Below are 57,671 nucleotides of genomic sequence, written 5' to 3' on the forward strand. Positions count from 1 at the left end.
CCCCCCCCCCCCCCCCAAAGATCGGCCTGAACGGCCTCGTCCTCAAACGCCGGACGGGCTCTGGGGGTCAGTCCTCGCCCCGTTCCTTCTCCGCCAGGTGGATCACGCATACCGCCACCGCGATCAGCAGGGCCGGGTCCGCGTCGTCGCGTACGACGTCGACTCCGTAGGTCTCCCGGATGTGCAGCCAGCGGCGGGAGATCTGGGCCAGGAGTTCGCCGTCGTAGTCGACCGCGAACTCGCGGTCCAGGATCTTGCCGCTGACGTCCAGTTCGGTGCCGTCCACCAGTGATACCCGGTAGTGATTGCGGAGCAGGGACAGGCGTTTGCGTTTGATCGTCGCCAAACGGTCGCCGTCCCGTTCGATCACCATCGTGTCCCGCAGGGCCAGCATCTTCTTGTGGATGTCGATCAGGACCCTGCCCCGCGTGTCCTTCAGCTCGAAGGTGTCCCGCAGGCGCATCGCCTTGCCGTCGACCAGGTAGACCTTGTTGCCGTGCTGGTCCTCGATCCAGTAGTCGTCGCCGAAGCCCAGCAGCCGGTCGCGTACGAGGAATCTCATGTACTCACCGGTTCCCCGCCACCGCGTCCGAAACGCCGTCGGTACGCCGATGGGCTGAGTCCCGTCTCGTGGCGGAGCCGGGCGCGCAGGTTCGCCGCCGTGCCCAGGCCGCTGCGGGCCGCCACGACGTCCAGGCGTTCCTCGCCCCGTTCGATCAGGCGGCGGGCCAGGGTCACTCGTTCTCCCGTCAGCCAGGTCAGGGGTGTGGTGCCCAGCTGGGCGCGGAAGCGGCGGTGCAGGGTCGCCGGTGAGACCGCCGCCCTGGCCGCCAGGCCCGTCACCGTCAGGGGGTCGGCCAGGCGTTCCTGGGCCCAGGCCAGCAGCGGGCCGAGGGACTCGTCCGGGGTCGCGGGCACCGGGCGTTCCACGAACTGGCGTTGCCCGCCGTCCCGGTGGGCGGCGAACACCAGGCGCCGGGAGACCGCGTTGGCGACCTCGGCACCATGGTCCGTACGCCAGATGTGCAGCCCGAGGTCCAATGCGGCTGCGCTGCCGGCGGCCGTGAGGATGTCGCCGTCGTCCGTGAACAGGACGTCCGGTTCGAGGCGGACCCGCGGGTGCAGTTGCCTGAAGGTGTTCGCCCACAGCCAGTGTGTTGTCGCCCGGCGGCCGTCCAGCAGGCCCGCCTCCGCGAGCGCGAAACTGCCTGTGCACAGGCTCATGACGCGGGCCCCGCGCGCGTGGGTGCGGCGTACCGCGTCGAGTACGGCTCTGCCGCGCGGGACGACGTTGTCCGGGCGGCCCGGTACGACGAGGGTGTCCGCCTCGTCCGCCGCCTCCAGGCCCGGTACTCCGGTGAGGGTGAGGAAGCCGTGGTTCAGGCGGACCTCGGGGGTCGGCGCGCACACCGTCACCTCGTACAGCGGGCCCGGCAGGCCCAGTTCGGGGCGCGGGAGTCCGAACAGCTCGGTCGCGACGCCCACCTCGAAGGGGTTCGTGCCCTCGTCGACGATCACGGCGACGCGGTGCGGGTGCCGTCCGGCAGTGGACTGAGAGGATCCTTGCGGCATGTGCGATTTCTAGCACTCGTTCGGGGCACCGTCACGGCTCACGATGGGGGCATGACCTCCACCGAGCCCGTCTCGCTCCCCGTCTCCGTCCCAGTCGCCCTCGGCTCCTTCTCCGAGCTGTGGAGCCCCCGCATCCTCACCACCGTCAACGACTACGACGTACGCGTCGCGAAGGTCGAGGGCGAGCATGTCTGGCATGTGCACGAGGGCACGGACGAGTTCTTTCTCGTCCTGGACGGTGAACTGCACATCGCCCTGCGGGAGTCGGCCGGTGAGCGCACTGTCGTGCTGCCGAAGGGCTCGGCGTTCACGGTTCCCCGGGGCGTCGAGCACAGGCCGTACGCCCCGGTCCGTACCGAGATCCTGCTCCTCGAACCGTCCGGCACCCTGACCGTCGGCGATCGCCACGACGACGTGCCCGGTCATGTGGACGTAACGACGGGGCACGCCCTGGCCTGAGGACTCAGCCGTGGTGGCGGTCCTCGTCGATCACTGTCGTCGAGTTCGGCAGCAGGACCCGCCTGCGGCGGGCGACGCTGCGGAACGCCAGGGCGCCGATCACCCCGACGATCATCAGGATGACGCCGACCAGGTCGAGGTTGACCCCCTCCATCTCCCAGTCGGTCGCGAAGGTGAGGATGGCTCCTACGGCGATGAGGATGATGCAGCCGCCGAGGCTCATGAGTGTCGCCTCCCTGTCCGGTCCGGTCCTTCCGGAGATGCCGGTCGGGTTCGGGTGCCCCGGCCTCGGACAGGTATGCGCGACCGCGGGGACGCCCCTGCGTCAACTCCCCTTCGCTGCCTACCCCTCCAGGAACGCCACCAGCGCGTTCGCCAGCAGATGCGGGTCGTCCGCGCCGCACAGTTCGCGTGCGCTGTGCATCGACAGGATCGCCACCCCGATGTCGACCGTCTTGATGCCGTGCCTCGCCGCCGTGATCGGGCCGATCGTCGTGCCGCAGGGCATGGAGTTGTTGGAGACGAAGTTCTGGAAGGGGACGCCGGCCTTGTCGCAGGCCGCGACCCAGACCGCGCGGCCCGAACCGTCCGTGGCGTAGCGGTTGTTGACGTTCACCTTGAGGATCGGGCCGCCGTTGACGCGCGGGTGGTGCGTCGGGTCGTGGCGCTCCGCGTAGTTGGGGTGGACGGCGTGGCCGGTGTCGGAGGACAGGCAGACGGTGCCGGCGAACGCCCGCGCCTTGTCCTCGTACGAGCCGCCCCGCGCGAACACCGAACGCTCCAGCACGCTGCCGAGCAGCGGCCCGTCCGCGCCCGTGTCGCTCTGCGAGCCGTTCTCCTCGTGGTCGAAGGCCGCGAGGACCGGGATGTACGGGACCTCCCGGCCGCTCGTCGCGACGGCGGCCAGGGCCGCCGTCGCCGCGTGCACGGACAGGAGGTTGTCCATGCGCGGGCCGGCCACCAGCTCGCGGTCGCGGCCCAGGTAGGCGGGTGCCTCGACGGAGTGGGTCATCAGGTCCCAGCCGGTGACCTCGCCCGGCGCGAGTCCGGACTCCTCTTCGAGGAAGGCGATCAGGTCGCCCTCGCGGACGTCGTCCGACATACCCCAAATAGGCTGCAGATGGCGCTGCTTGTCGAGCTTCAGGCCGTCCGTGTTCACGGCCCGGTCGAGGTGGATGGCGAGCTGGGGGACTCGCAGGAGGGGGCGGTCGATGTTCACCAGGCGGTTGGTGCCGTCCCGGAGGGTGAGACGGCCGGCCAGACCGAGGTCGCGGTCGAGCCAGGAGTTGAGCAGCGGTCCGCCGTAGATCTCCACGGCGACCTGGCGCCAGCCGTGGCCGCCGAGGTCGGGCACCGGCTTGACCCGCAGGTTCGGGGAGTCGGTGTGGGCACCGACGATCCGGAACGGCGTGTGGGGCGCGGCTCCTTCGGGGACGTACCAGGCCACGATCGCGCCGCCGCGCAGCACGTACTTGCCGCCGCTCCCGGACGCGGAGCCCGCCGAGCCTTCCGCGTCCCAGGCGTCCGTCTCGACGACCTGGCGGAAGCCGGCCTTCTCCAGCCGCTCGGCGGTGTTCGCCACGGCGTGGTACGGCGACGGACTCGCCGCCAGGAAGGACATCAGGTCGTCGGTGTGGCCGCGGTCGAAGCGGTGGGGTGCGCTCATGGGGTTCACCTTAACGACGTAATAGCGCCCGCTCCCTGGGATGGTGAGCGGGCTCTCGTAACGGGGCTGTGAAGGCCGGACAACTGGTCGGTCAGTCAGTTTTCGGACACCTGGTGGACCGTGGGGGTGTGTCCCGTTTCAGCAGTACGGCGGCCCGCCCCGGAGTGCGAATCCGGGTGCGGGCCGCCGTACTTGGCCTGCCGCGGGCGTACGCGCATACGTACGTGCGTACGGAGAAGGATGTGGCTAGAAGGCGGCCTCGTCCAGCTCCATCACGTCGAGGTCGACGCCCGCCGCGAGCTTGCGGGCGCCGGTGACGCCCGGCAGGACGGTGGCCGCGAAGAACTTCGCCGCCGCGATCTTGCCCTGGTAGAAGGGGACGTCCTTCGCGGACGCCGTCGGGAGCTTCTCGGCGGCCACGGCGGCGCCCTTGAGGAGGAGGTAGCCGACGACGACGTCGCCCGAGGCCATCAGCAGGCGGGTGGTGTTGAGGCCCACCTTGTAGATGTTCCTGACGTCCTGCTCGGTCGCCGCGAGGTCCGTCAGCATCAGGCCGACGATCGCCTCCAGCTCGACGGCCGCCTTGGCGAGCTGCTCGCGGGCCGCCGCCAGCTCCTCGCCGCCGGTGCCCGGGGCGAGGAACTTCTTGATGTCCTCGGCGAGGGAGTTGAGGGCAGCGCCCTGGTTGCGGACGATCTTCCGGAAGAAGAAGTCCTGGCCCTGGATCGCGGTCGTGCCCTCGTACAGGGTGTCGATCTTGGCGTCGCGGATGTACTGCTCGATCGGGTACTCCTGGAGGAACCCGGAGCCGCCGAAGGTCTGCAGCGACTGGGCGAGCTGCTCGTAGCCCTTCTCGGAGCCGTAGCCCTTCACGATCGGGAGGAGCAGGTCGTTCAGGGCCTCCAGGGCGGCGGTGTCCTCGCCGGCCGCCTCCTTGACCTGGATGTCGTCCTGCACGGAGGCCGTGTAGAGGACGAGGGCGCGCATGCCCTCGGCGTACGCCTTCTGCGTGAGCAGCGAGCGGCGGACGTCCGGGTGGTGCGTGATGGTGACCTTGGGCGCCGACTTGTCCAGGAAGTTGGCGAGGTCCGGACCCTGGACGCGCTCCTTGGCGTACTCCAGGGCGTTGAGGTAGCCGGTCGAGAGGGTGGAGATCGCCTTCGTGCCGACCATCATGCGGGCGAACTCGATGATCCGGAACATCTGCCGGATGCCGTCGTGCTTGTCACCGATCAGCCAGCCCTTGGCCGGGTGCCGGTCGCCGAAGGTCATCTCGCAGGTGTTGGACGCCTTGAGGCCCATCTTGTGCTCGACGTTCGTCGCGTACACGCCGTTGCGCTCGCCCAGCTCGCCGGTCTCGAAGTCGAAGAGGAACTTCGGTACGAGGAAGAGGGACAGGCCCTTGGTGCCGGGGCCGTGGCCCTCGGGGCGGGCCAGCACGTAGTGAAGGATGTTCTCCTCCATGTCGTGCTCACCGGAGGTGATGAACCGCTTCACGCCCTCGATGTGCCAGGAGCCGTCCTCCTGCTGGACCGCCTTGGTGCGCCCGGCGCCCACGTCCGAGCCGGCGTCCGGCTCGGTGAGGACCATCGTGGAGCCCCAGGTCTTGTCGACCGCGATCTGGGCGATCTTCTTCTGTACGTCGTTGCCCTCTTCGTAGAGGATGCCGGCGAACGCCGGGCCCGAGGAGTACATCCACACGGCCGGGTTCGCGCCGAGCAGCAGTTCCGCGTACGACCAGATCAGGGAGCGGGGAGCGGTCGTACCGCCGATCTCCTCGGGCAGGCCCAGGCGCCAGTACTCCGAGTCCATGAAGGCCTTGTAGCTCTTCTTGAAGGACGCCGGTACGGGCGCCGTGTTCGTCTCTGGGTCGAAGACCGGCGGGGTGCGGTCGGCGTCCGTGAAGGACTCGGCCAGCTCGTTCTCCGCGAGGCGCGTCAGCTCCTCCAGGATGCTCTTGGCGGTGTCCGTGTCCATCTCCGTGAACGGACCCGTCCCGTACAGCTTGTCGCGCCCGAGGACCTCGAAGAGGTTGAACTCGATGTCGCGGAGATTCGACTTGTAGTGCCCCATGGCGACTGCTCCGTAGAGAGATCGGCGAGGCACTGACTCCTCGCGCCTAATTCGCGTACCAACTAGTAGCTTCTTCCCTCCGATGATGCTACCCGCCGGTAATAAGGCGCAACCCCAGTCGGCCGTTTGTGACGCGATACGCGCGAATCGATCTACGTATGGTCTAGACCGGGACGGTGAGGGTGGCCGTGTAGCCCTTGTCCACGCTGCCTTCCGTGGTCGCCAGCTGCTGGTCGTAGCCGTCGCTGAAGATGTTGTCGGTCTCCAGCGAGAGCTGGCTGAGGTTCTCCACGCTCCTGCTGTAGCCGTCCGTCGCGTACACCGTGTCGCAGACGTCCTTCGGGAACGCCAGCTGCGAGGTGTTCGTTATCGACGTGGCCGCGGTCGCGTCCTCGATGCTGCCGTAGACCTCGAAGTGGATGTGCGGCCAGCGGCCGGTGTAGCAGGCCGGGAAGATGCTGGTGAAGGTGACCTGGCCCTTGTCGTCCGTCTCCTGGACGCCCCGGAGGTAGTTCTCGTCGGTGACGCCCTCGGAGTAGAGGGAGTAGTTGCCCTCGCGGTCGCAGTGCCACAGGTAGACGGCCGCTCCCACCTTGGGGGTCGAGCAGCCGGAGGCCGCGTCGACGACGGTGAGCGTGATGGTGAGCGGCACGCCCTCGGCCTTGCCGCCCGCCGAGTTCCCGAAGCTGGACGTGATGTCGCTGCGGACGACGCCGCTCTCCTTGAGGACGTTCACGCCGTTCGAACCGTCGCCCGGGTAGGGGCCGGCGGTCTCGTTCGGGATGGTCGCGCACTCGGCGGAGGAGGCGGACGAGGAACCCGTCCCGCTGCTGGAGGAGGCGGTGTCGGTGGCTGCCGAGGAGGTGGAGTCGTCGGCGCTGCAGCCCACCAGCGGCACGAGGCTCGCGCCCGCCAGCAGGCGGATCATCTTGCGGCGGGCGAGGACGGGGAGGTCGTAGGAGAGGCCTCTGTCGTGCTCGTGGTCGTCGTGGTGCCCGTGTCCGCTCATGGCCGTTCTCCCTTGTGTCCGGCGCCCGCGGGTGATTGCCGGGACTTTGCCGCTGCCTGATGGTTTCTTTGTCGAAACCGACGGTATGAGCGCCCACTGTGCGAAACCAGGGTCGCACCTGTGGACTCCCCATGGGGCTGCCCGGCCCCGCCGTGCTCTCGGTACTCTTGCGGTCATGTACGGCTACGAGAACGCTGGCGCGCAGCAGCAGTACGCCCAGCCGCAGCAGCAGATGCCGGGCGGGTACGGCCAGCAGCCGCCGCTGTACCCCGAGCCGTCCCCGCCGTCCCTCGCGGACGCGGTGCGCGCCTTCACGACGGGCTCGATGTCGGCCGAGGACTTCCAGCAGGTCTTCGCCACGTCGAAGGTGTACTGCCCGCGCGGCGACAACCCCGGGTTCCTGGCGCTGCACAACACCCAGCAGCCGGTGATCCCGATGTTCACCTCGCTGAAGGAGCTGCGCCGCTACGCCGGCAAGGAGTCCAAGTACTTCGTGATCACCGGCGCCGAGGTCATCGACCTGCTGCCCACCGGCTACGGCTTCGTCGTGGACATGGAGGGCGAGCACCGGATGGTGTTCGACGCGAAGGCGGTCGAGCAGATGGTCGAGTTCGCGATGCGCAGGATGTACGGCTGACGGTCCTCCCGTGAGCTGACGGACTTCCCGCGTGAGGGAAGTGTGGGGGAAATCCACTCCACGTTTGTCACAGGCATGCCATAGGGTTTCTTCTGGCAGCCGCGCCCCGTCCGCCACCGCGCTTTCGCGGTCGCGTCCGGGTGTCGCGCGGCGCTCTCGACTCCCGGGCGATCCCGGGTTCCTTGTGGGGGGTTCTTTCCTGTGCGCATGCGCAGCACGTCTACCGCGACGGCACTCGCCGTCCTCTTCAGCTCGGTGGCGCTGACCGCCGTCACCACCGCTCCCGCCTCGGCCGCCGTCGCCACCGTGCAGTCGCCCGGCGGGATCGTCGCGGACGCGGTCCTCAAGCGGGTCTTCGTCGGCGACAGCACCAACGGCCGGATCCTCGCGACGAACTACGCGGGCACCCTCGTCGACTCGGTCGGCGGTCTCGGCTCGGTCGCCGACCTGGCGCTCTCCGAGGACGGCCGCACCCTGTACGCGTCCCTGCCGACGCGGCACCAGATCGCGGCCCTCGACCCGGTCACCCTGGACGTCAGGACCCGGTACGCGATCCCCACCGACACCGGCCCGCGCTATCTCGCCTTCACCGGCGGCAAGCTCTGGTTCAGCTACGGCGACCAGTGGGACGGCGACCTGGGCTCGGTGGACCCGAACTGGACCGCTCCGGAGCCCGACCCGGACCCGACCCCGACGTCCGTCCCGACGTCCGAGCCCCCGACCGTGGAGCCGACGGCCCCGCCGTCCGAGCCGCCGACCTCGCCGGCCCCGGACCCGTCCGACGACCCGTCGACCGACCCGTCCACCGATCCGTCCGACGACCCCTCCGCTGAGCCGAGCCCCGACCCCGAGCCGTCGCCCGAGACCTCCGCGGACTCCCCCGCCGACTCGCCTGCAGACTCCGACTCCTCCGCCGGGACCTCCACCGCCGCGCTGGCGGCCGAGGCGAAGGCCGGTGACAGCCCGGTCGCGATGGAGCAGTTCCCGAAGGTGAGCATCGGGATGTGGGGCCAGGCGCTGCTCGACACGAGCCCGTCGGCGCCCGGTCTGCTGGCCGTCGGCGAGACGGGCCTGTCCACCTCCGCGATGGCCGTCGTCGACGTCTCCGGAGAGACGCCCGAGCTGACCGCCTGGCACAACGGCGACTACACGCTCAACAACGGCCTCGGCGACATCGACCTCGTCCCCGGAGCCGCACAGGTACTGGCCAACGGCACGGACCGGGACGCCTACGCGAACGGCGCCTTCACCAAGGCGGGTGCCTACCCGGTCGGCCAGCACGCCGACATCGCCCCGAACGGCCTGGTCGCCCAGGTCAACGGCACCAAGGTGGCCGTATACCGGCCGAACGCCACGAGGCCGCTGCGTACGTTCACGAACGGCGCGTACGGCATCGGCGACCTGGCCTGGGCCCCGGACTCCTCCCGGATCTTCGCCGTGGTCGGCACCGGCACCGGTTACGCCCTCAAGGTGCTGACCGACCCGACGAAGAACGTCCCGACCCTGACGGTGAACGCCCCGGCGAACGCCACCCGCGCCAAGAAGCTCACCGTCTCCGGCAAGCTGTCGGCGACGGTCGCGCTGCCGGCGGGGGTCAGGCTCAGCGTCACCCGGACCGACCTGGAGACCCCGAACGGCCGGGCGCTGCCCTCGGTCACCGTGAAGCCGGACGGCACGTACTCCTTCACGAACACCCCGCCGGTCGGCGGCACGGTCACCTACAAGGTGTCGTACGCGGGCGACGCCACGCACACCCCGGTGTCCGCCTCCGACAAGGTCGCGGTGTCCCGGACGGCGACCGCGCTGACCCTGAACAACAACAAGAAGCTGTACAACTACGGCACCGACGTCAAGTTCACCGCGCACCTGGGCGGGACGTACAAGAACCGCACGGTCGAGATCTGGGTCGACCCGCACGGCAACGACAAGCCGAAGCGGCTGGTCAAGACCGGCAAGGTCAACGCGGCCGGGAACCTCTCCGCGGTCGTGGACATGACCCGCGACACGAACATCACCGCGGTGTTCAAGGGCGACGCCCGCTTCGCGCCGAAGACGGTCAAGGTCACGGCGTACGCGAAGGTGCGGATCTCCATGGCCGTGTCGCACCACTACAAGACGGCCAAGATCGGCTCGACCACGTACTACTGGTTCCACAAGAACACCGACCCGGTGCTGACGACCTCGATGCCCTACTACCCGGGCCGCCAGCAGCGCTTCGACCTCCAGGTGTTCTTCGAGGGCACGTGGTACTCCACCGACTCCGAGTACTTCGGGATCGCCACGAACGGCAAGTCCGCGGTGCAGCTCATCGCGCCGGGTGAGTCGGGCATCCGGGCGCGGGTGCGGTCGGCGTACATCGACGGCGCGTCCGGCGACAACGTCAACTCGACGACGTACGGATCGTGGAAGTACCTGTACTTCAGCAACTGACGGACGCGCGGTCGGTTGAGGAGGCCCGGAGGGAATGTCCTCCGGGCTTTCGCCGTTAGAGGTAGCAGAAAGTTCAACGATCAACTAAACTGGCCGCACAAGGAGGTCCCGACATGCCTGCAGTGACCGTCGAGAACCCGCTGACCCTGCCCCGTGTGGCCGCTCCGGCCGACGCCGTCCCGCGTCCCGTGATCGGTGTGACGACCGCGCCGAGCGGTTTCGAGGGCGAGGGCTTCCCGGTGCGCCGGGCGTTCGCCGGGATCAACTACCGGCACCTCGACCCGTTCATCATGATGGACCAGATGGGCGAGGTGGAGTACGCGCCGGGTGAGCCCAAGGGCACGCCCTGGCACCCCCACCGCGGCTTCGAGACCGTCACCTACATCATCGACGGCGTCTTCGACCACCAGGACAGCCAGGGTGGCGGCGGCACCATCACCAACGGCGACACCCAGTGGATGACGGCCGGCTCGGGCCTCCTGCACATCGAGGCGCCGCCGGAGTCGCTGGTCATGTCCGGCGGCCTCTTCCACGGCATCCAGCTGTGGGTGAACCTCCCGGCCAAGGACAAGATGATGGCCCCCCGCTACCAGGACATCCGCGGCGGCCAGGTCCAGCTCCTCACGTCCCACGACGGCGGCGCGCTGCTGCGCGTCATCGCCGGCGAGCTGGACGGCCACGAGGGTCCGGGCATCACCCACACCCCGATCAGCCTGGTCCACGCGACGCTGGCGCCGGGCGCGGAGGTCACGCTCCCCTGGCGCGAGGACTTCAACGGCCTGGCGTACGTCCTCGCAGGGCAGGGCAGTGTCGGCCCGGACCGGCGCCCGATCCACAAGGGCCAGACGGCGGTCTTCGGCGCGGGTTCGTCCCTGACGGTCCGCGCGGACGAGCAGCAGGACGGCAACAGCCCGGCCCTGGAGGTCGTCCTCCTCGGCGGCGAGCCGATTCGCGAGCCGATGGCTCACTACGGCCCGTTCGTGATGAACACACGGGCGGAGCTTGAGCAGGCGTTCGAGGACTTCCAGAAGGGCCGGCTGGGAACTGTGCCGGCGGTGCATGGAATGTCCGAGGGTGGCCTGTAGGCCGTAGGAAAGTTCAGTACTGTACGAACGGGCCCGAAGCCGCAACTTTGGTTTGCGACTTCGGGCCCGTCTGTCTTCGGCGCTACTGGACTACGGCAGCACGTAGAACGGAGCGTCGTCCGGAGTGCGGCCGGCCTCGCGTACGCATCCCTGCTCGGACAGCAGCTCCAGGCTGTGGCGGACGCGCTCCGTGGAGATCCCGGTGTGCACGGAGATCTCCTCCACGCTGTAGTTGACGCCGCCGTGCAGCAGGGCCGGGGCGAGGTGGGCGGCGACCGTGTGGACGTCCTCGGTGACGACGAGGTTCCTGGACTTCCAGTTGGACAGGAGCTGCTGGGGTGTCAGCTCCGGTGCCTGGACGGGGCGGACGAGGTCGCCGGTGCGGCGGAGGGTCTGGGTGAGGTCCCTCAGCAGGTCGACGATCACGTTCTGCTTGGTGTCGATCTGACGCAGGGTTTCGTCCTGGCGGTCGACGCGCTCTTCGAGACGGACGAGGGCGTCGGCGAGTTGCTCGGGGACCGCGTAGGCGGTGACGGTGGTCGGGGTGGGTTGCAGGGTGGCGGGTTCGAGGGAGTAGGAGCCGTCGCGCTGGATGGTGGCGATGACTTCGGTGACCCAGGACTTGAAGGGCTGGGACGCGGGCTTGGTGCAGCCGTTGACCAAGCGGATCAGACCCTGGAGATCGATGAGGTTCATGTCTCGGCGCCACTCCCGACCTGCGGGAATGCTGAGACTGTGACTTCCAGTCACAGTCTCAAGAAACTCTCGATGCTCTTCGGGGACATGGTCGAGCAATGCCTTTCGGGTGGTTGTGTACCCCAGCTCCTTGCAGACGTCCGCCGCCGGGAACCAGTGCGTCCCGTCCGGCAGGGTCAGCCTCCGTACCCGCGCCCCCGTGGCCGCGTACACGAAGTCGTTGATGTCGATCGCGTCTTTGCGCGTGTTGTTCTGCTCGTTGATCGAGCATCACCTCCGCGTCGGAAGCTAGCTACGCGGAGGTTCAACTCGCCCACAGAGCAGGGATGTTCATCCTTTAGTGGGGCTTCTTTTCATACAACTCGAACCAGATGCTCTTCCCCTCCCCCCGAGGGTCCACCCCCCACGCGTCCGCCAGCATTTCGATCAGCATCAACCCCCGCCCCGACGACGCCAGTTCGCCCGGGCGGCGTTTGTGCGGGAGGTCGTCGCTGACGTCGGTCACCTCTACGTGGATGCGGCGTTCGCCGGGGGTGCCGGTCACCTCGGCGACTATCAGGGCGTCGGCGTCCGTGTGGACCAGGACGTTGGTGGCCGTTTCGGAGAGGAGGAGGACCGCCGAGTCGATCTGGTCGGGGCTCGGCCAGTCGTGGAGTTGTTCGCGGAGTTGCTGGCGGGCCGCGGCGACGCGTTCCGGCTCCGCCTGGGCGATCGTCAGCATCGTGCGGCGGACCGTGGGGCGGGGGGACAAGGGTGTTGTGCCGTCCGAGACGCATTCCTGCGGGCGGCTCAGGAGCAGGAGGGCTATGTCGTCCTCGCGGCGGTCCGCCAGTGGGCCCGTCGTGTGGTGGGAGGACGGGCCGTGTACCGCCTGGACCAGGGCGTCGGCCAGGGACTCCAGGTTGGTGCCCTTGTCGCCCGGTTCCTCCTTGTGGTCCTCCAGTGTGCGGCGGATGCGCTGCCAGCCCGTCTCCAGGTCGTGGCCGCCCGTCTCGATCAGGCCGTCCGTGCACAGGAGCATCGTCTCGCCGGGTTCCAGGGCGAGCAGGGTGGTGGGGTAGTCGGCGTCCGGGTCGATGCCCAGGGGCAGGCCGCCCGCCGTCGGGCGGGCCAGTACCGTGCCGTCCGCCATCCTGATCGCCGGGTCCGGGTGGCCCGCGCGGGCGATCTCCAGGACGCCGGTCGTGGGGTCGACCTCGACGTACAGGCAGGTCGCGAAGCGCAGGTCGCCGCCGCCCGCGCTGGTCGCGGAGTGGGTGATGCCGTGCAGGAAGCGGGCCGCGCGGGAGAGGACCGCGTCGGGGCGGTGGCCCTCGGAGGCGTAGGCGCGCAGCGCTATCCGGAGCTGGCCCATCAGGCCGGCGGCGCGTACGTCGTGGCCCTGGACGTCGCCGATGACCAGGGCGAACCGTCCGCCGCCGGGCAGCGGGATCATGTCGTACCAGTCGCCGCCGACCTGGAGGCCGCCGCCGGTCGGTATGTAGCGGGCGGCGACGTCCATGCCGGGTATCTCGGGGCCGAGGGTCGGCAGCATGGAGCGTTGCAGGCCGTCTGTGAGTTCCCGTTCCGATTCCGCCACTCCCGCCCTCGACAGGGCTTGGGCCAGCATGCGGGCTACCGTCGTCAGGACCGAGCGTTCATCGGGGGTGAAGCTCACCGGGTACGCGAAGCCCGCCATCCAGGCGCCCATCGTGCGGCCCGCGACCGTCAGCGGCAGGAACGCCCACGACTGGCGGTCGAACACCTGGGCAAGCGGCCAGGCGGTGGGATAGCGGGACTTGTACGCCTCGGGTGAGGAGAGGTACACGGCCCGGCCGGTGCGGACCACCTCGGCGGCCGGGTAGTCCGTCTCCAGGGGCATGTAGGAGAAGGGGCGCTCGTCGCCCGGGCGCTGGCCGTGGTGGCCGATCACGGTCAGGCGGTCCGCCTGCACGCCGAAGACCGCCAGGCCGTCCGGGGAGAAGCCCGGCATCGACAGGCCGGCCGCGACCCGCAGCACCTCCTCCGTGGAGCGCGCCTCGGCCAGCGCCCGGCCCGCGTCCAGCAGGAACGCCTCGCGGGAGCGCCGCCAGTCACCGGTGACGGGGGTGCGCGCGGCGGCACCCGGCGGGGGTTCGGTGACCTCCTGGAGGGTGCCGATCACGTCGTACGCCTTGCGGTCGGCCGCGAAGTCCGGCTTCGACCTGCTGCGGACCGTACGGATCACCCGGCCCTGTTCGTCCATCACCCGGGCCCGGGTCTCGGCGATCGTGCCCTCGGTGACGGCGAGCTGCATGACCCCGACGATCTCGTTCCAGTCGACCGGGTGGAGCCGGGCCCTGGCCGCGGCCTCCGTGAGGGTGGTCGGTTCGGCGGGCAGCCCGAGCAGACGGGCCGCCTCGGCGTCGAGCGTGACCAGGTTCGTTGCCGTGTCCCAATGCCACATGCCGGTTGCGAGGGCGACCAGGACGTCCCCCACGGCGGGCAGGGGCTCACCAGTGCGCATTGACCTACTTTATGGAGAGGTGATCGCAGCGTGCCACCCAAGCTGTACGGGCCAAGCGGTGCGGGGCCCGCGCCGAGGCCGCGCAGGGGGCGCCCGGGAACAATTGCGGGGAAGCGGGATCGGGGTGGCCGGTACCCTGGGGGCTGTGCTTTCGAGGTGCCCTGGCTTCGAGGTTCCGTTGTTTCACGTGAAACACCGGCCCCGAACCCTGACCCTCGATCCCTGATCCCCATCCCCGATCCGCGAAGGCTGGATGAACGACGATGCATCGGTACAGGTCCCACACCTGCGGCGAGCTACGCGCCTCTGACGTCGGCAGTGACGTCCGGCTGAGCGGCTGGCTGCACAATCGGCGCGACCTGGGCGGCATCCTCTTCATCGATCTCCGCGATCACTACGGCATCACCCAGCTCGTCGCCCGCCCCGGCACGCCCGCCTACGAGGCCCTCGACAAGGTCTCCAAGGAGTCGACGGTACGGATCGACGGCAAGGTCGTCTCGCGCGGCGCGGAGAACATCAACTCCGAGCTGCCCACCGGTGAGGTCGAGGTCGAGGTCGGCGAGGTCGAGCTGCTCGGCGCCGCCCAGCCGCTGCCGTTCACGATCAACACCGAGGACGGGGTCAACGAGGAGCGGCGCCTGGAGTACCGCTTCCTGGACCTGCGCCGCGAGCGCATGCACCGCAACATCATGCTGCGTACGGCCGTCATCTCCGCGATCCGTCACAAGATGACCGCGCTCGGCTTCAACGAGATGGCCACGCCGATCCTCACGGCGACCTCCCCCGAAGGCGCCCGCGACTTCGTCGTGCCGTCGCGCCTCAACCCGGGCCGGTTCTACGCGCTGCCCCAGGCCCCGCAGCAGTTCAAGCAGCTGCTGATGATCTCCGGGTTCGACCGCTACTTCCAGATCGCGCCCTGTTTCCGGGACGAGGACGCCCGCGCGGACCGTTCGCCGGGCGAGTTCTACCAGCTCGACGTCGAGATGAGCTTCGTCGAGCAGGAGGACGTCTTCCAGCCGATCGAGCGGCTGATGACCGAGCTGTTCACAGAGTTCGGCAACGGCCGTGAGGTCACCTCCCCCTTCCCGCGCATCCCGTTCCGCGAGTCGATGCTGAAGTACGGCTCCGACAAGCCGGACCTGCGTGCCCGGCTTGAGCTGGTCGACATCACCGATGTCTTCGAGGGCTCGGAGTTCAAGGCCTTCGCCGGCAAGCACGTACGCGCCCTGCCGGTGCCGGACGTGTCCGCGCAGCCCCGGAAGTTCTTCGACCAGCTCGGCGACTTCGCCGTCACGCTGGGCGCGAAGGGTCTGGCCTGGGTGCGGGTCACCGAGGACGGTTCGCTGTCCGGCCCGATCGCGAAGTTCCTCACCGAGGAGAACGTCGCCGAGCTGACCAAGCGCCTGTCGCTGTCGGCCGGTCATGCCGTGTTCTTCGGCGCGGGCGAGTTCGACGAGGTCTCGAAGATCATGGGCGCGGTGCGCGTCGAGGCCGCCAAGCGTGCCGGGCACTTCGAGGAGAACGTCTTCCGCTTCTGCTGGATCGTCGACTTCCCGATGTTCGAGAAGGACGAGGAGACCGGGAAGATCGACTTCTCGCACAACCCCTTCTCGATGCCGCAGGGTGGCATGGAGGCCCTGGAGACCCAGGACCCGTTGGACATCCTGGCCTGGCAGTACGACATCGTCTGCAACGGCATCGAGCTGTCCTCCGGCGCGATCCGCAACCACGAGCCCGACATCATGCTGAAGGCGTTCGGCCTCGCGGGCTACGACGAGGAGACCGTCGAGCGCGAGTTCGCCGGCATGCTCCGCGCGTTCCGCTTCGGCGCCCCTCCGCACGGCGGGATCGCCCCCGGCGTCGACCGTATCGTCATGCTGCTGGCGGACGAGCCGAACATCCGGGAGACGATCGCGTTCCCGCTCAACGGCAACGCCCAGGACCTGATGATGGGCGCTCCGACGGAGCTGGAGGAAGCGCGGCTGAGGGAGCTGCACATTTCGGTGCGGAAGCCGCAGCCGAAGTAAAGCGGCGGTTTTCTTTGCGGGATGGCTCGGAATCGGCGGCGATTCCGAGCCATTCTCATATGGCGCTCAGGAAACACGGGAAATCACAGCTCTTTGACAGGTCTCGTTCATAATCTCCGGGGCCATGACTGACACCCCCCAGCAAGAATTGCGGGAATTGACGCGCCGAAGAGTCGTCGTCGCCGGTGGCGCGACGGCCGTGACGGCCACGGCGGTGGCGGCCCTCGGTACCGGGCTCGCCTCCGCGCAGGGAACGCCCGCGGCGAAGGGCGCGCACGGCTCCGGCGTCCCGTCCGGTACCCCCTCCGGCACGCCCGAGCCCTGCTACGTACTCACCACGGAGACCACCGAGGGTCCGTACTACATCGACGCCGACAAGCTCCGGCAGGACGTCACCGAGGACGAGGAGGGCATCCCGCTCACCCTCCGCCTCAAGGTCATCGACGCCGAGACCTGCCGCCCGGTGCGGAACGCGGCCGTCGACATCTGGCACTGCTCGGCCCTCGGTATCTACTCCGGCTACGAGGCCATGGGCAACGGCGGCGGTGGCGGCGGCACCCCGCCCACCGACGCGCCCACCGACCTGCCCACGGGCCCGCCTCCGACGGACGGCCCCGGCGGTGGCGGCCCCGGCCATCAGGAGCCGACCGACGACGAGCGCTATCTGCGCGGCACCTGGAAGACGGACCGGCACGGGTTCGTCACCTTCCGGACGGTGTTCCCGGGCTGGTACCGGGGCCGCTGCGTCCACATCCACGTCAAGGTGCACGTGGACGGCACCTGGACCGACGCCGGCTACGAGGGCGGGCACACCTGCCACACCGGCCAGCTGTTCTTCGACGAGGAGTCGGTGCTGCTCTCGGCGGCGGTGGAGCCGTACTCGACGAACACGGCGACCCGGACGACCCTCGACGAGGACACGATCTACCCGGACAACGGCGCCGAGGGCGGGCTGCTGCGGCTGCGCTACAAGAAGCGGGACATCGGGCGCGGAGTGCGTGCCGAACTGACGATGGGTGTGGCGCCGGAAGAGACGAACGACAGCGCGGAGTGAATTAATTAGGCAAGCCTTGCCTAATTAATTCAAGCGGAGATCGAGGCCGAGGCCGAGGTCGGGGGCGGGAAATAGACCGCTATTTCTCGCCCCTTTCCGGGATTCCTGGCCGATTCATGGAACGGCAAAGGAAAGCACAGTGCATTCCCATGGTCCTGACAGGCGTCTTACCTAGGTTCCGAGCCATGACAGAGAACCAAGGGCCGAAGCACAAACGGGATCTGACGCGTCGCAAGGTCGTCGTCACCGGCGCCGGCGCGGTCGCCGCGGTGGGCGTCGCGGGCGGGCTCGCGGCGGGCGCGTTCGCGGGCGAGACGGGCAAGGCGGGCGGCAAGAACCCCACCCCCAAGGCCTCCGGCAGCAGCTCGGAGGTCTGCTACACGCTCACCTCCGAGACCACGGAGGGGCCGTACTACATCGACGCGGACAAGCTCCGCCAGGACATCACCGAGGACAAGGAAGGCATCCCGCTGACCCTGAGCCTGCGGGTGATCGACAACGAGACCTGCAAGCCGATCGTCAACGCGGCCGTCGACATCTGGCACTGCGACGCGCTGGGCCTGTACTCCGGCTACGAGAGCCTCTCCAGCGGCGGCGGCAGCGCCCCGACCGACGCCCCCTCGGGCACCCCGACCGGCGAGCCGCCGACCGACGCGCCGTCCGGCGCCCCCTCCGGCGGCACGGGCGGTGGCGGCGTCCACGAGGAGCCCACCGACGACAAGCGCTATCTGCGCGGCACCTGGAAGACGGACCGGCAGGGCCGGGTCACCTTCAAGACGATCTTCCCGGGCTGGTACCGGGGCCGCTGCGTCCACATCCACACCAAGGTGCACGTGGACGGCACCTGGACCGACGCCGGCTACGAGGGCGGCACCACCTGCCACACCGGCCAGTTCTTCTTCGACGAGGAGTCGGTGCTCGCCTCCGCCGAGGTCGAGCCGTACTCGACGTCGACGACCGAGCGCACGACGCTCACCGAGGACACGATCTACGACCAGAGCGGCACCGCGGGTGGTCTGCTGAAGCTGAAGTACAACAAGGCGAACATCGCCAAGGGCGTCATCGGCTCGATCACGATGGGCGTCGACCCCGAGGCGACCAACACGGGCACGGGCGACGCGGTGGAGCCGTCCGCGTCCGCCTCCGAGTCGGCGACGGACACGGCTTCGCCCTCCGCCTCCGCGAGCTGACGGACGTACGGCCGACGTAGGGCCGACGTAGGGCCGACATGCGGCCCGCGAACGGCGAAGGCCCGGAACCCTCCCCCCGGTTCCGGGCCTTCGCCGTTTGCTCACACATGTCGTTCACATATATGTGCACTGCTCAGCCCATTGACCCGGAAGGGTCGCCTCCGTAGTCTCCTCCGATGCCCGTGTACGTGATTGCTGTTCACGTATATGCACAGAAGGAGACAACGATGTCAGACACTGTGGTACCCGACGCCGAGAGTCGGGCCGTCGGCAAGTTCCTGCGTCGGATGCTGCCGATCCTGGTCCTGATGCTGCTGGTCAACCAGATGGACCGGACGAACGTCGGCTTCGTCCAGGACGAGCTGCGGGCCGACGTCGGGGTGAGCGCCACCGCGTACGGGCTCGGCGCCGGGCTCTTCTTCATCGGGTACGCGCTGTTCGAGGTGCCGAGCAACATGCTCCTGGAGCGGTTCGGCGCCCGGGTCTGGCTCACCCGCATCATGATCACCTGGGGCCTGGTGATCGTGTCGATGTGCTTCATCCACGACGTCACGACCTTCTACGTGCTGCGCTTCCTCCTCGGGGTCGCCGAGGCGGGCTTCTTCCCCGGGGTGCTCCTCTACTTCACCCAGTGGCTGCCCGACTCCAGCCGGGGCCGGGCGAGCGCGATCTTCCTGGGCGGTTCGGCGACGGCGTACATCGTGACCGGCCCGATCACCGGGGCGCTCCTCGAACTGCACGGCACCGGCGGCTTCGCGGGCTGGCGCTGGATGTTCGCGCTGGAGGGCGTCTTCTCGATCCTCGTCGGCTTCGTCGCGGGCTTCTTCCTGGTCTCACGGATCGAGGACGCGCGCTGGCTGAGCGCCGAGGAGAAGACGGCGCTGAGCACGGCGGTCGCCCGGGACGAGGAGGCCCGCGCCCGCGCGCCGAAGGTGTCCCGCCTCAAGCTCATCCTGCACCCTCAAGTCGCCCTGCTGACCGGCGTGTTCTTCGCGATGGCGCTCACCGGGTACGCGATCACCTTCTGGCTGCCGAGCCTGGTCGACGACATCGGCGGGCTGTCGTCCTTCCAGGTCGGGCTGCTGACCGCCGTACCGTGGATCTGCGCGGTGATCGCGATGTACACGGTCAGCCACTTCACCGACAAGGCCCCTGACCGCCGCCCCTACCTGGCCGTCGCCCTGGTCCTGTCGGCGGTCGGCACCTTCCTCGCCACCCTGGGCTCCCCCTGGTTCGGCCTCGCCGCGCTCACCCTCGCGGCGGTCGGCGGCAAGTGCGCGGCCACCCTGTACTGGCCGATGGCCCAGTCGGGCCTCGACCTGAAGGTCGCCGCGCCGGGCCTCGCGGTGGTCAACTCCATAGGAAACCTGGGCGGTTTCGTCTCCCCCTTCCTCTTCGGCTACCTCCAGGACACCACCGGCAGCACGAACGGCGGCCTGTACACGCTCTCGGCGGCCTCGCTGGTCGCGGTGTTCGGGGTGTTCGCCATCAGGAACACCCGCGGGGGTACGAAGACGGCGGTGGCCGCGCCGAGCACGACCACCGCCGCTTCCTGAGAGAGGGACGTGAGCCTCAGGAGCGAGACCCGACCGTCAGGAGAGGGCCTTGTACGCCCCCCAGCCGCTCCCGATCTTCGCCCGCGCCCCGAACGACCCCTTGCCGTCGCCGCTCTGGCGGTACAGGTTGCCGGCCGTGTCGCGGGCGACGAGGTCGGCCCGGCCGTCGCTGTTGAGGTCACCGACACCGACGACCGCGTTGTACGAGGCTCCCCAGGCCCCGAACAGCTTCGTACGGGCGGTGAAGGTGCCCCGGCCCGTGCCGTCGAACCGGTACAGGTTGTTCGCCTTGTCCTGGGCGAGGAGGTCGCCGATGCCGTCGCCGTTGAGATCGCCCGCGCCGACGATCTTCTTGTACGCCCGCCAGTCCGCGTACAGCCTGACCGGCGCGGCGAGCTTGCCCGCGCTGGTGCCCTTGTAGAGGTAGACGGTCCCGTTGGACGCCTTGCGGGCGATCAGGTCGGGGCGGCCGTCGCCGGAGATGTCGCCGGGGGAGGTGAGGATGTCGTGCTGGGTCCAGCCGGAGGTGGCGAGGGTGGTGTACGCCGTCGTCGGTGTGACCGGGTAGCCGCAGCGTGGCTTGTACAGGCGCAGGGCCCCGTTGGCCATGCGCACTAGTACGTCGTTGCAGCGGTCGCCGCTCAGGTCGCCGAAGGGGACCGCCCTGACGGAGGTGGACCAGCCGGTGCCGGTGTTCTCGCCGTTGTCGCGGCTGATCCCGCCCTTGCCGTTGCCGTCGTGGAAGGCCAGGGCGCCGGAGCCGCTGAGGGTGAGCAGGTCGCCGAGGCCGTCCGGGCCTTCCAGGTCCGTGAAGTCGTGGCGCACGGCCGAACCGCGCTCGGTGTAGCCCGTGCCGGTGGCCACCGTGACCGGGGCGGAGGTGCCGAGGCCGGTCGCCCTCAGCGTCCAGGTGTGGTCGCCGTTGGGGAAGTAACTCCCGTTCGCCGTACGCCCGTTCCAGCTCGCCGCGAGCCAGGCACGGGTCGCGCCGCCGGTGAACGTGCGGGTGACCCGGCCGGTCGCGGTGCTCTGCTCCGAGGTGAAGGTGAGGGACCAGGAGGTGACCGGGCGGGAGAGCAGCCAGGAGCCCCGCCAGGGGTAGGCCGTCGAGGTGGGCACATCCACGAGGGAACTGTCGATCTCGCTGACGAACGCGGTCGGGCTGGACGGGGCGACGCCGGTGGTGGCGACGTGCGTCTGCTCGTACGCGTCGAACCAGGCGACCAGGCCCGTGTACTCGTCCACCGTCCAGCGGTAGCGCCGGTCCACGGCCAGGCCGGTGTCCGGGATGTGGGCGGCGAGGACGCGGGTGGTGCCGGTGGGCGTCTCGGTGAGGACCAGTTCGTCGGTGGTGTGGTCGTGGCGGACGGTGAATCCGTCGCCGAGCAGCACATCGCCGGGCCTGACGGCGGTCGACTTGCGGGACTGCGTGTCGTACACGCCCGCCGAGGCGGTACCGCAGGCCCAGTACACCCAGCGGCCCGCCGCCTGCAGTTCGCTCGGCACGCAGCCGAGGCCCGGGACGGTGACCGTGGCGAGGGTCTTGTTGGTGGTGAGGCTGTACGAGGTGAGCTGACCGGAGGTGCCGGTGGCGCTCCACAGGGTGGAGCCGTTGAGGGCGGCTGCGCGGATCGTGCGCTTCAGCTTCTGGCCCTGGACGAACTCGCCGACGTACTGCGCGGGTGCGGTGCCGCCGGAGTTGTAGACGACGTAGTTGTCGGAGACGTCGACGACGGCGCCGCCCCCGGTGCCGAACGCCAGCACACTGTTGCCCCATTCCTCGTTGATGGACGTCAGGCGTTCCTTGCCGCCGCTGGTCCGCTGGAGGAAGACGTCCTCGGGCTCCGCTGCCTGGTTGCCCCACAGGACCGAGCAGACGGTGCCCGCGTACGGGCAGATGGGGTTGACCGTCTGTCCCGTCTTGGCGGCGGACGCGGTCAGCGTGGTGGCGTTGTCCGTGGTGAGGGTGCGCACGGACGTCGCGTCGTCGCCCGAGGTGTTCTCCGCGACGCGCAGGTGGCCCCGGCTGAGGGCGACCCCGCTCTTGGGGTTCTCGTACGGGGCGACCTTGTACAGCTTCGTCAACTTCGGGGCGCCGTCCGGGCCTTCGGTGATCCGGTGGATCCACCAGTCGGCGGCGCCGGTCCCGCCGGTGACCAGGGCGGAGCCGTCGGGGACGGCCAGCGGGTTGCCGTAGGTGTCGTTCAGCAGGGTGCGGGTGGAGCCGTCGGTCAGGGAGACGGCGGTGCTGCCGCCCTTCGGGTCCGTCAGCACGAGCCAGTTCCCGACGAGGACGGGAAGGGGCGCGTACATGTCCTCGTCGGTCTCCCCGTCACCGCCGGGGTTCCCGGCGACCGGGACCGTCTCCTCGGCACCGAGGTCGGCGCGGGGCTTCAGATGCAGGCCGGAGGCGGGCGTGTACCAGCCGACGCGGTCCTCGGTGAGTACGACCTCCGGGAAGGGGGCCGCGCCGGTGAAGGCCACGGTGAACTCGGCGGTGGCGAAGTCGAGATAACCGATGGTGGACGTGTGGACACCGTCTGTCGCGCTGGTGGTGTAGGCGAGCAGCGCGCCGTTTCGGTCACCGGTCGTGTCGGGCGCGTAGCCCTTGTACCCGTCGGTCGGGAAGCCGGTCACCGTACGGTCGCGCTGCTCGCCGTCGACGAAGTCGGTCAGCTCCAGCCAGGAGCCCTCCACGACGGAGCCGTCGTCCAGGACGCGCTCCTCGTCGCCCGTGACGACCGTCGACCCGTAGGTGCCGAGGTAGTCGCCCGGCAGGTAGACGGTCTGCGGCGGGCTGCCGTCGGGGCTCCACAGCACGGTGTCCTCGTCGCGCTCGCGGGGCTGCAGCGCCACGGTGTCCCCGCCCTGCGCGAAGAAGCCCGAAGGGCACGCCTCGTCGATGTCGTCGCAACCGGAGCGGTCGTTCGGCTCGAAGACCCCGCTCGGTCCCTGGACGGTGACGGTCGTGCCGTCCGCGTAGTCCGTCCACAGCAGCCCCGCGACGTCGGTCTGCCGGTGCAGGAAACCGGTCTCGCCCGCCGCGAGCAGACGCTCGGTGCGGGGGAACGTCCAGAGGGGATCGTCCAGGACGATCTCGGTGGTCGCGGCTGCTGCGGCTGCTGTGGCTGTCGTGGCGGCCTGTGCCGCGCCGCCGCCGTCGGGCGTCGCGGCGAAAAGGGTGATGGTGCCGGCTGCTACGGCGACGGCGAAAGCGGAGACGAGCGCGGTCGGCCCGCCCCGTCTCGGGGCGTGTCTGCCCACGTGAAGTTCCCTCCCCCGGAGGGCTCCCCAGCCCTCGCACAAGTGAGCGGACTTTACCAGGGCTTGGGGCGGGCCGTGATCTTGCGTACCCCTGTCAGCGCTTTTTCCCGCTTCGCTTACTTGGCGACGAACTGCGTGAGTATCGCCTGCACCTCGTAGATGTCGACGCCCTTGGTGAACGTCTTCTGGACCGGGGTCGGCGAACCGGAGATCCAGATCTTCAGCTCGGCGTCGAGGTCGAAGGTGCCCGCAGTCTCCACTGCGAAGTGGGTGATGCTGCGGTACGGCACCGAGTGGTACTCCACCTTCTTGCCGGTGATGCCCTGCTTGTCGACGAGCAGGAGCCGCCGGTCGGTGAAGAGGATGGTGTCGCGGATCAGCTGGTACGCGGCGTGCACCTGCTCGTTCTGGCCCAGCAGCCGGGCGTAGTCCTGCTGTGCGGTGGCCGGGTCGACGGTGTGCGCGTTGCCGAAGAGTGCCATGGCTGTGTCCCCCATCGGGCAGACGAGAATCTCTGCCCGTGTCTCGGTAATTGACTGCCTTCACATGATCTTGGGCCTGTATATCGGCCGAAACGCGGGCCTGCCTAGAGGAGCCGGAGATTCCGGACACCGGAGGTTCGCAGGCGGCGCACAGACTTCTCGTCGGGAGCGCACAGAGGCGGGGCGTCTCATAGGGATCACCGCACTCGCGCTCGCTGGAGGAAGCCATGGGAATCGTCGTTCCGCTCACGCTGCTGCTGATCGTCGGAGCGGCGGCCTCCGTCGTCCTGCTGCGCAGGCAGCAGGCCGTGGTCTCCGGGCTGGACGCCGAGGTCGAGGCCAACCGGTGGGTCGTGCGGCTCGGCGGGAGCCTGACCGGGCTGCGCCCCGGCGCCGACGACGCCGCCGCGCGGGCGCTGGCCGAGGCGACCGGCCGGCATCACGCCGCCCGGGGGCAGCTGGCCGCCGCCCGCACGCCCGCCGAGTACGCGCTCGCGCGGCAGACCGCGCTGGAGGGGCTCCAGTACGTCAGCGCCGCGCGCACCGCGCTCGGGCTGGAGTCCGGTCCGCCGGGTGTGGAGAGCGACGCCGACGGCAGAACCGCCCGCCGGCTCAAGGGAGTCGACGGGCGGTTCAAGGTCACTGCGTGACAGCCGTGGCTACGGCTACAGCTACAGCTACAGCTACAGCTACGGCTACGGCTGCTCGGGGGCGCCGCCGAATCGCTCCTTGTACGTCTCCAGGTCGTCGTCCGTCAGCTTCGCGAAGAGGACCGGCGGGACGGTGAAGGCGGTGCCGGCCGGGACGGTCGACAGGGACTTCGCCTCCTCGGGCGTGAACCACGTCCGGGTGTCGTCCTGGAGCGCGAACGCCGCGCGCATCGTCGCCGACGTCGACGGGATGAAGGGCTCCGAGACCACCGAGTAGAGGTGGATGAGGTTCATCGCCGTACGGAGGGTCAGGGCGGCGGCGTCCTGGTCGGTCTTGATCTCCAGCCAGGGGGCCTTCTCCTCCAGGTAGGAGTTGCCCGCCGACCAGAGGGCGCGCAGGGCGGCTGCCGCCTTGCGGAACTGCAGCGCCTCCAGCTGGTTCTCGTACTCCGCGAGCAGCTCGGCGATCTGCTCACCGAGCCGCGCCTCCGCGTCACCGGCCGCCGCGCCCGCCGGGACCTCGTCGCCGAAGCGCTTCTTCGAGAAGGACAGGACGCGGTTGACGAAGTTGCCGAGGGTGTCGGCGAGGTCCTTGTTCACCGTGGCGGTGAAGTGCTCCCAGGTGAAGGAGGAGTCGTCGGACTCGGGGGCGTTGGCGATGAGGAAGTAGCGCCAGTAGTCCGCCGGGAGGATGGACAGGGCCTGGTCGGTGAAGACGCCGCGCTTCTGGGAGGTGGAGAACTTCCCGCCGTAGTACGTCAGCCAGTTGAAGGCCTTGACGACGTCGACCTTCTTCCACGGTTCGCGGACGCCGAGTTCGGTGGCCGGGAACATGACGGTGTGGAAGGGGACGTTGTCCTTGGCCATGAACTCCGTGTAGCGGACCGGGTTCTCGCCGCCGTCGGCCTCGTACCACCAGGACTTCCAGTCCCGGGTCTCCGGGTCTGTGTCTTGCGCGGCGTCCGCCCACTCCTTCGTCGCCCCGATGTACTCGATCGGGGCGTCGAACCACACGTAGAAGACCTTGCCCTCGGCCGCCAGCTCCGGCCAGGTGTCGGCCGGGACCGGGACGCCCCAGTCGAGGTCGCGGGTGATCGCGCGGTCGTGCAGGCCCTCGGTCAGCCACTTGCGGGCGATGGAGGAGGCGAGGTGCGGCCACTGGCCCTCGTGGGCGGTGACCCACTCCTCGACCTCGTGCTGGAGCTTCGACTGGAGGAGGAAGAGGTGCTTGGTCTCCCGGACCTCCAGATCGGTGGAGCCGGAGATGGCGGACCTGGGGTTGATCAGGTCGGTGGGGTCGAGGACCCGGGTGCAGTTCTCGCACTGGTCGCCGCGCGCCTTGTCGTAACCGCAGTGCGGGCAGGTGCCCTCCACGTAACGGTCCGGGAGGAACCGCCCGTCGGCCGGGCTGTACACCTGGCGGATGGCGCGCTCTTCGATGAACCCGTTCTCGTTGAGCCGACGGGCGAAGTGCTGGGTGATCTCGACGTTCTGGGGACTCGAACTCCGGCCGAAGTAGTCGAAGGCCAGCGCGAAACCGTCGTACACCGCCTTCTGCGCGTCGTGCGCCTGCGCACAGAAGTCCGCTACGGGGATGCCCCGCTCCTTCGCGGCCAGCTCGGCCGGGGTGCCGTGCTCGTCGGTGGCGCAGATGTAGAGGACGTCGTGACCACGCTGACGCAGATACCGGGAGTAGACGTCCGCCGGGAGCATGGACCCCACCATGTTGCCCAGGTGCTTGATCCCGTTGATGTACGGAAGGGCGCTGGTGATGAGGTGTCGTGCCATCGGGGGGCTGCTCCCAGGTCGATTTTCGTGCCGTTTGGCGAACCTTGGAATCGTAGCCGTGAGTGGACGGTCGCTGCGCCTGTATATACTTGAGGGTGTTCATCTATATGGGGAGGTCTGTCATGTCGAAGCTGCTCATCGAGGTCGACGACGAGGCTCTGGCGGAGGCTCAGCTCCTGCTGGGCACGAAGACCAAGAAGGACACCGTCAACACCGCGCTGCTGGAAGTCGCCAAGCGGCGCAGCCGGGCCATAGCGCTGGCCGAGCTCCGTGAGATGGGAGCGCGAGGTGACTTCGACATCCTCCTGGACAAGAGGAACTATCGCCGGTGAGTGACGTCTCGTATCTGATCGACACCTCGGCCGTCGTGCGCCTCCTCAGCAGTGATGCGTACGACGAGCGATGGGGGCAGGTGCTCGACAACGGGCTGGTCGCGCTCTGTGACCTGACCGAACTGGAGCTTCTCTACTCATCCCGGTCCGGAAAGGACCGGGATGCCAAACAGGAGCGTCTGCGGCGCCTGTTCAGCTGGACCCTGATGCCCGACGGCATCTACCAGCGTGCTCGCGAGGTTCAGCAGCTGCTCACCGACAACGGAGAGCACCGCTCGGCCGGGCCGGTCGATCTGCTTGTCGCCGCCACGGCCGAGCTGTCGGGTCTGTCCCTGCTCCACCACGACCGGGACTTCGACACTGTCGCCCGTCGTACCGGGCAGCCGACCGTCTGGCTGGCCGCGACCGAGGCCGGAGAGGAGCCGTGACTACGCGCCCGGCTTCTCCGCCGGGGTCTCCAGGTTCTCCAGGCGCGGGAAGAGCACCGCGCCCTTCGTGATCCTCGTGCCCGCCGGGAGGCGGCCCCAGGTGGCGGCGTCCGTGAGCCTCTGGTCGGGGAGGGGGCCGAGGGTGGTGTCCGCGCCGAGGGAGTCCCAGAGTTTCTGCGAGGTGTCCGGCATTACCGGGTTGAGCAGGACCGCCAGTGCGCGCAGCGACTCCGCGGCGGTGTAGAGGATCGTCGCCAGGCGGGTCCTGCCCTGCGGGGACTCGTCCTTCGCCACCTTCCACGGTTCCTGTTCCGTGAGGTAGCCGTTGACCTGCTTCACGAAGTCGAAGATCGCCAGGATGCCGCCCTGGAAGTCCACCTCGTCGCCGATCCGGCGGTCGGCCTCCGCGACGGCTTTCGCCAGGCCGTCGTGGATCGCTTTCTCCGCCTCGCCCGCCGCCGTCGCCGCCGGCAGTGTGCCGCCGAAGTACTTGCCGACCATCGCCGCGACGCGTGACGCGAGGTTGCCGTAGTCGTTGGCCAGTTCGCTCGTGTACCGGGCGGTGAAGTCCTCCCAGGAGAACGAGCCGTCCTGGCCGAAGGCGATCGCGCGCAGGAAGTACCAGCGGTACGCGTCCACGCCGAAGTGGGCGGTCAGGTCCTGGGGCTTGATACCGGTCAGGTTGGACTTCGACATCTTCTCGCCGCCGACCATCAGCCAGCCGTTCGCCGCGATCCTGCCCGGCAGCGGCAGGCCCTGGGCCATCAGCATCGCGGGCCAGATGATCGCGTGGAAGCGGAGGATGTCCTTGCCGACCAGGTGTACGTCGGCGGGGAAGGTGCTCTCGAACTTCTCCGGGTTCTCGTTGTAGCCGACCGCCGTCGCGTAGTTCAGCAGGGCGTCGACCCATACGTAGATCACATGCTCGTCGTCCCACGGGACCGGGACGCCCCAGTCGAAGGTGGAACGGGAGATGGAGAGGTCCTGGAGGCCCTGGCGGACGAAGTTCACGACCTCGTTGCGCGCCGACTCGGGCTGGATGAAGCCCGGGTTCGCCTCGTAGTGGGCGAGGAGCCGGTCACCGTACTCGCTGAGCCTGAAGAAGTAGTTCTCCTCCTTGAGGATCTCCACCGGCTTCTTGTGGATGGCGCACAGCTTGGCGCCGTCCTCTCCCTCGATCAGGTCGCCCGGGAGTTTGTACTCCTCGCAGCCCACGCAGTACGGGCCCTCGTAGCCGCCCTTGTAGATCTCGCCCTTGTCGTGCAGATCCTGGACGAACTCCTGGACCCGGTCCGTGTGACGCCGCTCCGTCGTGCGGATGAAGTCGTCGTTCGCGATCCGCAGGTGCTCCCAGAGCGGCTTCCACGCCTCGTCGACCAGCCTGTCCGCCCACTCCTGCGGGCTGACGCCGTTCGCCTCCGCCGTGCGCATGATCTTCTGACCGTGCTCGTCGGTGCCGGTCAGATACCACACGGTCTCGCCGCGCTGGCGGTGCCAGCGGGTGAGTACGTCGCCTGCGACCGTCGTGTACGCGTGGCCCAGGTGCGGGGCGTCGTTGACGTAGTAGATGGGGGTGGAGACGTAGTACGCCATGGGCGTGAGGGTACAGAGGGGGTACGGAAAAGGCCCGGGGGGTCGCCCCGGGCCTCTTCCTCAGCGGACGTGTGTGAGCACTACGGACGCCAGTTCGCCAGTACGCCCTCGTACAGCTCCGTGTCCGTCAGCTCGCGCGGGGTCGGGCCCGCGTGGAAGAAGGACGTGTTGTCCGTCTTCAGCTTGCGGAGGTAGTCGAAGGCCTTGTTGTCCTGCTCGCCGAAGGCGACGAAGGAGAAGAAGACGGCCGGGTGGCTCTTCGCCGCGTCCGTGAGGGACTGGGTGGCGGGGGTCTTGGCGTCCGGGGCGCCGTCCGTCTGGAAGACGACCAGGGCGGGGTCGGTGGTGCCGGACTTCTGGTAGTGCGTGAGGACTTCTTCCACGGCCACGTGGTAGCTCGTACGTCCCATGCGGCCGAGGCCGGCGTGCAGCTCGTCGATCTTGTTGTCGTGGTCGGGGAGGGTCAGCTCGCCGGTGCCGTCCAGTTCCGTGGAGAAGAAGACGACGTGGACGGTGGCGGCGGGGTCGAGGTGGGCGGCGAGGGCGAGGGTCTGCTCGCCTAGGGCCTGGGCGGAACCGTCCTTGTAGTACGGGCGCATTGACGCGCTGCGGTCCAGAACGAGGTAGATCTTGGCGGGGGTGTTGGTGAGGTTGAGGGTGGTGAGGGTGGTGGTGGCGGCGTTGTAGGCGGTGAGGAGGGTTGGGGGGACGTGGGTCGCCTCGGCTTCGCCCTCGGCGTCATCTGTGTTCCCACCCGCACTGCCCGTGACGGCTTCGTCCTCGGGTGCGGGTGGCGCCTGTGGGGCTTCCTGTGCGTCGGCGGCTGCCGCTACTTCCAGGTCCTCAGCAACCTCAGCCTCAACTTCAGCCGCAGGCGCGGCCTCCGGCTCGGGGGTCACCTCGGCGACGGGCTCCGCCTCGGGTTCCGGAGTCGCCTCGGCGACAGGCTCCGGGGCGGCCTCCGCCACAACCTCCGCCACGGGCTCAGGCTCCGCCTCGGGTTCCGCAGGCGTCTCGACGACGGGCTCCGGGGCGGCCTCCGCCACAGGCTCGGCCTCTGTCTCAGCCACAACCTCCGCCACAGGCTCAACCTCGGGCTCCGGCGTCACCTCGGCGACAGGCTCGGCCTCTGCCTCGGCGGCAACCTCGGTCACCGTCTCCGGCTCGGGCTCGACCTCCGTCACAGGCTCCGGGTCGGCTGCGACCTTGGCCTCAACCGCGACCTCCGGCTCGACTTCCGCCACGGGCTCCGGCTCCGCCGCAACCTCAGCCTCAGTCACAACCTCAGCCACCGTCTCCGGCTCAGCCGCAACCTCCGGCTCAGCCACAGACGCAACCTCCGGCTCTGCTTCCGCCACCGGTGCCTCCTCCGCCACCGGCGTCACCGCATCCACCGGCGTCACCGCATCCCCGTCCACCGGCTTCGCCGGCTTGGGGACCGTCACGTTGTCGAAGGCTGCTGACACCAGGTCGTCCACCACCGATGACTTGGCGGGTTCCGGGGTCGGGGTCGGGTCCGGGGTCGGGCTCGGGATGGTGGCCGACGGGCTTGCGGTCGGCTCTGTCAGGGTTGGTTCCGGGGACGGGGTCGGGATCTTCGGCTCGGTGGTGGTCTCCTGCTGAGGAGCCGACTCCGCCTCCCGCGCGGGCGCCGCCTCGGCGTCACGCCCCTTGCGTGACTTGCCGAACGCGTTCCGCAGGAGAGTGAGAATGCCCATGTGCGCAACCCTTCACGTGAGTTGTAGCCGTCAATCCCTGGCCAGGACGGACACGTAAGGTTAGCGGGCCGAACTGGCGATCTTGGGCAGGGTCTTTCACGGAACCCGACGGACGTCAAGGGCGCCACTCCGCCAACCCTCCGCCGACCTCCCGCGCCGCCCCTCATCAGGGCCCGGGCGCCCCCGACACCCTTACCGCTCCCACAGGTTCACCCCTCGTTCATCCGGGCGCCCCGCCCTTGCTCCCCCGTCCACCTAGCGTCACGCTCACACCAAGGGCACGTATGGGGACACCAAGGGGAGAGTAAAGTGCGCAAGCTGCTGCCGTTGATCGGATCGTCGTCCGGAACGCATCCTGGCGGTCGGTCGTCGATGACCTGCCGTTTCCGGTGTGGTGACGCCTGCTTCCACGAGGTTCCCAACACCTCCGCCAACGAGTACGTCGGCGATGTGATCGCCGATGCCCTCAGCCGCCGTTCCGTGATGCGCGCCGCGGCCGTCGTCACCGTCGTCACGGCGGCCGGAACCGCCGTGAACGTCGCCGGTGCGCAGGGTGCGGAAGCAGCCACCGCGGCCTCCCGTCACCCCCGCCCCTCCCACTCCGCCGTGCCGCGCGGGCTGCGCTTCACCTCCGTCGAGCCCAACACCGCCGACACCGTCACCATCCCCGGCGGCTACAGCCAGAACGTCGTCATCCGCTGGGGCGAGCCCATCCTCCGCGGTGCCCCCGCCTTCGACCCGGAGCACCAGACCGCCGCCGCGCAGGCCGGCCAGTTCGGGTACAACAACGACTTCCTCGCCCTGCTCCCCCTGCACGGCAACCAGAAGCTCCTCGTCGCCAACCACGAGTACACCGACGAGATCCTGATGTTCCGCGGCTACGACGCCGCCAACCCCACCCGCGAGCAGGTCGAGATCGCCTGGGCCGCGCACGGGCTCTCCGCCGTCGTGGTGGAGGGGGACCGCAGGACCGGGAAGCTCACGCCCGTACTGCGCCACCCGCTGAACCGGCGCGTCACCGCCACCACCGAGTTCCGGATCACCGGACCGGCCGCCGGCTCCGCCCTCCTCAAGACCTCCGTCGACCCGACCGGGCGGAAGGCCTACGGCACGCTCAACAACTGCTCCGGCGGCACGACGCCCTGGGGGACCACCCTCCACGGCGAGGAGAACTTCAACCAGTACTTCGCCAACGCCTCCCGGGACACCGACAAGCGGTACGGCATCGGCACCGGCGCCAGCGAGCGCAAGTGGGAGAGGTTCGACAAGCGGTTCGACGTCGCGCAGGAGCCCAACGAGGTCCACCGCTTCGGGTACGTCGTGGAGTTCGACCCCTACGACCCCTCCTCCACGCCCCGCAAGCACACCGCCCTCGGCCGCTTCAAGCACGAGGCCGCCACCGTCCGGCTGACCTCCGACGGCCGTCCCGTCGTCTACACCGGCGACGACGAACGCTTCGACTACTTCTACAAGTTCGTCAGCAGCAAGCGCATGCGGCACGGCGACTCCCGCTCCGTCCGTGAGCACAACCTCTCCCTCCTCGACGAGGGCACTCTCTACGTCGCCAAGCTCACCGGCGACTCCCCCGCCATCGAGATCGACGGGAGCGGGAAGCTGCCCGCCGACGGCGAGTTCGACGGCAGCGGTACGTGGATCCCGCTGGCCACCGCCACCGCCAAGGGCGCCGTCTCGCACGTCGACGGCATGACCGCCGAGGAGGTCTTCGTCTTCACGCGGCTCGCCGGGGACAAGGTCGGCGCCACCAAGATGGACCGGCCCGAGGACATCGAGCCCAACCCCACCAGCGGCAAGGTCTACGTCGCGCTCACCAACAACACCAACCGCGGCGTCGGTTCGAACGCCAAGGCCGACGAGGCCAACCCGCGCAACGCCAACAAGCACGGCCACATCCTGGAGCTGACCGAGCGCCGGAACCGGCCGGAGAGCACCGAGTTCGCCTGGCTGCTCTTCCTCGTCGCGGGCGACCCGGACGACCCGGCGACCTACTTCGCGGGCTTCCCGAAGGACGACGTCAGCCCGATCTCCTGCCCGGACAACGTCGCCTTCGACCCGCACGGCAACCTGTGGATCTCCACCGACGGTGCCCAACTCGGCTCCCACGACGGCCTGTTCGGCGTCGCCACCAAGGGCGCCAGGCGCGGTGACCTGAAGCAGTTCCTCACCGTGCCGACCGGCGCCGAGACCTGCGGTCCGGTCATCGGGGAGCGCCAGGTGCTCGTCGCCGTGCAGCACCCGGGTGAGATCACCGGCGCGACCGTCGAGTCCCCGGCCAGCACCTGGCCCGACGGACCGGGCACCTACGTCCGCCCGGCGGTCGTCGCGGTCTGGCGCAAGGACGGCTGCGACATCGGCAGCTGACCGGGCCGACAGCTACCGGGGAAGGGCGGCCGGGACCGGAGGGGGCGTATCGCTCCGCTCCGGTCCCGGCCCCGTCTCCGGCCTCTGTCCCTGTTCTTCTTCCCGCCCCTCTTCCCGTCCCTCTTCCTGTCCTTCTTCCTGTTCCAGCCACTCGCGGTACGCCGGTGCCTGTCGCGCCACCTCGCCGTACGCCTCCGCCAGTGCCGGATGCACCTCGTCGAGATCCGGCTCCGTACGGGCCGCCAGCAGCAGCCGTACACCCAGCGGGTCGCCGTGCAGTCGGCGTACGGCCATCTCGGGGCGGGGCAGGCAGGTCGCCTGGCAGACGGTGACCACCTCGCCGGTCGCCACCAGGGCGGCCGTGGTGTGGTAATCGCCGTGGAGGACACGGGGGTTGAGGCCGGCGGTGCGCAGCATGCGCAGTACGGCGTCGAACTCGCCGTCGACCGTCTCGTCCACCATCCAGCGGTCGCCGGCCAGCTCGGCGAGGTGGACGACCGGTCGTACGGCGGCCGGGTGGTCGGCGGGCAGGGACACGAACTGGGGTTCCCGGTCGACGAGTACGCGAAGGCGCAGGCCGTCGGGGACGCGCAGCGGGCAGCCCTCGACCTCGTGCACGAAGGCGACGTCCAGCTGGCCGTCGGCGACCATGCGCAGGAGCGCGTTCGCGGAGACGTCCATGCGGAGGGTGGGTTCGCGCTGGTCCTCGCGCAGCCGGCGGAGCCAGCCGGAGAGGGCCCGGCTGGCCGTGGAGCCGATGCGGAGCTGGGGTCCGTCGGCAGCGGCGGCCCGGGCCTCCGTGACCAGTGAGCGCATCTCCGTCACCAGCGGGCGGGCCCGGCTCAGGACGACCCGGCCGAGCGGGGTCGGACGGCAGCCGGAGCGGGTGCGGCTGAACAGCTCACCGCCCAGCTCGTGTTCGATCCGGCGCAACTGGGTGCTCAACGAGGGCTGCGCCACGCCCAGTTGACGGGCCGCGCGGTGCAGGCTGCCGGTGTCGGCGATGGCGCACAGTGCTCTGAGGTGCCGTATCTCTAGTTCCATGCGGGAAGCTCCGCCTGGGACGCGCGCATGCACATGTCCATGCCATCCGACAGTACACAGCGAGCCGGTTCGAGGCAGGCGATAGGGCCGCGCTATCGCCACTTGCCATCATCACAGCCGCCGTACAGGCACCGACACTCACGATACGACCGATCGACTTCACCCCCCACTCAAGGAGTCATCGATGCGGAAATCCACCTCTGGTGCCGTGGCGGCGGCGTTAGGCCTCAGCCTCGCAACTCTCGCCCTGGGTACGGCGGTTCCCGCGACCGCCAGTCCCACCGTACGGGCCTCGTACGCCGGGTCGGCCGAGGAGGCCGGCGCCAACAAGGCGTTCTTCGAGGCCGTGTTGAAGTCCGTCGCCGAGAAGCGGGCCGCGAACCCGCGTTCGGCCGCCGCCGTCACCGTCGTCTACAACGCGTCCCGCGCGCCCTCGTTCAGCGCCGAGATAGCCCGCTCCACCTCGATCTGGAACAGCTCGGTGACGAATGTGAAGCTCGCGGCGGGCAGCGCGTCCGCCGCCGACTTCACCTACCGCGAGGGCAACGACTCGCGCGGCTCCTTCGCCTCCACGGACGGGCACGGCAGCGGCTACATCTTCATCGACTACGCGCAGAGCAGGCAGTACGACCCGACCCGTATCACCGCCCACGAGACGGGCCATGTCCTCGGGCTGCCCGACCACTACTCCGGCCCGTGCAGCGAGCTGATGTCGGGCGGCGGTCCTGGCACCTCCTGCACCAACGCCGTTCCGAACGCGGCCGAACGCGCCCGTGTGAACCAGCTCTGGATCAACGGACTGGCTGCCGCGGCGCGGTAGCACCACGGTCGTACGTCCCGGCGTAGCACCCAGGTGCTACCCGGCCCCAGTAGAGCCCCCACCCCCCACCGGCGCGGGCCGTCCCTCTGCACCAGGGAGGGCCCCCCCCCCCCGACCCCGGGCGGGGGGGGGGGGGGGATCGCGCGGGCCGCCGCCACCTCCTGGCGCAGCGGCTCCAGCACGCTGTCCGCCGGTCCGCCGAGGTCCGTACGCACCGCGTACAGCGTCTCCACCCGGCGCAGTCCGTCCGACAACTCCCGCAACTGGAAGGCGACTTGGGCGATCTCGGCCGCCGAGGGCGGCTGCGCGCCCTGTTTGACGTGGACGCGGGCCGCGGTCGTCGCGTCGACGATGCGTTCCACCGCGACGACCAGGGGCCACCAGGCCGCCGCCCGCCGTCCGGTGGGCGGCGGTTCGGTCAGGGCGCGCTGGAACTCCGTACGCACGACGGAGAGATCGCGGTACAGACGCCTTCGCATACGGGCCCGGGTCGCGCCCTCGGTGCCGTCGCGGAACGCCGATTCGACGTACCGGGCCGTGTCCGCGACCGCGTTGGCGAGGCGGTCGCCGACGCGGGTGTGCCAGCTCTCCGGCCAGAGGAGGTAGCCCGCGACGAGCGCGATGCCGCAGCCCATCAGGGAGTCGAGGAGCCGGGGCAGCAGCAGGGCGGTGCCCTGGTGGTTGAGGACGTCGGAGAGCAGGAGGATCACCGGGGTGATGGCGGCCGTCTGGTAGCCGTAGCCGCGCGGGGTGAACGCCGGGATCAGCGGGGCGAGCAGCAGGATCACCGGTACGTCCCACCAGCCGCGCGGGACCTGGACCAGTACCGCCGCCGCTACCACCAGGCCCGCGACCGTGCCCAGGGCGCGCAGCAGGGCCCGGGAGAAGACGGAGCCGAAGTCGGGCTTCAGGACGAAGGTGATGGTCAGCGCGACCCAGTAGGAGCGCGGCACCGGCACGGTCGAGACGAGTACCTGCGCGAGGCCGATGCAGAGGGCGAGGCGGACGCCGTAGCGCCAGGAGTCGCCGGACAGGACGACGTCCCGGGCGGCGCGCAGGGCCCGTACGCGCAGGGCGGCGGGGCGGCCGAGGCGGTCGTCGTCGGCGGCGGAGGTGCGCAGGTCGGGGGAGCGGCTGCCGACGACGTCGGCGGTGTGGCGCAGCGCCTGTTCGACGGCGCGGGTGGTGTGGTCGGTGGGTGCGGGGACGGTCAGCCCGATCGGGCCGCCGTAGCCGGTGCCGACGGCGTCGGCGAGGTGGCGGACCGCCTGCGGGACCTCGGGCGGCAGCGGACGGCCGGCCTGGTGGGCGGCGGGGGCGGCCTCGACGACGGGGGTGATGGCGTTCAACTGGGCGAGCAGCCGCACGAGTTCGGGGCTGCGGCCGTGATGGCGGGCCCGCCGGGCGAGGACGAGGTCGTACGACTGGTTGAGGGACTGGGTGACGGCGTACCGGGCGTCCTCGTAGCCGTCGGTGGCGCAGGCGGCGAGCAGGTCGGCGACCGTGCGGTAGGTCTGCGCGACCGCCGCCCGCTCCGGCACCCCCGAGCGCAGCGGCCAGGCGAGCAGGGCCAACGCCAACACCAGGAGCCCGCCGCCGGACATGAGTACCGGCGCGAGCCACCATTCCCCCGGCAGCGGCAGGCCGGCCCCGATCACGGAGTTGAGGAGCAGCAGCAGTCCGGACACGGAGGCCACGGCGCCGATCGTCGAGATCATCCCGGAGACGAGGGCGACGCCGGTCACGACGGCGACGGCGGTCCAGCCCTGGCCGTACACCAGCGAGCCGAGCGTGACGCCGAGGGCGCCGAAGAGCTGCGGGATCGCGATGTTGAGGATGCGCATCCGGTACGCGTCGGCGGTGTCGCCGATGACGCCGGAGAGGGCGCCCATGGAGGCGAGGGCGCCGTACGCGGGCCTGCCGCAGGCGAGGCCGACGGCGAGGGGCAGCGCCATGGCGATGGCGGCGCGGGCCACGGCCGGGCGGTTGACGGGCGGGGCCGGCTGGGGCCGGAGGTTCCGCACCAGCCAGTCGGGAGGGGTGAGGCCGACGGGGAACTCGCGGGGCATGGCCCCCATTATCGTCGCGGGCGGTGAACCGCTAGCGGGGCGCGGTGTCCGTGCGGTCGCCGGTGACCAGGGACCAGATCACGAAGACGCCGATCGCGATGGAGATGACGGACCAGACGGGGGCGTACGGCAGGAACATGAAGTACTCGACGAGGTAGAGGGCGGTCAGCGCGACGCCCACTCCGCGTGCCCAGGCCATGCCCTGGAGGACGCCCCAGCCCGCGAACGCGATCAGCACGCCCATCACGAGGTGGATGACGCCCCAGGTGGTGAGGCTGAACTCGTACATGTAGTTGCCGATGCGCTGGTAGACGTCGTCCGTGGCGATTCCGGCGATGCCGTTGAGGATGCCGAGAATGCCGCTGACCATCATCAGTACACCGGCGAAGACGACGCCTCCGGCGGCCCAGGGGGAGGGGGCCGGGGACGGGCGGTGCGAGGGGGTGGCGGCGTGCTGGGTCATGGGTGCCTCCTCGGGAGGGCGGTCACTCACCACCTTCGTCGTGTGAGCGGCGGGCCGCATCCCGAGAGGTGTCGATCCGCGTCGCCAGAAAGCCGGACAGGGCCCTGTTGAACTCCGTCGGGCGCTCCAGGTTCGGCATGTGGGCCGAGCGCTCGATCACGTGGAGCGTGGAGTCGGGGAGCGCCGTGTGCATGGCCTCGGCGTCGGAGACCGGGGTGTAGGTGTCGTCGGCGCCCACGATCACCAGGGCGGGGACGGTGAGGCGGGTCAGCAGGGGGCGGTAGTCGGGGCGCAGGGCCCGGCCGCGGAGGGCCGCCGCCGCGCCCCGGGGGTCCGTCGCCGTCATCATGCGGTGGACGTGGGCCTTGACCCGCTCGTCCGCGTACGGCGCCACCATCCTGCCCAGCACCTCGTCGGCGTACCCGCCCATGCCCTCGGCGAGCAGCCGGTCCGCCGTCGCGTTGCGGGCCAGCCGGCCCTCCGGGGTCTCGGGGGCGGGGAAGGTGTCGGCGAGGACGACGCCCCGGATCCGCTCCGGGAAGCGGTCGCAGCACTCCATGACGATCTGGCCGCCCATCGACAGCCCGCCCAGCACGCACGACTCCACCTCCGACCTGTCCAGCAACTCCTCGATGTCCCGCGCGAATCGCGAGAGCGGGGTGACGGTGTCGGGGGTGAGGGGGGAGGTGTCGTAGCCGCGTAGGTCGGGGGCGAGTACGCGGCGGGTGGCGGCGAACTCCTCGATCTGCGGGTCCCACATCGTGCGGTCGAAGGGATGGCCGTGGACGAGAACAAGTGGAACAAGTGGGATAAGGGAGTCAAGGGGGGCAAGGGAGGGCATGTGGACGACCCTAGATCGGGGCGACTCCTCGGTGCAATAAGATCTTTGCTCTCGGTGCAATCCGGCCGGGACTGCAACTCGCTTCAGTACGGGGGTACTTGAACTTGATGGACGACTACCGGCGTCTCGCCGACCGGATAGCCGACGACATCGCCACCGGACGCCTCCGGCCCGGTGAACGCCTGCCCCCGCAGCGGGTGTTCGCGCGGCGGCGCGGGATCGCCGGGTCGACGGCCGGTCGGGTGTACGCCGAACTCGTGCGGCGCGGACTGGTGGTCGGCGAGGTCGGCCGCGGCACGTTCGTACGGGCCGCGCCCGCCGCGCCGACCGGGCGGGCGCTCGCCGAGCCGGTCGCCGGGAGCGGCGGTGCCCCGGCCGCCAGGGTGAATCTGGAGCTGAACTACCCTTCCGCGCCCGGCCAGTCGGAGCTGCTGGCCCCGGCGCTCGCGCCCCTGCTGCGGCCCGACGTGCTGACGGAGGCGCTGCGCCCGGCGCCCGCCGACGGCACCCCCGAGGCCCGCGCGGCCGTCGCCGCACTGCTCGCCACCCCGGGCTGGCGCCCCGACCCCGACGGCGTCCTGTTCGCGGGCAACGCCCGGCAGGCGATCGCCGCCGCCCTCGCCTCGCTGGTCCGGCCCGGCGGCCGGGTGGGCGTCGAGGCGCTGACGTATCCGCTGGTCAAGGAGATCGCCGCCCGGCTCGGCATCGTCCTCGTCCCGCTGGCCATGGACCGGGACGGCCTGCGCCCGGATGCCCTCGCCGACGCCCACCGGTCGGCTCCCCTCTCCGCGCTGTACGTCCAGCCGACGCTGCACAACCCGACCTCGGTGACCATGGGGGACGGTAGGAAGCGTGAACTCGCGGGGGTGGTGCGGGAGTTGGGCGTGCCGGTGGTGGAGGACCGGATCTGGTCCTTCCTCGCGGCGGACGGCGACCCCCTCGCCGTCCACCTCCCCGAACTCGCCCATGTCGTCGACGGGTTGTCCAAGCGGGTCGCGCCCGGGCTCACCGTCGGCTTCCTCGTCGTACCGCCGGACCGGACGGAAGCCGTGGCGGCGGCCGTGCGGTCCGGCGGGTGGAGTGCGGGGCGGTTCGCGCTGGAGGCCGGGGTGCGGTGGGCCGAGGACGGGACCGTGGCGCGGCTGGTGGCCGCCAAGCGGGCCGAGGCGGCGCGTCGACAGCGGCTGCTGGCAAAGGAGTTGGCGGCGGCCGGGGGCGTCGTACGGTCCGATCCGTACGCCTACTACGCCTGGTGGGAGCTGCCCGCGTCCTGGCGGGCGGACACCTTCACGGCCGCCGCCGCGGCGCACGGGATCGCCGTCACACCGGGGGACGCCTTCGCGGTCGGGGCGCGGCGGGCGCCGGACGCGGTCAGACTCGGGCTCGCGTCGGCTCCGGAACCGGAACTGGAGCGGGCACTGCGGACGCTCGCCGCAGTCGCCCGGCGCGGCCGTACCGGTCGGTGAGCCACATGCCGACCGCGACGACGAGACCGAGGGCGAGCAGCAGCCAGGAGACCGTGCGCAGGGTCGCGGTCAGGGCGTCGTAGACCGCGCCGGCGGCGGGTGCGGAGATGCCCGGCGGCAGGTCGGCGAGGGTCAGATGGCGGACGATCGCCAGCGCGACCCCGAGCAGCGCCCCGCCGAGCGCCGTGCCGAGCGCGGTCGCCGTGATCGCCCGGCGGCGCCGGACGGCGAGCGCGATACCCGTGACGGCGAGCACGCCGGCCGTCACCGGAAGCCAGAAACCGGCGACTTCGAGCACGCGAAAACCCTTCCGGAGCGGTACGAGATCCTGCGCGGGCAGCACCGCGACCTCGGTGTGCGCGACCGGGATGTGGCTGGCCAACGGCACGTGGTCGTCGGTGAGTTGGCGCTTGACCTGGGCGGTCACCGGGGCCAGGTCGATGGTGACGGCGCCCTCGCCGCCGTAGCGGCCGTACGGCGGCTGGGGTGTGCCGGGGCCGTCGCCGCGCAGGGCGTGCAGGACGGCCTCGTGGGTGGCGCGGTTCGCGGTGTCCCAGGCCGAGCGGAAGGCCTGGGTGCGGGTGAAGGAGTGCACCGCGTCCTGCACGAAGTGGTTCGCGCCGCTCTCGAAGGGGCTGCCCTCCAGGGCACTGCCCTCGAAGGGGCCGACGTCGATGGCGTGCACGATCCCGGCGCCGATGTTGTCCGCGATGGCCTCCTGGACGGCCGGGTTCTCGGCGAGCGGCGCCATCGCGGTGACGTACCGGCCGGTGTCGGCGAGCCCGTACGCGGCCCACGCCGAGAGCGCGCCGAAGGGCAGCAGCAGGCACGCGAGGGCGGTGAGCGCGGCCGACAAGGCGCTCCGGAGACGGTGGTGAGGCACTCCCCCAGGCAAGGGCCCGGGGGCGGGAAACGCGAGCGGGTTGACTGCATATGGGCGTGCGGGACAAGCCTCCCCGGGGAGGCTCCGGTGGAGCGTTCACCCGAACGGGTGTTTCCTGGTTTGGCGGGTGTTTTCTGGCTCGGGGGAGAAGGAGGCCGAACATGCGCACCATCCCGGCCCTGCTCACGGGCGGAGTCCTGGCGGCGTCGGCAACGCTTCTGCCGGTCGGCACGGCGACCGCGGCCACGACCGGCCACGGCGGCCATGACGGTCACGGCGGCCACGACGGCTCCCGGATCCGGGCGACCGTCGTCTCCGTCGGCGAGCTGAACCTCCGGCAGCAGCCCACCACCGACTCACGCGTCGTCGCCCGGCTGGCACCCGGCAGTCAGGGCCATGTCGAGTGCGCGGTCGTCGGCCAGACCGTGCGCGGCAACCCGTACTGGTACTGGCTGCCCGGCGTGAACGGCTGGGCCAGCGCCGTCTTCGTCGACACCGGCGGCCGGTCGGTGCCCGGCTGCACCGACCCGTGCCCGCAGTGGAAGGACCACGGCGGGTGGGACAGCCACGGTGACTGGGGCGACCGGGGTCACCGGACCCGGTGACCCGCCGCGTCCTCGCGCGTGTAGTAGCGGTAGAACAGCACCGCCGTGACCGCCGCCGCGACGGCGAGCGAGTTCCCGCACGACCGCAGCACGCTCGCCCCGGTCTGGCTGTACAGGAACCCGAACGCGATTCCGGCGAACGCGCCCCACGCCACCGCGTGCACCTCGCGCCGCAGCCTCGGCGCCACCGTCCGCACGGCGAACAGCACGAGCATGAACGCGAGCGCGCTGACGAAGCCGAAGAGGACGTTCCAGCCGGTGATGGGACCGCCGTCGCGCCGGTTGGCCGCGGCCCAGAAGCCGTAGACCAGCCCGAGCGCGACGGGCAGTCCCCGGGCCACGGCCAGGTGGGCACGGGCACTGAAGATGTCGGGAAGGGCAGTACCGCTACCGGGTGTCACGTGAGCCATGAGAGTGCTCCTCTCTCTCCTCGCCCCCGCCCTCCAGAGCACACCTGTGAAAGGCCGCTGGCAAGTCGACAGCGGGGTTCGGCCGTGATTTTCTGAGTCCCATGAAGCCGGTGGACCCGGTGGGACGGGCGGGACGGGTGGCGTCGGGGGGAGCCGACGACGGCCCCGACTTCCCGGCCGCCTCCGCCGCCTCCGCCGGGCGCGGCCTCGGCTGGCTGCCACCGCTGGTGCTCCTGATCGGGATCGCGGTCCTCGACTGGAACACCACCGGCGAGTTCCGGATCATCTCCTGGATCGTGCTGGTGCCCGGCATCGCCGCCGCGCTGTGCGGGGTGGTCGGCACGGCCGTCTTCGCGGCCCTCTCCCTCGCCACCTACGTCTTCGTCGACGGCGCCTGGCCGCACCAGTACCAGACCGGACTGCCCGACTTCATCCTCGTCGCCCTCGGCGGGGTGCTGGCCGTCCTCGCCTGCGCGGTCCGGGTGCGCGGCGAGCGGCGCATGCTGCACATGCGGGACGTCGCCGAGACGACCAGGCGTACGGTGCTGCGCCCGCTGCCGCCCGGCTGGGGCGGCCTCGACCACGCGGCGGTCTACCTCGCCGCCGACGCGGTAGCCCGGGTCGGCGGCGACTTCTACGACATCCAGCCCGGCCCGCACGGCACCCGGGTACTGATCGGCGACGTCCAGGGCAAGGGACTCGGCGCGGTGGAGGCGGCTGCCGCGCTGCTCGGCACGTTCCGGGAGGCGGGCTACCACGAGCCGGCGCTCGCGACCGTCGCGGAACGCCTGGAGGTACGGATGCTGCGGCACGTCCGCTACCGGGCGGCGCTGGGGCGGGAGGAGGGGGACCGGTTCGCCACGGCGGTACTGATCGGCTTCGAGGGACTCCCGGAGGTTCAGGGAGTGGCCGCCGCAGGGCCTGTTGTCACCGTCGTCAACTTCGGGCACGAGCCCTCCCTGATCGTGTCGTCCGAGGGGGTACGGAGTCTGCCGCCGGGGGACGGACTCCCGCTCGGGCTCAGCGAGTTGGCCCGGGGCGGGGACGGCGTGCCGTCCGTGGCCAAGGTGTTCCTCGCCGCCGGGGAGACCCTGCTCCTCGTGACCGACGGGGTGACGGAGGCGCGGGACGACGACGGGGTCTTCTTCCCGCTGCGCGAACGCGTGGCGGAGGCGGTCGCGGGCGACCCGCGGATCGCCGATCCGCAGCGGCTGGTGGGGTTCGTGCGGGACGGGACGCTGCGGCACTGCGGTGGCCATCTCGCCGACGACACCACGGTGTTCGCGGTACGCGCGGGCACACAAGCCGACCAAAGAGGGCGATAGCCCCGCCCGCTCCCGACCGGCGATCCCCCTTCGCAGTCGCACCGGTTACGGTGCTGCCATGGCTGGAACCACCGGAACCGCGCTGCTGCTTGCCGCCTCACCCATGGGCAAGGGCTGTCTGGTCGACGCGACGTCCGTGCTGCCCGTCCTCGCCGCCGTCACCCCCGCCGTGCTGGCCGGCACCGACACCGCGAACGTCGTCGAACTCGCCGACCCGCTGGAACCCCAGGCCGTCCTGACCCGGCTGCGCGCCGCCGCGGTGACCCCCGGTCCGCTCACCGTCTACCTCACCGGCCAGCTCCAACTCGACCGCAAACAGCACCTCCCCCACCTCGCCCTGGCCCGCACGACCCCCGCGACGGTCCGCTACACGGCGTTCCCCTGGCACTGGGTCGCGGAGGAACTGCGCCTGCGCGCACCGGGTTCGACGACACTCTTCGTCGACCTGCACGCGGACGCGGCGGCCTGGCAGTACGTCACGGCGCGGTCGTTGGAGGCGGGGCGCGGGGTGAGCGTGTACGGGCGGGTGGCTCCGCCGCCGCCTCGGCGGGCGGTGGGGGTGCCGGCGTACATGCGGACGGTGGGGACGATTCTGCGCAGCGGGTTCCGGCCGGGGGTGGGGCAGTTGCACCAGCAGGCGTTGGGGCGGTTGTCGTCGGAGGGGGTGGCTTATGGGGATGTGGTGCTGGCGTGGGATGCGGGGGTGAGTACGGGGGTGACCGCAGGGATTTCCTCGCCCCCGCCGCCCCTACCCGTCCCATCCCCGGGGGCTGCGCCCCCGGACCCCCGCAATCGCGCTGAACGCGCTCGTCCTCAAACGCCGGACGGGCTGGGGGATGGGACCGACCCCCATGTCGCCATCACCTCCGCCGTTCAAGCCGGGCGGCACCAGGACGCCGACGTTCTTGCCGCTCAGTGGGAGCAGGCTGCTCTTCGCAACCACGGTGTCGGTTCCGAGGAAGCGTTGCACTGGACCGAGGTTCGCGCCGACCTCGCGATGTTCGCCGGGGATCCGGCCCGGAGCTGCCGTGCCTGGCTGGCTGTCGCCGGTGCGCGGCTCGGGGTCGGGCAGACGACCGACGCGCCTGCGGTCGAGGCGGCCGTCGACCGGGCCCATCACCAGTGGACCAGCCTCGGCGAGAGCGCCGACGCCCGTGAACTGGGGCCGGTGGTAGTCGAGTTGAGGCGCCGGGTGCCAGGCCGGCGCGAGGGTGCCGTACGGCACGCGGAACGGCAGCTGCGGAAGCTGGGGTCCGTCGAGCACGTGCCTGGCTGACCAGGCCGCGGGTCTGCCACCTCGGCGGAGACGGACGTCGCCTCAACATGGCCGCGGTCAACGTCAGCAAGTCCCGGGCGCTGCCTGCCCCCACGTCCCGTACCGGCACATCCGGGACCAATCGCCACCGCGACCGCCTGCCTACTGGACCTTCGGTGAAACCGACGTCACCAGCCTGACCCGGCGGCGGACGGCACGATCACCGAGTACTCCCCACGCACGCGGCCTCCTCGCCGAGCCCGCACACCTCGGCGAGGTGGGCACCCGGCGCGACATCACCCCGCCGACAGCACCGCCAACGCCCCCGACACCAGTGTCCGTACCCCCGGCGCCACCACCGACAGATCCGGTGCGAACAGCGGGCTGTGGTTGCTGGGCACCGCCGCGAGCTTCGCCATCAGGTCGTCGCCGCCCTCCGCCGCGTTCCACACCTCCGCCGGTGTCGTCGTCACGAACCAGTACGAGTAAGGGAGTCGGTCCGTCGCCAGGTGGGCGAAGTCCTCGCTGCCCATCGCCGGGCCGGGGTCGAAGACCGTGGCCGCGCCGAAGACCTCTCGGTGGACCTCGGCCACCTGTTCGTCGAGCGTCGCGTCGTTCACCGTGACCGGGAAGGTCGCCCCGACCCTGATCTCCGGCTCGGCCGGGCAGCCCGCCGCCAGGCATTCGCCCTGGGCGATCCGCCTGATCGCCGCCAGCATGCGGTCCCGTACGTCGTTCGACTGGGTGCGCAGGTTCAGGGCGATGCGGGCCGTCGCCGGGATGATGTTGTGGCGGGTGCCCGCCTCGATCACGCCGACCGTCAGGACCGCCGAGTCCCGCGCCGCCACCTCGCGCGCGACGATCGTCTGGAGGCGGGTGACCAGGTACGCCGCCGTCACCACCGGGTCCACCGTCGTCTCCGGGCGTGAGCCGTGCCCGCCCCTGCCATGGACGATCACGTCCACGTCCGTCGACGCCGACATGATCAGGCCCGGGATGTGCGGGTACAGGCCCGCCGGGCCCGGTGCCGCGTGCTGCGCCAGCAGGGCGTCGGGGCGCGGGAAACGCTCGTACAGGCCGTCCGCCAGCATCGCCCGCGCGCCCTCGCCCGTCTCCTCCGCCGGCTGGCCGACCAGGAGCAGGGTGCCGTTCCAGGTGTCCCGGCCCGCCGACAGGGCCTGGGCGGCGCCCGCCAGCCAGGTCACGTGCAGGTCGTGGCCGCAGGCGTGCATCACGCCGGGGACCGTGGAGGCGTACGGGAGGCCGGTCTCCTCCGTGACGGGGAGCGCGTCCAGGTCGGCGCGGAGCAGGACCGTCGGGCCCTCGCCGTTGCGCAGGACGCCCACGACGCCCGTGCCGCCCACGCCCTCCGTCGTCTCGTAACCGGACTCGCGCAGCGACTCGGCCAGCAGGCCCGCCGTGCGGTGTTCCGCCAGGGACAGTTCCGGGTGGCGGTGCAGATCGCGGTACAGGTCCTCAAGGGCCGGGACCGGGAGGTCGGCGGTCAGATCGAGGGCGGTACGGGCGGCGCTGGAGGGCGAGGGAGGGGTCACGCCAGCAGCGTATGCCCCGCTTGTGCGGAGAGTGTTCACCCGTTCGGCCGCGCACCTCCGGCCGTGCCTGGACCTCGCTGATATCCACGAGGGGAGGACCGCGCCCGAAGGGGCGCGGGGAACTGCGCGACCAGCCCCCACCGGCCCGCGGATGAAATTCCACCCATCCCGCTACCGAAGGAAGGCCTCCCCATGGCCACCACCAGCACCAGTACCGGTATCACCCAAGCCATCGACTTCACCCAGGGCCTCGACGACGCCTGGTCGAAGATCGCCCAGTTCGTGCCCAAGCTCATCGGCTTCCTGGTCATCCTCGCCATCGGCTGGTTCGTGTCGAAGCTGATCGCCCGCGTCCTCGACCGGGTCCTGCGCAAGGTCGGCTCCGAGCGGCTCTCCGAACGGGCCGGTACGGCACGGCTGCTGCGGGATTCGGCGTACGACATGACCGGCATCGTCTGCCGGATCATCTACTACGCGCTGATGCTGATCACCCTGCAGCTCGCCCTCGGCGTCTTCGGCACCAACCCGGTCAGCACGATGATCAACGGCATCGTGGCCTGGCTGCCGCGCGGCATCGTCGCCGTCGTGCTCATCGTCGTGGCGATGGCCATCGCGAACGCCGTACGCGGCATCGTGGCCGGCGCGCTCTCGTCGGTGTCGTACGGCCGTACCGTCGCCACCCTCGTGTGGGCCTGCATCGTGGCGCTGGGCGTCATCGCCGCCCTCGGTCAGGCGGGCATCGCCACCGATGTCACCCGGCCGGTGCTGTACGCCGGTCTCGCCGCGGTCGTCGGCATCCTGGTCGTCGGGGTCGGCGGCGGCATGATCGGGCCGATGCGGCAGCGCTGGGAGCGGATGCTGACGACGGTCGAGCGGGAGACGGTGAACGCCAAGGGCAGCGTCGGCGCGTACCAGGCGGGCCGCGAGGACGCCCTCGCCAACCAGCCGGTGCGGGAGCGGACCGACCTCCCGCGTACGACCGACATGTAGCGGGGTAGGGGGAGGGGACTCGAAGGTTGGGTGCCGCCGATGGGACGGGGCGGGGGAGCTCTGGTCCCACCGGCGGCTGCTCATGCCGGGCCGTGCGTCAGCGTCAGTGCCAGTGCCAGTGCGGGGTCTGGACTGCGGACGTCACGGGCCCGGGAATCAGGGGGTTAAGGGGGGCAGGGGGAGCGGGGCGGTCAGAACGCCGGGATCGCTGCCTTGGCCCGGCTGTCGGCCTCGCGGGCCTTGTTGATGTTGCTCTGCAGGTTGCCCGTCAGCGGGAAGTTGGCCTTGCCCCACTTGGAGTTCCACAGGGCGTTGCGCGGCGCGTCGGCCATGTTCTCCATGGTCACCAGGGCCGGGCGGTCCCACGTGCCGTTGCCCCAGATCACCGGGGTCTCGCCCCACTTGGCGAAGCGGAAGGCGTGGGTGCTGGCGCCGTCCTTGTGGTAGACGATCTCGACGCGGTTGTAGTTCGCCTCGTTGTTCACCTTGCCCATCGGCACCTCGCTGATGGGGTGGGTGCTGTAGCCGCCGTGCCGGGAGGCGGACAGGAAGCGGGGGCTCTCCTCGCCCTGCTTCTGGAAGACCACGACGGACTCCCAGTCGTGGCGGTGGCCGAAGGCGTCGGCGCCGTTGAGCGTCTGGTCTTTCTCGAAGTAGAGCGCGTAGACGTACGCGCACCAGCCGTTCTTGCACCAGCTCTGCGAGTACGTGTTGGCCTTGCCGGGGTGGCGGCAGCCGCCGGTGATCGAACCGGTGTTGTCCAGGCCGCCGTTGAGCTTTCCGCTCGCGTCGACCGCCGCGACGGGGAAGCAGCTGTCCGAGTCGTAGTCGAACAGCGGCATGTACTTGTTCTGGAAGGTGCTCGCGTTCCACGGCAGCGGTTCCAGGACGGCGGCGTGGGCGCTGCCCGTCAGTCCGACGGTCAGACCGGTGGCGCTGAGCGCGACGAGCGCGGCCTTCGCGAAGCGGGACTTCTTGCGGTTCGTGACCGGCGGGGCCGCCTGGGTTTCCTGAGACATGCGGGTGCTCTCCACTTGCTCGGTGCGGGGGGCGGTGCGGGACCGAGACTGGCAAGCGTGGAGTTGACCGGCACCCCTTTTCATCACACCAATCAATTCTTCGGCACCGCTTTCCACGCCGGTCATCTCCTGTCATCCGCACCACACCTGCCGCACAGAGTGTTTACGCCGTGTACGCGCCGACCGTAGGTTGACCGCCCCGAAAGCGGTTGCCGTCCGCCGGGTGGGGGTGAGCGTGGTCGTGGTCGAAGCGGACGAAGGATGGTGGTGCACCCGTGGGGCGTCCCGAAAGACCGCTCGACCCGGGCGCCGGTCCCGTGGAACGGCTCGCCCATGAGCTGCGCGAACTGCGCAGGGCGGCGGGCGGACCGTCGTACCGGACGATGGCCGAGGCGGCCGGGTTCTCGGCGACGACCCTGTCCGACGCGGCGGCCGGGCGGCGACTGCCGTCGCTCGCGGTGGTCCAGGGGTACGTACGGGCGTGCGGGGGCGACCCGGACGACTGGGAGACCCGGTGGAAGGACGCCGACGCGGAAGCCGCGGGGACGGTCCGTGCGGAGGCGGCGGACACGGCACCCCCGTACCGGGGCCTCGCCCGCTTCGAGCCCGACGACCACGCGCTCTTCTTCGGCCGGGACCGACTGGTCGCCGAACTGAAGGAACTGGTGTGCTCGCACCGTTTCGCGGTGCTGTTCGGGGCGTCGGGCAGCGGCAAGTCGTCGCTGCTGCGGGCGGGCCTGATCCCGCGCCTCCGCGAGGAGATCGCGACCCTGGGCTTCCCGGCCGTACTGCGCGTACTGACCCCGGGTGACCGCCCCGCCACCCGCTACGCGGATCTGCTCACGCCCAAGGAGGGGGAGCCGGAGAGCTGGGTGGTGGTGGACCAGTTCGAGGAGGTCTTCACCCTCTGCCGGGACAAGGCGGAACGGGACCGCTTCCTGGACCTGCTCCTGGCGGCCCGCGACCCCCGAAGCCGCCTGAAGGTCCTGATAGCAGTGAGAGCGGACTTCTACGCCCGCTGCGCCGAACACCGCGACCTGGCGGACGCGTTGTACGGGGCGGGCCTGCTGGTCGGCCCGATGACCGCGGACGAACTGCGGGAGGCGGTGGTGGGCCCGGCCCAGGCGGCGGGCCTGCTGGTGGAAAGAGAGCTGACGGCGCGCATCCTCGACGAGGTCCTGGACCAACCGGGCGCCCTCCCGATGCTGTCCCACGCCCTCCTGGAAACCTGGCGCCGCCGCAGGAGCAGACTCCTCACCCTCAGCGCGTACGAGGCCACGGGCGGCGTGAGCGGAGCGATCGCGGCGACCGCGGAGGAGGTGTACGGCCAACTGTCCCCGAGCCAGTCCCGCACGGCCCGCAGACTCCTGTTGGGCCTGATCGAACCGGGCCAGGGCACAGCCGACACCCGCCGCCCCCTCACCCGGGCGGAACTGGCCGACTGGGCGGACCACGAGGTACCGCTGGTGGTGGAACAACTGGCCCGCAACCGCCTGGTGACGGTGGACGAGGACAGCGTCCAGCTGTCCCACGAGGCCCTGATCACCTGCTGGCCGAGACTGTGCGCCTGGATAGAGGAGAACAGAGAACGCCTGCGCCACCACAGAGCCCTGACAGCGGCAGCCCACGCCTGGCTGGAACACGACAGAGACCCGGGCGCCCTGTACCGGGGCGCCCGCCTGATCCGCGCGGAGGAGTTGTTCGCGTCCGGGCACCCTGCAGGGCCAGACGCCCTCGCAGGCCAGGCCACCTCGACGGCCGCCGCGACCAGCCGCCCCGCCGGGCCAAACTCCCACGCCAGCCACGCCAGCCACGCCAGCCACGCCAGCCACGCCACCACGGCCCCCCGCCCCACCGCCGACCCAAGCCCTCGCCGCCCCCTACGCATACGCCGCACCGGCAGAACCGCGCGAACCCCCCGTAAATACGGCGAACTGACCGCCGTAGAGCGGGAGTTCCTCGTCGCCGCGCTCGACGCCCGTGATGCCGAGCACCGGGCCGAGGCCCGGCTTGCCCGGCGGTCCCGTGTGCTCGTGTCCGCGTTCGCCGGGATTCTGTCCGTGTCCCTCGTCATCGGGCTGACCGCCTGGCAGCAGAGTCGGGACAACGAGCGGCATCGGGTCGACACCGCCGCGCGGCGGGTCGCCGAGGTCGCCGATGCCATGCGGACGACCGATCCGCACACCGCGATGCTGCTGGGCGTCGCCGCCTGGCGGGTCTCGCCCCTGCCCGAGGCGCGGCGGGCGCTGCTCGGGTCCCTCGCGCAGGCCGAGCACGCCATCTTCACCGACCCGGCGCCCGGGGACGGTCCGGCCCGTTTCCTCGCCGACTCCGGGCGGACTCTGCTCAGCGTCGACGGGCGTACCTGGCGTACCTGGGACGTCGTCAAGGGGCGGCGTACCGCCTCGGGGCGGCTGCCGGCCGGGCAGGTGCTCGCCGCCGGGCCCGACGCCCGGGTCCTCGCGGTCGCCGACGATCGCGGTATTCGGTTGTGGGACACCAGTACCAGCCGCTGGACCGGTGATCCTCGCCCTCTCCCCTTCACCTCCGACGCCCAGGTCAGCACCGGTGGTTACGTCGTCAGCGATCTCGATGACGATCGCGTGCGGCTCCGGGCGCTCACCGGCGGCGCTGTGCTTTACGAGGGACGCGCGGCCGGGCTCGTCAGTCCCGCTGTCAGCGGTGACGGGCGGCTTGTCGCCGTCTGTCCTGAGGGCGGGGCTCCTCAGGTCTGGGACGTCGTCCGGCATCGCGCCCGGCCCGGGCCCTGGCAGCGGGCCGCCGGGCTCTGTGACGAGGAGGCGCAGACCGCCCTGGTGTTCGGCGCCCGCGGCGCCCGGCTCGCCGCGCTGTCCGAGTCCGGCGCGAAGGTCTGGGACACCGTGGCCGCCCGCGAGGTCGCCGACATCGACGAACCGGGCGCGCAGCGGGCCGCGTTCAACAAGGACGGCACCTTCCTCGCGACCGCGGACGGCGAGGAGGTCCGGGTCTGGCGGCTGTCCGACCCGGCCGCCCCCGTGTTCCGCCACCCCCTCAACAACCAGCACCTGTACGGCCTTTCCTGGGACCCCACCCGCCGCACCACCCTCCGCTACCTCGAAGGCGGCGCCGTCCACTGCCTGGAGCTGGGCCCGGCCGTCACCCGTTCCTGGCGCCAACACCCCCTGGCGGCCGTACGGGTGAGCCCCGACGCCCGTACCTACGCCACCGCCGAACTCCTCGACCAACCCGACCAACCCGACCAACCCGACCAGCCTGGCCAACCCAGCCGTTTCGCCTACCGTTTCGAACTCCGCGCCACCTCCGACGGCCGCCTCCTCCACACCCTCCCCACCCCACCCAGCCCCGTCTCCACCGACCCCGCCGAACCGGTCGTCCCGGAGAACACGCTCGCCCTCCTCGCCTTCAGCCCGGACGGCAAGGCCCTCTCGTACGGCGTCTCGGCACCCGGCAGGGAGGCCACCCCGCAGCGCGTCACCGTCTGGGACCTGCCCCGGGGCCGGGCCCGCACCACCCTCGACCTCACGACCCCCGGATCCGGATCCACCTCCGGATCCACTCCCGGATCCACTCCCGCATCCACCTCCGAATCCGCCGCCCCCACCGTCGCCCTCGCCCTCGGCCCGCACGGCGACACCCTGTACGCCACCCGCCTCCCCGTCCTGGGCGAACCGGTCAACGAAGCCTGGGCGACCGCGACTTCACGCCGCGCGGCCGTCCTCACCGGCCTCACCAGCACCCACCTGGCCGTCCGCCCCGACGGCAACCTCCTCGTCGGCGACAACCGCACCACCCGCATGCCCGCCAAAAACGCCTCCGCCAAAGTCGCCGGCAAAGACCTCGTCCAGGGCGAACAGATCGGTGCCCTCGCCTTTGCCGCCGACGGCTCCCGTCTCGCCGCAGGCGACCAGACCGGCCGGATCGCCCTGTGGGACGGCGAGTTGACCCACCGCACCGGAATTCTGCGCAACCTCTTCCCCGCCCCCCTCGGCCCGGAACCCGAGTCCGTGAGCGCCCTCGCGGTCAGCCCGGACGGTGCCACCCTCGCCGTCGGCGGCAGCACCGGCACCCTCCAGCTCTGGGACATCGCCACCCAGCAGCCCCTCGGCGGCCCGCTCACCACCCCCGGCGAGACCATCGACACTCTCGCCTTCGGCCCGGACAGCCGCACCCTCTACGCCGGGAGCCCGCACGTCCCCCTCCAGCGGTACGCCGTCGACCCGGAACGCGTGGCCACCCAGGTGTGCGCCCGCGCGGGCGCCGGCGCCGACCTCTCGCGCGAGCAGTGGCGGACGTACGTCCCCGAGGTCCCGTACCGGAGGGTCTGCGTCGACTGACGCCGGGCGTGGCAGGTTCCGTACCACCTCTGTCATTAACGCCACATCCGGGACGGTTTACGACACCACGCTTGAAACATAAAGTGACCGTCCTGAACATCGTTTTCACCCGCCGAAGGATGGTGGTGGTCCCGTGGGGCGTCCCGAACGAGTGCTTGACCCGGACGCCGGTCCGGTGCAGCGCCTCGCCCATGAGCTGCGCGAGCTGCGCAAGGCCGCGGGCGGGCCGTCGTACCGGAAGATGGCCGAGGTCGCGGGATTCTCGGTGACCTCGCTGTCCGAGGCCGCGTCCGGGCGCAAGCTGCCCTCGCTGGCCGTGTTCCAGGGCTATGTACGGGCCTGCGGCGCCGACCCCGGCGAGTGGGAGACACGGTGGAAGGACGCCGACGCGGAGGCCGCGGGTACGGTCCGGCCGGAGGCGGCGGACGCCGCGCCCCCCTACCGGGGCCTCGCCCGTTTCGAGCCCGGCGACCACGCCCTCTTCTTCGGCCGGGACCGCCTGGTCGGCCAGGTCCACGAGCTGGTCACCGCGCACCGTTTCGCCGTCGTGTTCGGCGCCTCAGGCAGCGGCAAGTCGTCCCTCCTCCGGGCCGGACTGATACCCCTCCTGCGCTCGGAGATCGCCCGCTACGGCTGCCCGGCCGTCCTGCGCGTCCTCACCCCGGGCGCCACCCCGGCCCAGACGTACGGCCATCTGCTGACCCCGAAGAAGGGGGAGCCGGAGAGCTGGGTGGTGGTGGACCAGTTCGAGGAGGTCTTCACCCTCTGCCGGGACCGGCGGGAGCGCTCCCACTTCCTCGACCTGCTGCTCGCCGCCCGTAACCCGAAGAGCCGACTCAAGGTCCTCATCGCCGTACGCGCCGACTTCTACGCCCACTGCGCCGAGCACCGCGAACTCGCCGACGCCGTGCGCGGTGCGGGCCTCCTGGTCGGCCCGATGAGCGCGGACGAGCTGCGCGAGGCGGTCGTCGGGCCGGCCCAGGCGGCCGGACTGCTCGTCGAGCGGGAGCTGACCGCCCGGATCGTGGACGAGGTCCTCGACCAGCCCGGCGCGCTGCCCATGCTCTCCCACGCCCTCCTCGAAACCTGGCGCCGCCGCCGCAGCCGCATGCTCACCCTGGCCGGGTACGAGGCGGTCGGCGGTGTCCTCGGCGCCATCGCGGCGACGGCGGAGGACGTGTACGGCCGGATGTCCGAGACCCAGGCCCGCACGGCCAGGCAGTTGCTGGTGCGCCTGATCGAGCCCGGCCAGGGCAGCGCCGACACCCGCCGCCCGCTGCTGCGCGCCGAACTCGACGAGTGGCACGGCGACGACGTACCCGTCGTGCTGGACCGGCTGGCCCAGGCCCGGATGCTCACCGTCGACGAGGACGGCGTCCAGCTCGCCCACGAGGCGCTGATCACCTCGTGGCCGAGACTGCGCTGCTGGATCGAGGAGAACCGCGAGACCATCCGCCACCACCGGCGCCTGACCGAGGCCGCCCGCGCCTGGCTGGAGCACGACCGCGACCCCGGCGCCCTCTACCGGGGCAGTCGGCTGGCCCGCGCCGAGGAACTCTTCGCCACCGACCGCAGCGCCCTGACGGCCTCCGAGTGCGCGTTCCTCACGGCCGCCCTGGACGCCCGCGAGGCGGAACGCCGGGCCGCGACCCGCACCGCCCGCCGCTCCCGCACTCTCATCGGCGCCCTGTCCGCCGTACTGGCGGTGGCCCTCGTCATCGGCCTCGCCGCCTGGACCCAGCACGAGGACAACCAGGACCGGCGTACGGACGACGCGGCCCGCCGGGTCGCCGAGGTCGCCGACGGACTCCGTACGACCGACCCGCGCACCGCGATGCTGCTGGGCGTCGCCGCCTGGCGGATCTCCCCGCTCGCGGAGGCCCGCCGCGCCCTGCTCGGCTCCCTCACCCAGCCCGAACGCGGCACCTTCACCGACCCGGCGGCCCTCGGCGACACCGTGCGCGTCCTGGTCGACGACGGCCGTACGCTGCTCAGCGCGGGCGGCGGCGAGTGGCGGGCCTGGGACCCGGGCAGCGGCCGGCGCACCGCCTCGGGCCGGCTGCCCGCCGGTACCGACCTGGTCACCGCGGGACCGGGCGCGCGGGTGCTCGCGGTGGCTGACGGCAGGGGCGTCCGGCTGTGGGACACGGCCGGCCACCGCTGGACCGGCGGCTCCGACCGGCTGCCGGCGAACTGGGCCGACGTCCGTATCGCCCCCGACGGCACGACCTTCCTCATCGGCACGACCGCCGGCCGGGTCGAGCTGCGGTCGGTCGCGGACGGCCGTCCTCTCTTCACGACGCGGGGCTCGGCGGACCTGTCGGACGTGGCGGTGGGCCCGGACGGCCACCGGGTCGCGGTGTGCCCGGCGGGCCACGCCCCGCAGCTGTGGGACGTCCGCGCGGGGGATGCCGTTCCGGTCCACGGCTCGTGGGAGCGCTCCCTGAAGCTGTGCGACGAGGACTCGACGGTCGTCTTCGGCGGCGGCGGAGGAGGCGCAGGGGAGGGCGGCGGCGGGGCCCGGTTCGCCGTCCTGTCGGACACCGGGCGGCGGGCCGAGGGCAACGGCACGACCGGTACCAGCGGGAACACCGGTGTCCGGGTCTGGGACGCGGACACCGGCCGCCAGGTCGCCGACATCCGCTCACTGGGCGTGGATTCCGCCGTGTTCAGCCCGGACGGGGCGATGCTGGCGACCGCCGACGACAGCGAGGTCCGGGTCTGGCGCCTCGGCGGCCAGGGCACCCCGGTCTTCCGGCACGCGCTGAACAACCAGACCCTCTCCGCCCCCCTCACCTGGACCCCCGGCCGCCACCCCGCCCTGCGCTACCTGGAGGAACGGACCGTCCACACCCTCGGCCTGGGCCCGGTCGCCCACGTGGCCTGGCGCGAGCACCCGGCGGACGGCGTCCTGCTCAGCCCCGACGGCAGCACCGTCGCGACGACGGAACGCACCGGCACCCACTACCGCTTCAGCCTGCTGAACACCCACGGCACCGGCATCGGCAAAGGTGCCGCCACCGCCCTCCCGCCCCCACCACCGCCGGTCTCCGACGACGGCTCCCGGCCGGTGGACCCCCGGGGCACGATGCCCGTCACCGCCTTCAGCCCCGACGGCACGGCCTTCGCGTACGGGGTCTCCGCGCCCGGCGTCCAGACGGCGCCGCAGCGCGTCACGGTGTGGGACGTGGCACGCCACCACGTCCGGACGACCCTGGACCTGCCGAACCCGGCGTCGGCGGGAGCGGTGGCGGGCCTGGCCCTGGGCCCGGCGGGCCACCGCCTCTACGCCACCCGGATGTCGGCCGCCGGTGACCTTGAGGACGAGGTGTGGGACGTGGCACGGCACCGCAGGACCGGCACGCTGAGCGGCCTGGAGGGCATGCCGCTGGCCGTCCGCCCCGACGGCCGCCTCCTGGTCGGCAACAACCGCACCGCCCGCCTGCCCTCCGGCCGGGTCACCTCGCCCGACCTGGTCCAGGGCGCCCAGATCGGCGCCCTGGCCTTCTCCCCCGACGGCTCCCTCCTGGCGGCGGGCGACTGGGCGGGCCGCGTCGCCCTGTGGGACGGCGACCTGCGCCGGAGCACGGGCGTGATGCGCAGCGTCTTCCCGACCCCGCTGGAAGGAGGCCCGGAGGGAGTGGACGCCCTGGCGGTCAGCCCCGACGGCCGCACCCTGGCGGTCGCGGGCGACCTGGGCACCCTCCAGCTCTGGGACATCCCGACCCGCCAGCCCCTGGGCGGCCCGCTGACCACCCCCGGCGACGAGATCAGAACGCTCGCCTTCGCCCCGGACAGCACGACCCTGTACGCGGGCAGCGACCACGTCCCCGTCCAGCGCTACTCGATCGACCCGGCGGACGCGGTACGGAGGGTCTGCCACCGGACGGGGGGTACGGGCCTCACGCGGGAGCAGTGGCGGACGTACATCCCGGACACGGGGTTCAGGAAGGTGTGCGACAGGCCGCGAGACCGCCGGTGACCGGCCGTCATAGGGGGGTCCAGGCCCGCCGGCCCGCGTCGTTCGTGCCGTACCAGTAGTGCGGCAGTCCCTTGATGCTCGTGGTGTGGAACGGGCGGCCCCGGTCGTCGATCCGGATCGTGCCGGTGCGGCCCTGCGAGGACCAGTCGAGTTCGAGGTACCAGCGGGCGTCGTACGTCTGGGTCGTCGCGTCGACCAGCAGCACCTCCGGGTCCTCGGCGGAGACGCGGTACGGGAAGCGCACGGCCGGGAGGGTCCGTCGCCCGTCGCTGCCGTCCTCGGGGCGGGTGACGGGGCGGTTGGCGTCGAGGTTCACGGTGAAGCGGCGGGGCGTGAGGTCGCTGCCGCAGCCCTGGTCCATGGCGTACGCGCTCCCGGCGGCCGGGGTGCCTCGGCTGACGACGCGGACATGCAGCGCCTCCAGGACCACGGCGGTGGACGACCGCCCCTGCACCGAGATCCGCACCTGCGTCCGCCGCCCGTGCACCGCACCCTGCGCCGCCGCCCACGCCCCGGCGTCCTGCTCCACCGGAGGCGGCGGCACACGCGCGGGCGGCTCGCCGATGACGTAGTCGTGACCGCAGCCCTTGTCCCAGACCAGGGAGTCGGTGGTCCAGGTGAGGGGTGGGGTGGCGGTGGGTCGCGGCTTCGGCCGGGGGGTGGGTGAGGAGGGGGTGTCGTCGGACAGGAGGGATGTGCTGCTGAGGGTGGCGAGCAGGGCGGAGGTGATGGCGATGGACGTGAGGAGGCGTCGGCGGCGGTACCAGGGGCGGGGCGCAGGAGGGGAAGGGGGAGGGGGAGCGGGAGTGGGGGCGTCCGTGACGGGTGCGGGTGCGGGTGCGGGTGCGGGTGCGGGTGTTGGTGTCTCTGGTGCCGCCGGACCGGCCGGACCAGCCGTGGCGGCCCGCTGTCGAGCGGCCACCGCCGACAACCACAGGCGGTGCAGGTCGAGCCGTTCCTCCGGGGTGGCCCCGGCGAAGGCCGCGAGCCGTTCCACGGGTGCGAAGTCCTGCGGGACGGCGTCGCCCGCGCAGTACCGGTGCAGCGTGGAGGTGTTCATGTGGATGCGGCGGGCCAGGGAGCCGTAGCTCCGGCCCGTGCGGTCCTTCAGCAGGCGCAGCAGCGCCGCGAACTCCTCCACCTCGTCCGGAGTCGACACAGTTACCCGTCCTCCCGTTCTCCCGCATCCCAGGCACTCATATCCCTGCACGTCAGACGGGCTGGGACGGTTCCACCGCCGACGGCCGTTGTGCCGGACTCGGGTGACTGCCAATGCTCTTGGTGTCGCATCCGCAGCACCAGAGAAGGAACACGCACATGAACGAGAAGTCTCCCGTACGCCGCCGTCCGGTCCGCCGAGCGGCCGTCGCCGTCGGCCTGGCGCTGGCTGTAGGACTGGGTGTGTCGGCGCAGTTGCCGGCGCAGGCGTCTGTGAAGGCCCCTGCGAAGGCCGCTGCTAAGGCCCCCACGGCCGTCGCCGCGCAGCAGCCGATCAGCGGTACGCGCGGCCAGGCGGTGACCCGGGTCGCGGACTTCTACGGCGCGTACATCGACGCGAAGGGCGACTACACGGACCCGGACAGCGCGCTGGCCACGGCGCTGCGCAAGCACTACCTGACGACCGACTTCGCCAAGCGGCTGGCGGCGTGGGAGCAGAAGAACGGGGTGGACGGCGTCCTGCGCGCCCAGAACGTCCCGGTGCGCTGGAAGGTGACCGACAACGGCGCCGTGGGGATGGGCCACGAGGTCGTCGTCACCCTGACCTACGGCAGCGGCGGGACGACCCAGACCACGAAGCTCTTCGTGCTGCTGGAGCGGTACGACCACATCAGCGCCATCGAGACCACGACGGCGGGCTGACGGCGGAGTCGTTCACTCCTGGTCGATGAGGCTGTGCCGCTGGACCAGCCAGCTGATGGCGGTGAGGCGGCACACCGCGTAGTCGTGCCCGACGGGTTCGCGCCAGTCGAGTTCGTCGAGCGCGTCGAGGAACCCGAGGGCGTAGTCGGCGAGGTCTTCGCGGCGCGGCTGCCGGG

The 57,671-nt window shown here is 71.0% G+C and carries 43 protein-coding genes and 1 pseudogene (1 of these 44 running past the window's edge); 21 read left to right on the forward strand and 23 right to left on the reverse strand.

Annotated features, from left to right (window positions below):
* Positions 1–67: 67 nt before the first annotated feature.
* The gene (locus CW359_RS38060; RefSeq protein WP_105974795.1) at positions 68–562 is read right to left on the reverse strand and encodes an LURP-one-related/scramblase family protein; all 495 of its coding nucleotides are present in this window, start codon (positions 560–562) and stop codon (positions 68–70) included.
* Entirely contained in the window at positions 559–1,572 is a 1,014-nt protein-coding gene (locus CW359_RS38065) for a helix-turn-helix domain-containing protein (RefSeq protein ID WP_105974796.1), read from the reverse strand. The genes CW359_RS38060 and CW359_RS38065 overlap by 4 nt, the downstream gene beginning before the upstream one ends.
* A 51-nt stretch (positions 1,573–1,623) precedes the next feature.
* Here CW359_RS38065 and CW359_RS38070 point away from each other — a divergent pair, with 51 nt between their 5' ends.
* Complete coding sequence (locus CW359_RS38070; protein ID WP_105974797.1) at positions 1,624–2,031, forward strand: cupin domain-containing protein; 408 nt, start codon at positions 1,624–1,626, stop codon at positions 2,029–2,031.
* A 4-nt stretch (positions 2,032–2,035) separates the two neighbouring features.
* On the opposite strand, the gene CW359_RS38075 is transcribed toward CW359_RS38070, so the two are convergent.
* From CW359_RS38075 to CW359_RS38090, 4 genes are all read right to left on the reverse strand, one after another.
* Positions 2,036–2,254: a DUF6458 family protein gene (locus tag CW359_RS38075; RefSeq protein WP_105974798.1), complete on the reverse strand. Its 219-nt coding sequence runs from the start codon at positions 2,252–2,254 to the stop codon at positions 2,036–2,038.
* 120 nt (positions 2,255–2,374) lie between these two features.
* Positions 2,375–3,697 (reverse strand): M18 family aminopeptidase, encoded by a 1,323-nt coding sequence (locus tag CW359_RS38080; RefSeq protein ID WP_105974799.1) that lies wholly within the window; start codon positions 3,695–3,697, stop codon positions 2,375–2,377.
* A gap of 246 nt (positions 3,698–3,943) precedes the next feature.
* On the reverse strand, positions 3,944–5,770 hold the full coding sequence (locus tag CW359_RS38085; RefSeq protein WP_105974800.1) for an acyl-CoA dehydrogenase: 1,827 nt from the start codon (positions 5,768–5,770) through the stop codon (positions 3,944–3,946).
* Between the two features lie 163 nt (positions 5,771–5,933).
* The gene (locus CW359_RS38090; RefSeq protein ID WP_105974801.1) at positions 5,934–6,779 is read right to left on the reverse strand and encodes an intradiol ring-cleavage dioxygenase; all 846 of its coding nucleotides are present in this window, start codon (positions 6,777–6,779) and stop codon (positions 5,934–5,936) included.
* A gap of 175 nt (positions 6,780–6,954) precedes the next feature.
* On the opposite strand from CW359_RS38090, the gene CW359_RS38095 reads away from it, so the two are divergent.
* From CW359_RS38095 to CW359_RS38105, 3 genes are all read left to right on the forward strand, one after another.
* A complete protein-coding gene (locus tag CW359_RS38095) occupies positions 6,955–7,416 on the forward strand; it encodes an SseB family protein (RefSeq protein WP_105974802.1) in 462 nt (153 codons plus the stop codon).
* Positions 7,417–7,623: 207 nt separating this feature from the next.
* Entirely contained in the window at positions 7,624–9,846 is a 2,223-nt protein-coding gene (locus CW359_RS38100; RefSeq protein ID WP_232838786.1) for a YncE family protein, read from the forward strand.
* 113 nt (positions 9,847–9,959) lie between these two features.
* Positions 9,960–10,931, forward strand: a complete 972-nt coding sequence (locus tag CW359_RS38105; protein WP_105974803.1) for a pirin family protein — start codon at positions 9,960–9,962, stop codon at positions 10,929–10,931.
* Positions 10,932–11,021: 90 nt separating this feature from the next.
* Here CW359_RS38105 and CW359_RS38110 read toward each other — a convergent pair whose 3' ends face one another.
* On the reverse strand, positions 11,022–11,891 hold the full coding sequence (locus tag CW359_RS38110; RefSeq protein WP_105974804.1) for a BRO-N domain-containing protein: 870 nt from the start codon (positions 11,889–11,891) through the stop codon (positions 11,022–11,024).
* 73 nt (positions 11,892–11,964) lie between these two features.
* Positions 11,965–14,112, reverse strand: coding sequence for an ATP-binding SpoIIE family protein phosphatase (locus tag CW359_RS38115; RefSeq protein ID WP_105974805.1), 2,148 nt, complete (start codon positions 14,110–14,112; stop codon positions 11,965–11,967).
* A 263-nt stretch (positions 14,113–14,375) separates the two neighbouring features.
* On the opposite strand from CW359_RS38115, the gene aspS reads away from it, so the two are divergent.
* The 4 genes from aspS to CW359_RS38135 all read left to right on the forward strand — a co-directional run bounded on the left by aspS (position 14,376) and on the right by CW359_RS38135 (position 19,939).
* Positions 14,376–16,139 (forward strand): aspartate--tRNA ligase, encoded by a 1,764-nt coding sequence (gene aspS / locus CW359_RS38120; RefSeq protein ID WP_105974806.1) that lies wholly within the window; start codon positions 14,376–14,378, stop codon positions 16,137–16,139.
* Positions 16,140–16,263: 124 nt separating this feature from the next.
* A complete protein-coding gene (locus CW359_RS38125; RefSeq protein WP_105974807.1) occupies positions 16,264–17,193 on the forward strand; it encodes an intradiol ring-cleavage dioxygenase in 930 nt (309 codons plus the stop codon).
* A 185-nt stretch (positions 17,194–17,378) separates the two neighbouring features.
* Positions 17,379–18,383, forward strand: a complete 1,005-nt coding sequence (locus CW359_RS38130; protein ID WP_105974808.1) for an intradiol ring-cleavage dioxygenase — start codon at positions 17,379–17,381, stop codon at positions 18,381–18,383.
* A gap of 227 nt (positions 18,384–18,610) precedes the next feature.
* A complete protein-coding gene (locus tag CW359_RS38135) occupies positions 18,611–19,939 on the forward strand; it encodes an MFS transporter (protein ID WP_105974809.1) in 1,329 nt (442 codons plus the stop codon).
* A gap of 36 nt (positions 19,940–19,975) precedes the next feature.
* Here CW359_RS38135 and CW359_RS38140 read toward each other — a convergent pair whose 3' ends face one another.
* Entirely contained in the window at positions 19,976–23,203 is a 3,228-nt protein-coding gene (locus CW359_RS38140; RefSeq protein WP_105974810.1) for an FG-GAP repeat domain-containing protein, read from the reverse strand.
* Between the two features lie 116 nt (positions 23,204–23,319).
* Positions 23,320–23,685: a PH domain-containing protein gene (locus CW359_RS38145; RefSeq protein WP_105974811.1), complete on the reverse strand. Its 366-nt coding sequence runs from the start codon at positions 23,683–23,685 to the stop codon at positions 23,320–23,322.
* Between the two features lie 227 nt (positions 23,686–23,912).
* Between CW359_RS38145 and CW359_RS38150 the strand changes: the two genes are divergently transcribed.
* The gene (locus CW359_RS38150) at positions 23,913–24,335 is read left to right on the forward strand and encodes a hypothetical protein (RefSeq protein ID WP_198655540.1); all 423 of its coding nucleotides are present in this window, start codon (positions 23,913–23,915) and stop codon (positions 24,333–24,335) included.
* Positions 24,336–24,380: 45 nt separating this feature from the next.
* Here the strand turns inward: CW359_RS38150 and metG (CW359_RS38155) are convergent, their stop codons facing one another.
* On the reverse strand, positions 24,381–26,123 hold the full coding sequence (gene metG, locus CW359_RS38155) for a methionine--tRNA ligase (RefSeq protein WP_105974812.1): 1,743 nt from the start codon (positions 26,121–26,123) through the stop codon (positions 24,381–24,383).
* Positions 26,124–26,245: 122 nt separating this feature from the next.
* Between metG (CW359_RS38155) and CW359_RS38160 the strand changes: the two genes are divergently transcribed.
* Together CW359_RS38160 and CW359_RS38165 are read left to right on the forward strand one after the other, a co-directional pair.
* Positions 26,246–26,455, forward strand: a complete 210-nt coding sequence (locus CW359_RS38160; RefSeq protein WP_055525124.1) for a type II toxin-antitoxin system VapB family antitoxin — start codon at positions 26,246–26,248, stop codon at positions 26,453–26,455.
* Positions 26,452–26,883: a PIN domain nuclease gene (locus CW359_RS38165; RefSeq protein ID WP_105974813.1), complete on the forward strand. Its 432-nt coding sequence runs from the start codon at positions 26,452–26,454 to the stop codon at positions 26,881–26,883. Before CW359_RS38160 ends, CW359_RS38165 begins: the two co-directional genes overlap by 4 nt.
* Here CW359_RS38165 and metG (CW359_RS38170) read toward each other — a convergent pair whose 3' ends face one another.
* Entirely contained in the window at positions 26,884–28,476 is a 1,593-nt protein-coding gene (gene metG, locus CW359_RS38170; RefSeq protein WP_105974814.1) for a methionine--tRNA ligase, read from the reverse strand.
* An 80-nt stretch (positions 28,477–28,556) separates the two neighbouring features.
* Positions 28,557–30,194 (reverse strand): VWA domain-containing protein, encoded by a 1,638-nt coding sequence (locus CW359_RS38175; protein WP_105974815.1) that lies wholly within the window; start codon positions 30,192–30,194, stop codon positions 28,557–28,559.
* Between the two features lie 309 nt (positions 30,195–30,503).
* Here CW359_RS38175 and CW359_RS38180 point away from each other — a divergent pair, with 309 nt between their 5' ends.
* Positions 30,504–32,573 carry a PhoX family protein gene (locus CW359_RS38180; protein WP_105974816.1) on the forward strand — a complete coding sequence of 690 codons (2,070 nt, stop codon included), beginning with the start codon at positions 30,504–30,506 and terminating at the stop codon, positions 32,571–32,573.
* A gap of 12 nt (positions 32,574–32,585) precedes the next feature.
* Here CW359_RS38180 and CW359_RS38185 read toward each other — a convergent pair whose 3' ends face one another.
* Positions 32,586–33,617: a LysR family transcriptional regulator gene (locus tag CW359_RS38185; RefSeq protein ID WP_105974817.1), complete on the reverse strand. Its 1,032-nt coding sequence runs from the start codon at positions 33,615–33,617 to the stop codon at positions 32,586–32,588.
* A gap of 184 nt (positions 33,618–33,801) precedes the next feature.
* Here CW359_RS38185 and snpA point away from each other — a divergent pair.
* A pseudogene (gene snpA, locus CW359_RS38190) lies at positions 33,802–34,368 on the forward strand (snapalysin); the annotation flags it as partial.
* Here snpA and CW359_RS38195 read toward each other — a convergent pair.
* From CW359_RS38195 to CW359_RS38205, 3 genes are read right to left on the reverse strand one after another with little or no spacing between them, the layout of a single operon-like run.
* Positions 34,302–36,506, reverse strand: a complete 2,205-nt coding sequence (locus tag CW359_RS38195) for an FUSC family protein (RefSeq protein ID WP_332875038.1) — start codon at positions 36,504–36,506, stop codon at positions 34,302–34,304. The pseudogene snpA and the gene CW359_RS38195 sit on opposite strands and share 67 nt — an antisense overlap.
* Positions 36,507–36,537: 31 nt before the next feature.
* Positions 36,538–36,969: a DUF7144 family membrane protein gene (locus CW359_RS38200; protein WP_105974819.1), complete on the reverse strand. Its 432-nt coding sequence runs from the start codon at positions 36,967–36,969 to the stop codon at positions 36,538–36,540.
* A gap of 22 nt (positions 36,970–36,991) precedes the next feature.
* Positions 36,992–37,810: an alpha/beta fold hydrolase gene (locus tag CW359_RS38205; protein WP_105974820.1), complete on the reverse strand. Its 819-nt coding sequence runs from the start codon at positions 37,808–37,810 to the stop codon at positions 36,992–36,994.
* A gap of 107 nt (positions 37,811–37,917) precedes the next feature.
* On the opposite strand from CW359_RS38205, the gene CW359_RS38210 reads away from it, so the two are divergent.
* A complete protein-coding gene (locus CW359_RS38210) occupies positions 37,918–39,276 on the forward strand; it encodes an aminotransferase-like domain-containing protein (RefSeq protein ID WP_105974821.1) in 1,359 nt (452 codons plus the stop codon).
* Here CW359_RS38210 and CW359_RS38215 read toward each other — a convergent pair.
* Positions 39,182–40,159 carry a hypothetical protein gene (locus CW359_RS38215; RefSeq protein ID WP_105974822.1) on the reverse strand — a complete coding sequence of 326 codons (978 nt, stop codon included), beginning with the start codon at positions 40,157–40,159 and terminating at the stop codon, positions 39,182–39,184. The two genes, CW359_RS38210 and CW359_RS38215, sit on opposite strands and share 95 nt — an antisense overlap.
* 161 nt (positions 40,160–40,320) lie before the next feature.
* Here CW359_RS38215 and CW359_RS38220 point away from each other — a divergent pair, with 161 nt between their 5' ends.
* On the forward strand, positions 40,321–40,764 hold the full coding sequence (locus tag CW359_RS38220; protein WP_105974823.1) for a hypothetical protein: 444 nt from the start codon (positions 40,321–40,323) through the stop codon (positions 40,762–40,764).
* On the opposite strand, the gene CW359_RS38225 is transcribed toward CW359_RS38220, so the two are convergent.
* A complete protein-coding gene (locus CW359_RS38225) occupies positions 40,749–41,174 on the reverse strand; it encodes a hypothetical protein (protein ID WP_105974824.1) in 426 nt (141 codons plus the stop codon). The two genes, CW359_RS38220 and CW359_RS38225, sit on opposite strands and share 16 nt — an antisense overlap.
* A 101-nt stretch (positions 41,175–41,275) precedes the next feature.
* Between CW359_RS38225 and CW359_RS38230 the strand changes: the two genes are divergently transcribed.
* Both CW359_RS38230 and CW359_RS38235 read left to right on the forward strand, forming a co-directional pair.
* Entirely contained in the window at positions 41,276–42,499 is a 1,224-nt protein-coding gene (locus CW359_RS38230; protein ID WP_105974825.1) for a PP2C family protein-serine/threonine phosphatase, read from the forward strand.
* Between the two features lie 58 nt (positions 42,500–42,557).
* Positions 42,558–43,775, forward strand: a complete 1,218-nt coding sequence (locus tag CW359_RS38235) for a hypothetical protein (protein WP_105974826.1) — start codon at positions 42,558–42,560, stop codon at positions 43,773–43,775.
* A 275-nt stretch (positions 43,776–44,050) separates the two neighbouring features.
* Here CW359_RS38235 and CW359_RS38240 read toward each other — a convergent pair whose 3' ends face one another.
* On the reverse strand, positions 44,051–45,307 hold the full coding sequence (locus tag CW359_RS38240; protein WP_105974827.1) for an amidohydrolase: 1,257 nt from the start codon (positions 45,305–45,307) through the stop codon (positions 44,051–44,053).
* 192 nt (positions 45,308–45,499) lie between these two features.
* Between CW359_RS38240 and CW359_RS38245 the strand changes: the two genes are divergently transcribed.
* Entirely contained in the window at positions 45,500–46,297 is a 798-nt protein-coding gene (locus tag CW359_RS38245) for a mechanosensitive ion channel family protein (protein WP_105974828.1), read from the forward strand.
* Between the two features lie 191 nt (positions 46,298–46,488).
* On the opposite strand, the gene CW359_RS38250 is transcribed toward CW359_RS38245, so the two are convergent.
* Positions 46,489–47,316: an NPP1 family protein gene (locus CW359_RS38250; RefSeq protein WP_105974829.1), complete on the reverse strand. Its 828-nt coding sequence runs from the start codon at positions 47,314–47,316 to the stop codon at positions 46,489–46,491.
* 275 nt (positions 47,317–47,591) lie between these two features.
* Here CW359_RS38250 and CW359_RS38255 point away from each other — a divergent pair, with 275 nt between their 5' ends.
* Together CW359_RS38255 and CW359_RS38260 are read left to right on the forward strand one after the other, a co-directional pair.
* Complete coding sequence (locus CW359_RS38255; protein WP_105974830.1) at positions 47,592–51,653, forward strand: nSTAND1 domain-containing NTPase; 4,062 nt, start codon at positions 47,592–47,594, stop codon at positions 51,651–51,653.
* Positions 51,654–51,786: 133 nt separating this feature from the next.
* Entirely contained in the window at positions 51,787–55,635 is a 3,849-nt protein-coding gene (locus CW359_RS38260; protein ID WP_105974831.1) for an nSTAND1 domain-containing NTPase, read from the forward strand.
* A 7-nt stretch (positions 55,636–55,642) separates the two neighbouring features.
* Here the strand turns inward: CW359_RS38260 and CW359_RS38265 are convergent, their stop codons facing one another.
* On the reverse strand, positions 55,643–56,794 hold the full coding sequence (locus tag CW359_RS38265) for a helix-turn-helix domain-containing protein (protein WP_105974832.1): 1,152 nt from the start codon (positions 56,792–56,794) through the stop codon (positions 55,643–55,645).
* Positions 56,795–56,952: 158 nt separating this feature from the next.
* Between CW359_RS38265 and CW359_RS38270 the strand changes: the two genes are divergently transcribed.
* Positions 56,953–57,495, forward strand: a complete 543-nt coding sequence (locus tag CW359_RS38270; protein WP_105974833.1) for a hypothetical protein — start codon at positions 56,953–56,955, stop codon at positions 57,493–57,495.
* 12 nt (positions 57,496–57,507) lie between these two features.
* Here CW359_RS38270 and CW359_RS38275 read toward each other — a convergent pair whose 3' ends face one another.
* Positions 57,508–57,671: the 3' portion of a DUF6401 family natural product biosynthesis protein gene (locus CW359_RS38275; RefSeq protein ID WP_105974834.1), read on the reverse strand. 142 nt of this gene lie beyond the right edge of the window; the window shows 164 of its 306 coding nt (coding positions 143–306); the start codon falls outside the window, past its right edge; it ends in the stop codon at positions 57,508–57,510.

It is taken from the genome of Streptomyces geranii (assembly GCF_002954775.1).
GTDB lineage: Bacteria > Actinomycetota > Actinomycetes > Streptomycetales > Streptomycetaceae > Streptomyces > Streptomyces geranii.

Bases quoted from the DNA above. Each gene is read 5' to 3' on its own strand.
- CW359_RS38115 (WP_105974805.1), bottom strand. From the start codon at position 14,112: ATGCGCACTGGTGAGCCCCTGCCCGCCGTGGGGGACGTCCTGGTCGCC.
- CW359_RS38150 (WP_198655540.1), top strand. From the start codon at position 23,913: ATGGGAATCGTCGTTCCGCTCACGCTGCTGCTGATCGTCGGAGCGGCG.
- CW359_RS38200 (WP_105974819.1), bottom strand. From the start codon at position 36,969: ATGACCCAGCACGCCGCCACCCCCTCGCACCGCCCGTCCCCGGCCCCC.
- aspS (WP_105974806.1), top strand. From the start codon at position 14,376: ATGCATCGGTACAGGTCCCACACCTGCGGCGAGCTACGCGCCTCTGAC.
- CW359_RS38060 (WP_105974795.1), bottom strand. From the start codon at position 562: ATGAGATTCCTCGTACGCGACCGGCTGCTGGGCTTCGGCGACGACTAC.
- CW359_RS38225 (WP_105974824.1), bottom strand. From the start codon at position 41,174: ATGGCTCACGTGACACCCGGTAGCGGTACTGCCCTTCCCGACATCTTC.
- CW359_RS38235 (WP_105974826.1), top strand. From the start codon at position 42,558: ATGGCTGGAACCACCGGAACCGCGCTGCTGCTTGCCGCCTCACCCATG.
- CW359_RS38245 (WP_105974828.1), top strand. From the start codon at position 45,500: ATGGCCACCACCAGCACCAGTACCGGTATCACCCAAGCCATCGACTTC.
- CW359_RS38090 (WP_105974801.1), bottom strand. From the start codon at position 6,779: ATGAGCGGACACGGGCACCACGACGACCACGAGCACGACAGAGGCCTC.
- CW359_RS38080 (WP_105974799.1), bottom strand. From the start codon at position 3,697: ATGAGCGCACCCCACCGCTTCGACCGCGGCCACACCGACGACCTGATG.
- CW359_RS38075 (WP_105974798.1), bottom strand. From the start codon at position 2,254: ATGAGCCTCGGCGGCTGCATCATCCTCATCGCCGTAGGAGCCATCCTC.
- CW359_RS38065 (WP_105974796.1), bottom strand. From the start codon at position 1,572: ATGCCGCAAGGATCCTCTCAGTCCACTGCCGGACGGCACCCGCACCGC.
- CW359_RS38105 (WP_105974803.1), top strand. From the start codon at position 9,960: ATGCCTGCAGTGACCGTCGAGAACCCGCTGACCCTGCCCCGTGTGGCC.
- CW359_RS38095 (WP_105974802.1), top strand. From the start codon at position 6,955: ATGTACGGCTACGAGAACGCTGGCGCGCAGCAGCAGTACGCCCAGCCG.
- CW359_RS38185 (WP_105974817.1), bottom strand. From the start codon at position 33,617: ATGGAACTAGAGATACGGCACCTCAGAGCACTGTGCGCCATCGCCGAC.
- CW359_RS38220 (WP_105974823.1), top strand. From the start codon at position 40,321: ATGCGCACCATCCCGGCCCTGCTCACGGGCGGAGTCCTGGCGGCGTCG.
- CW359_RS38070 (WP_105974797.1), top strand. From the start codon at position 1,624: ATGACCTCCACCGAGCCCGTCTCGCTCCCCGTCTCCGTCCCAGTCGCC.
- CW359_RS38125 (WP_105974807.1), top strand. From the start codon at position 16,264: ATGACTGACACCCCCCAGCAAGAATTGCGGGAATTGACGCGCCGAAGA.
- CW359_RS38135 (WP_105974809.1), top strand. From the start codon at position 18,611: ATGTCAGACACTGTGGTACCCGACGCCGAGAGTCGGGCCGTCGGCAAG.
- CW359_RS38145 (WP_105974811.1), bottom strand. From the start codon at position 23,685: ATGGCACTCTTCGGCAACGCGCACACCGTCGACCCGGCCACCGCACAG.
- CW359_RS38230 (WP_105974825.1), top strand. From the start codon at position 41,276: ATGAAGCCGGTGGACCCGGTGGGACGGGCGGGACGGGTGGCGTCGGGG.
- CW359_RS38195 (WP_332875038.1), bottom strand. From the start codon at position 36,506: ATGCCCCGCGAGTTCCCCGTCGGCCTCACCCCTCCCGACTGGCTGGTG.
- CW359_RS38270 (WP_105974833.1), top strand. From the start codon at position 56,953: ATGAACGAGAAGTCTCCCGTACGCCGCCGTCCGGTCCGCCGAGCGGCC.
- metG (WP_105974814.1), bottom strand. From the start codon at position 28,476: ATGGCGTACTACGTCTCCACCCCCATCTACTACGTCAACGACGCCCCG.
- CW359_RS38100 (WP_232838786.1), top strand. From the start codon at position 7,624: ATGCGCAGCACGTCTACCGCGACGGCACTCGCCGTCCTCTTCAGCTCG.
- CW359_RS38085 (WP_105974800.1), bottom strand. From the start codon at position 5,770: ATGGGGCACTACAAGTCGAATCTCCGCGACATCGAGTTCAACCTCTTC.
- CW359_RS38205 (WP_105974820.1), bottom strand. From the start codon at position 37,810: ATGCCCTCCCTTGCCCCCCTTGACTCCCTTATCCCACTTGTTCCACTT.
- CW359_RS38130 (WP_105974808.1), top strand. From the start codon at position 17,379: ATGACAGAGAACCAAGGGCCGAAGCACAAACGGGATCTGACGCGTCGC.
- CW359_RS38175 (WP_105974815.1), bottom strand. From the start codon at position 30,194: ATGGGCATTCTCACTCTCCTGCGGAACGCGTTCGGCAAGTCACGCAAG.
- metG (WP_105974812.1), bottom strand. From the start codon at position 26,123: ATGGCACGACACCTCATCACCAGCGCCCTTCCGTACATCAACGGGATC.
- CW359_RS38210 (WP_105974821.1), top strand. From the start codon at position 37,918: ATGGACGACTACCGGCGTCTCGCCGACCGGATAGCCGACGACATCGCC.
- CW359_RS38250 (WP_105974829.1), bottom strand. From the start codon at position 47,316: ATGTCTCAGGAAACCCAGGCGGCCCCGCCGGTCACGAACCGCAAGAAG.
- CW359_RS38160 (WP_055525124.1), top strand. From the start codon at position 26,246: ATGTCGAAGCTGCTCATCGAGGTCGACGACGAGGCTCTGGCGGAGGCT.